Raw genomic sequence first — 56410 nt, forward strand, 5'->3', positions numbered from 1 at the left:
CGGGGGGGGGGGGGGCCGCCCCCCCCCCGGGAACGGTGGAAGGGCGGGTAGGGGACAGCCCCGCAGGGCTTGGCCGGCCCCCGGGCCGGTCGGCGGGCGGGGGTGGGCCGGCGCGCATAGGGTGGGCTCACTGGTTCGGGGGGTCACCCTAGGAGGGGCAGTGCCCCGTAGTCGATCCCGCTTCCGTTCCCGCTCCCGCATTCGGGTTCGTGCCGTCGTCGCCGGCGTCTGCGTGCTGGCCTTCGCCGGGCTAGGGCTCGCCCCCGAATCCGCCGCGCCGAGCCCCGCAGGGATCCGGTGGGGGGCCTGCCCCGAAAGGCCCGTGCCCGCCGGGATGCGGTGCGGGACCGTCGAGGTGCCGCTCGACTACGCCGCCCCCGCCAAGGGCAAAGTCACGGTCGCCCTGGCCCGGATACCGGCCACCGGCCCCGGCAAGCGGCTCGGCTCGCTCCTGCTGAACTACGGCGGCCCCGGGGCCGCGGGCATCGCGAGCCTGGCCGCCGATCCCACCCTCTTCGCCGACCTCGGCGAGCGCTACGACCTCGTCGCCTTCGACCCCCGCGGCGTCGGCCACAGCGAGCCCGTCTCCTGCGGCGGCTCCCAGGAGACCGAGACCGGCGACGGGGCGGGCATCGGCGCCGCCGCGCAGCTCGCCGCCCTGCGCGCCGTGGCCAGGCGCTGCGAGCTGGCCTCCGGGCCCGTGCTTCCGTACGTCGGGACCGTCCATGTCGCGCGCGACATGGACGTGATCCGCCAGGCGCTGGGCGACCGCAAGCTCAACTACCTCGGCTTCTCCTACGGCACCCGGGTCGGCGCCGTGTACGCCGCCCAGTTCCCCGACAAGACCGGCCGCATGGTCCTCGACGGCGTGGACACCCTCACCGAGCCGCTGGCGGAGCAGGCGCTCGTCACGGCGCGCGGACAGCAGCGGGCGCTGGACAACTTCCTGTCCTGGTGCGCGCATCGGAAGAACGGCTGCGTGTACGGGACCAACACCCGCACCGCCCGGGAGAAGGTAGACGAGCTCGTGACGCGGCTCGACGCGCGACCGCTCATCGGCGACGACGGCTCGTACGTGACCGGGCAGGACGCCGTCCTGGCGATCGGCAGCGCGCTGTACGCGAAGAGCATGTGGCCCGGGCTCGCGGACGCGCTGGCGCTGGCCGAGCGGCACCACGATCCCGTGGGGCTGCTCCAGCTCGGCGGTCCGGTCGGCCGTCCCGATGAGACCCAGGCCGACGCCGGGCCCGGCACCGTGCCCACCGACAACGGCGAAGCCGCCCTCGCCGCCGTGACCTGCGCGGACGACCCGGACCGGTCCCACGAAAATGCCTCCCCGGCGGCCATAGTGAAGGAACTGGAAGGGCTGAAGGGCGAGTTCCTCAAGGCCTCGAGGATTTTTGGGCCGCGCCAGCTGGCTACGGTGCTCGCCTGTTACGGGCGCCCCGCCGGCACCGACTTCATCCGGAAGATCGACCACCCGGCGGGCGTCCCGCGGATGATGCTGGTGGGGACGCGGGGCGACCCCGCGACCCCGTACGAATGGACCGAGGAGACGGCGGAGCGGCTCGGCTCGGCGGTCGTCGTGGACTACAAGGGCGACGGGCACACCGGCTACGGCTCCTCGCCCTGCGTGCGCGAGTACGTGGACGGCTTCCTGATCGACGGACGGCTGCCGGCCGGGACGCGGTCCTGCCCCGCCGGGGAGTGAACCGCCGGCGGGGCCACGGCACGGCCTGGCAGTTACGGCCTAGCAGTTGGGGTGGGTCGGGCGGCCGGCGAAGCGGTCCGCCAGCCAGTTCCCGGCCTCCAGGGAGTGGGTGATCACGCCGCTGACGTGCTCACCGAGCCAGATGGTGTCGAATTCGAGGTTCGCGCCCTTCGCGCACCAGTCGGAGCGCAGCTGGCGGCCCACCCCGTACGGGATCAACTCGTCGCCGAGCGCGTGGTACTGGTACACCGGCGCGGCCGGGGCGGTCCGCCCGAGCCGGCTCTGGTTCAGCCGGGCCTGCCAGTCGGGCTGGGCGAGCGGGTCGCGCGTGGTCAGGTCGGAGATCCGCTTGAAGGAGCCGGCGATCGCGTCGATCGCGACGCAGTTCTCCTTCATGCCGGAGACCAGGATCCGGCCCGCCGGGTTGAGGTAGGAGTCCAGCTTCAGCTCGGGGAAGGCGGCGTCCTGGCCGGCGGCCGCCATGAAGATGAGGCCGGAGCCGTAGGAGCCGTTGTTGAACGCGGCGACCTTCATGAGGTCGGCGGGGACGCCGCCGGTCGCCGTGCCCTTGACCTTCAGCTCCGGGGCGTAGGAGCCCTGCAGCTCGGCGGCCCAGCCGGCGGCCTGGCCGCCCTGGGAGTAGCCCATGATGCCCACGGGCGTGTCCGCCGGGAGCCCCGCCTCCGGCAGGCGGGTGGCGGCGCGGGCGGCGTCGAGCATGGCGTGCCCGGCGGAGGGGCCCACGGTGTAGGTGTGGACGCCCGGGGTGCCGAGGCCCTCGTAGTCGGTGACCACCACGGCCCAGCCGCGGAGGGTCAGCTGCTGGATGAGGTTGGCCTCCATGGCGGTGCCGTACGGGAGGTTGTTGCTCGGGGCGCAGGAGTCGCCCATGCCGACGGTGCCGACGGCGTACGTGACGAGGGGGCGCGGGCCGGTGCGGCCGTCCTGCGGGACGATGACGGTGCCGGAGACGGTGTTCGGGGCGCCGTCGGCGGTGGTGGAGCGGTAGTGGATCTTCCAGGCCTTGGTGTTGGTGGGCTGGCCGGGGAGCGGGTGGAAGGCGGAGGGGGCGCTGGCGACGATGTCGCCGGGGCGGGTGGCGGAGCCCTCGTCGGCCTGGGCGGTGGCGGCCGGGATCCAGGCCGAGAGGGTCAGAGCGGTGATGGCGGCCAGGGCGGTGCTGCGGAAGCGCATGGGCGGCTCTCCCAACGTCCTTGTGGGGTAGGTGAGGCGAAGGTAGTGACCGACCGGTAGGCATGTCGCTGACCGTGCAGCTCACCTTTCCTGACCGCGCCGCAGCAGCGGTTACAGGTGGGGCAGGACGAAGTCGTAGCCCGCCATGCCGTGGGCGTTGCCCGCGGGGCAGCGGCCGTTGGTGAGGTAGCCGTAGTAGTAGAGGCCGTAGCACCTGGGGCAGAAGCGCCAGTTGCGCTGGGAGCCGGCCGTCTCCGGGATGTCGTGCGGCAGGACGAAGTCGTAGCCGGCGGCCGCGTGGGCGGCGCCGGCGGGACAGCGGCCGTTGTCCGAGTAGCCCCAGAAGAACATGCCGTAGCACTTCGTGCAGAAGCGCCAGTTGTGCTGGGCGGTCGGCGTCTCGGGGATGTCGTGCGGGATGTTGAAGTTGTAGCCCGCCGAGTCGTGGCTGGCCCCCGCCGGGCAGCGGCCGTCGTCCGAGTAGCCGCGGAAGAACAGGCCGTAGCACTTGGTGCAGAAGCGCCAGTCCGCCTGGTTCGCGCGGGCCGATGCCTGCGCGGCCGTGGCGGTCGCCCCCGCCGTCACGGCGGCGCCCAGGCCCACCGTCGCCAGCCCCAGCGCCCGGGTCAGCACGGCCCGGCGGCCGGGCTCCTCCCGCGGCCGGGGCCGCGGCCCGGGCTGCGGCTGTGCCTCGTCGTTCCGCCCCGTCAGGAAGTCCATGTGTCCACCTCTCCATCGGCGAATCCCTCGGCGAAGCCCGAGCGGACGTTCGCCACGCTGAGTATTGGATCGGTTGCTGACCGTGGTCAACGGAGTGCGGGCGCGTTCGGAGTGAGCGGTTGTGCGCCCGCGCCTTCCGCCGCCCCGCCGCTGCCCGCCCCCTACCCGCCGGAGGCGATCCGGTAGGCGCCCGGGGTCGTGCCCGTCCAGCGGCGGAAGGCGCGGTGGAAGGCGGTGTCCTCCGAGAAGCCCAGACGGGCCGCGAGCTCCGCGATCGGCTCGCCGCTTTCCGCCAGGCCCGCGATGGCGGCATCCCGGCGGACGTGGTCCTTCAGCTGCTGGAAGGACGTGCCCTCCTGCTGGAGCCGCCGCCGCAGCGTCGCCGGGGACACCGCCAGCCGCGCGGCGACCTCGCCGAGCGCCGGCAGCCGCGGCGAGCCGCGCAGCTGCTGGGTCAGGGTCCGGCGGACCTGTTCCGCGACCGTGGTCCCGTACTCCGGCCGGGAGAGCAGGTCGAAGGGGGCGCGGCGCAGCATCGCGTCGAGCGCGGCCTCGTCCCGTACGAGCGGAGCCGTGAGCCAGTGCGCGTCGAAGGCCGCGCCCGTACGGTCCTCCCCGAAGCGGACCGGGCAGTCGAAGAGGAGGGCGTACTCGTCCTTGTGCGGCGGCGGGGGATAGGCGAAGGCGGCGTGGGAGAGGGGGATGCGCCGGCCGACCAGCCAGCTGCTGAGGCGGTGCCAGATCGCGAGCACGCACTCGGTGAGGAAGCGTTCCTCGTCCCGCGCGAAGTCGTTGCGCACCGTGAAGCGGGCTTCGCCGCCCGACACTTCGAGCGCCAGCTCCGGGCCGCCCGGGAACAGCCCGTAGAAGGCGGCCGCCCGCTGCGTGGCCGCGCCCAGGTCCCGGCAGCCGAGCGAGGCGTAGCACATCATCGCGAAGGTGCCGGGGCGGCTCGGGACCGCGCCCAGGCCGAGGAACTCGTCCTGCGTGGTGCGGTACAGCGCGCGGAAGAGGCGGGCGAACTGCGCCGGGGTGACCCGGGCCCGGTCGTCGCCGAGCAGCAGCGGCGGGATCTGCGCCTCCTGGAGCAGCGGCACGGTGTCGATCCCGCTGCCGCGGGCCCCCGCGAGCACGGCACGCACATGGTGCACGGTGACCGTCCGCCTCCCCATGGGTCAGACGGTAGCCCGCCGCGCCGCCGTGCGATACGGCTGCGGCGGGCCGTCAGCCGCGGAGGAGCGAGATCAGCTGGGTGACCAGGACCGCGTGCGCGAGGACGCAGGTGCCCCAGGCCGCGGGTCCGCGCATCCCGTGCCGGACCACCGTCGTCCAGCCCGCGACCAGCAGGAGGGCGGACAGCGCGCAGCACACCCAGGACACGGCGAGCCAGGGGGTGGCGCGCTCGGCGAACAGGCCGAGGGCCGCCGACGGTGCGAGCGCCAGCAGGGGCAGCGCCCAGGTGGCCTCGCCCGCGCCGCGGGGCGGCGGGGTGGGCGTGGGGGGTGCGGTGGGCGTGGGGGTCGTGGGGTCGGTCATGGCTTGGACGCTACCCAGCGGACGATCACCGGGCCACGGGGTTACCGGCCAACAGGCGGCCCGGCCGGGCCCGTCACGGCCGGGGTGAGCGCTGCGGCCAGCACCCCTGACGCTTCCGGTCATGCCGCCGGGCCGCGCCGGCTGCCTAGCGTCGAGGGTCACCAACTCCCGGGAGGGCATGCGATGGACGTCGACGCGCGGCCGAGCACGCTGGCGCGGTTCACCCAGTGGACCGAGGAGCGGTACGGGCCGGAGACGGCCCTCCGGTTCCGGGCGCCCGACGGCGGGTGGCAGACCCGGACCTACGCGGAACTGGGCGCGGAGGTACGGGCCGTCGGGCGGGCGTTGCTCGGGCTGGGGGTCGCCGCCGGGGAGCGGGTGGCCGTACTGGCCGAGACGCGGCCGCGGTGGACGTACACCCACTTCGGGGTGCTGGCGGCCGGCGCCGTCCTCGTGCCCGTATACCCGACGGCGGGGGAGGAGGAGGTCGCCTGGGTGCTCTCCGACTCGGAGGCGGTGGCCGTGATCTGCGACGACGCGGCGCAGGCGGCCCGGGTCGAGGCGCTGCGGGCGAAGCTGCCCGCGCTGCGGGCGGTGGTCCTGATGGACGTACTGCCGACCCTGCCCCCGGCCCCCGAGGCCGAACTCCTCGCCCGGGCGGCGGCCGTCACCCCCGCCGAGGACGCCTCGATCGTCTACACCTCGGGAACCACGGGCCTGCCCAAGGGCTGCCGCCTCACCCACGGCAACCTGGGCGCCATCCAGGACGCGACCCTCCCGCTGATCAAGGGCGGCCCGGGGGACTCGACGTACCTCTACCTGCCGCTCGCGCACCTGCTGGCCCAGCTGATCCAGTTCACCACGCTGCTGGAGGGCGGGGAGCTCTGCTACTACGGGGGCCGCATCGAGGACGTGCTCGCGGAGCTGGGTACCGTACGGCCCACCCATCTGCCGTCCGTGCCGCGGCTGTTCGAGAAGCTGCACTCGGTGGTGCTCACGCTGGCGGAGGCGGCGGGGGAGGGCGGCCGCGAGCGGTTCGAGGAGGCCGTACGGCTGGGCGTGCTGGCGGCGGACGGCCGGCTGCCGGAATCCCTCCGGCCGGAGTACGAAGCCGCGGACAAGGCCCTCTACTCCCTGGTCCGGGGAGCGTTCGGGGGACGGCTGAAGTGGGCGCTGACCGGCGGCGCCCCGATCGCCCCGGCCACCTTGGACCTCCTGCGGGCCTGCGGTATCTCGGTCTTCGAGGGCTACGGGATGACCGAGTCCGGCGGGGTCATCTCCCTCAACCACCCGGCGGCGGTGCGCCACGGGACGGTCGGCCGGCCCATCGACGGCTGCGAGGTGCGCATCGCGGAGGACGGCGAGGTGCTGGCCCGCGGCCCGATGGTGTTCCCCGGCTACCACGCCAACGCGGCGGCCACGGCGGACGTCCTCGACGCCGACGGCTGGCTCCACACCGGCGACCTCGGCGAGCTGGACGGCGACGGCTACCTCCGCATCACCGGCCGCAAGAAGGAGCTGATCATCACCTCGGCGGGCAAGAACATCACGCCGACGGAAGTCGAGTTCGCCGTCCAGCGCAGCCGCTACGTCTCCCGGGCGGTCCTCATCGGCGACCGCCGCCCGCACCCGGTGGCCCTGATCACCCTGGACGCGGAGGAGATCACCGCCTGGGCGGGCCGCGAGGGCATCGACCCGGGGCCGGTCCCGGCCGCCCACCCGGCGGTCCGCGCCCTGATCGAGTCGGCGGTGGCGGAGGCCAACGCCGCGGTCTCCCGCCCGGCCCGCATCCGCGCCTTCCACATCCTCGCGGAGGACTTCACGATCGACGCGGGCACCCTGACCCCGACGCTCAAGCTTCGCCGCAGGGCGGTTGCGGAGCGGTACGCGCGGGAGATCGAGGCCCTGTACGGAGGGTGACTCGGTCCCGGATCCGGGCTGAATCCGGTCGCAGGGGCGCCGACCTGACATTGACGCAGATCGGTCCTGTGGGCGGTGGCGGGGGCGACCTACGCTCGGGACATGTTGAGCCGACGGGCCGTGGGGCTGCTGGAACAGTTGGCGGCCGAGGGCGTGTCGCCGTGGCTGGCCGACGTGAGCGGGGTGGAGCTCCTGGCCGGGGCGCAGGGCGATCCCGCGGGCGTGGAGACGGCGTTCCTGCAGGGCGTCGTGGCCCCCGTCGCCTCGTCCGCCGCCGTCCGCCGGTCCTGCGACGCCCTGCGGGACGTCTTCCACGCGAGCGAAGGGGTCCACGGGCGGGTGTCGGTGCCGGTGGACCCCCGGCACGCCCACGACGCGAAGGCCCTGATCGCGGCCGCCCGTTCGCGGCGGAGCGAGGTGGGCCGGGCCAACGTCCTGATGCGCATCCCCGTGACCCGGGCCGGCCTCGTCGCGCTGGAGGAGTGCCTGGCCCTCGGCATCGGCGTGGACGCGGACCTGGTCTTCTCGGTCGAGCGGTACGAGGAGCTGCTGGACGTCGTCCTCCGGGGCCTGGAACGGGCGTTCATGGCCGGACTGCCGCTCGCGGACATCGTTGCCACGGCCTCGGTTCCGGTGGGCCTGCTCGACGCGGAGGTGAACGCGCGCCTGGCGGCCCTGCCCGTACGGGGGCCGGCCGGCGCGGCGGCCGCGACGGCCGCGGCGCGCGGTACGGCGGCCCTGGCGGTGGCCCGGCAGATCTACCGGGCGCGCGAGCAGCGGCTCGGCAGCGACTGGTGGCGGGTCCTGCGCGCGGCGGGCGCCATGCCGCCCGGACTGCTGTGGACGGCGACGGGGCCGCGGCACGTGGGCGCGCTCGTCGGCTGGAACACCGCGCAGGCGGCCTCGCCCGAGGTCTTCGAAACGGCGGCGAGGCAGGTGGAGTTGCGGGGGGACACGCTGCTGAACGCCCATGCGGAGGGGCGGGGCGCGCTGGACGCCCTCGAGGCGCTGGGGGTCCGGATGGCGGAGGTGGCCGAGGTACTGGAGACGGGCACGCTGGCCCGCCTCCAGCGGGAGTGGGGGCGCGGGGCCTGAGCCGGGGCCGGGAGTGCCGGGCCTGGATGCTCAGGGCCGGGCGGGGGGCTGCTCGGGGGCGGTCTGGGGCTCCTGGGGTCCCTGCGGCAACTGCTCCTGCGGGGCGCCGGGCGGGTTGCCTGGCTTGGCCTCGGGTTTCGGGACGGGCTTGGCCTCGGGTTTCGGCTTGGGCTTGTGTTCCGCGTGGCCGCGCTCGATCGAGAAGGCCTGGTTGTCGTCCGTGGGCGCGCTGGTGACGGCACCGCCGACGGCGTACACGCAGTCGTTCTTCGTGTCCCTGGGGCACGGCGCCGCGGCCGAGCCCAGGAAATGGCGTCCCCTGGGCAGCGGGGGCAGCGTCACCCAGGCGTTGGTGACCGGGGTGTAGGCCTCGTGCGTGTCCCTGGACGTGGTGCTCCCCCCCACGGAGTGGACGCAGCCGTCGCTGATGCCCTCGGGGCAGGGGGCCGCCGCCGCACCGAAGTGGGTGCGAGGGGTGGGGATGGGGGCCGCGTACTGCCATGCGTTGAGGACGGGGCTGTAGACCTCGACCGAATCGAGGATGCCGCCGTCGTCGTCGCCGCTGCCGCTGATGGCGTACACGCAGGTGCCGTGGAGGGCCAGCGTGCCCGGGCAGGGGGCGGCCGCGCCGCCGTGGCCGAAGCGGGCGGCCTGCAGGGGCGGCAGCGTGGCCCAGGTGTTGGTGGCCGGACTGTAGGCCTCCACCGTGGTGTGAAGACCGTTGCGGAGGCCGCCGAAGACGTACACGCAGGTCCCGTGCACGCCCAGTCCCTCGGGGCAGGGTGCCGTGGCTGCCGCGGTGGACGATCGGGTGGTCGGTAGGGGCGGCAGCGTCAGCCAGTGGCCGGTCTCCGTGCTGTACGCCTGCGCATCGTTCAGGGCCCTGCCTCCGGGGCCGGTGCCTCCGATGACGTAGACGCAGTCGCCCTTCACCCCACCGGGGCAGGGCGCCGTGGCCGCCGCGAAGGCGTAGCGGCGGGTCTGCATGCGGCGCAGGGTGGTCCAGGCGCCGGTCACGGGGCTGTACGACTCGAACGTGTCGGTGGCCGTGGGGACCTGGGTACCGACCTGGCCGCCGATGGCGTACACGCAGGTGCCGCGCGAGGCCTCCGGGCACTTCGCCGAGACGGCCGCGAGGTTCAGCCGCTCCGTCGGCATCTCCTGGGCCGCCACCCACACCCCCTGGGCGGTGGCCGAGGCGGCCGACAGGGCCAGCAGGGGGGCCAGGGCCAGGACGGCGAGCCGGCGCCAGAGGGGGCGTCCGGGTCGGGCGGGCGGGGGATCCGCCTGGTCGCTTCGCTGCTCGCGCCTCATCGGGCACCTTTCTCCGGGCTGGGTGTCGGCCGATCCGATCCGGGCCGGGCCGGCGCCGCGTGGCGCCGGCCCGGGCGGACATCACGGGGCGGGTTCGGTCTGCGGCTCCTGCTGCTCCATCGGTCCCTGCGGCCACTCGGGCTCCTGCGGAGCGTCGGCCGGCGGGTCGAGCGGGAGGTCGTTGGGGGAGTCGTTGGGAGGTGCCGGCTGGTGGTTGCCCGGCTGGTTGCCGGGGTGGTGTCCGGGCTGAGTGCTGGGGTGGGCGTGGGGCGGGTTGCTGGGCTTCGGCTCCGGCTTGGGCTCCGGCTTCGGCTTCTCCTCGGGCTTGGGCTTCTCCTCGGGCTTCGGCTTCGGCTTGGGCTTCGGCTTGTGTTCGGAGTGGCCGCCTTCGATCGCGAAGGCCTCGGTGATCGCCGTGATGGTTGTGCCGTTGTTGCCGCCGTAGGCGTACACGCAGTTGCTCTTCTTGTTCTTGGGGCAGGGCGCTGCGGCAGCGGCCAGGGCTTGGCGCGCTGTGGGCATCGTGGGGAGTGTCACCCAGGCGTTGGTGACCGGGGTGTAGGCCTCGACCGTGTTCGCGGGTACCACGGGAGCGGCAGTGCTGGAGGTTCCGCCCACGGTGTAGATGCAGCCGTTGCTGATGCCCTCGGGGCAGGGTGCGGCTGCCGTGCCGGCGAGGGTGCGGCCGGCCGGCATGTCGGCCGCGTACTGCCATTCGCCGAGGACGGGGCTGTACACCTCCACCGAGGCGAGGATGCCCGTGGCGCCGGATCCGCCGATGGCGTACACACAGGTGCCGTGAAGGCCCAGGTCTCCGGGGCAGGGCGCGGCCGCGCCGCCGTGGGCGTAGCGGGCGACCTTCAGGCTCGACAGTGTGGCCCAAGTGTTGGTAGCAGGGCTGTAGACCTCCACCGAGGTGAGGACGGTGTTGTCGCCGGGGCCGCCTCCGAAGACGTACACGCAGGCCCCGCGAAGCCCCAGTCCGTCGGGGCAGGGCGCCGTGGCCGCCGCCGCCTGCGTGCGGGCGGTCGGCATGGGCTTCAGGGTCAGCCAGGTGTTGGTCTCCGTGCTGTACGCCTCTGCCGTCCCGTCGATGACGGCCTCCGAGTCGCCATGAAGACCTCCGAGAACATAGACGCAGTCGCCCTTCACTCCGCCGGGGCAGGGTGCCGTCGTCACCGCGGAGGCCAGGCGAGCGGCTTTCATGTTCGGCAGGGTGGCCCAGGTGCCGGAGGCAGGGCTGTACGCCTCCAACTTCTTGCTGCTGGCGGTGCTGCCGGTGGCGGGGTCGACGAGGACTTCGCCGCCGATGGCGTACACGCAGGTGCCGTGCAGCCCCTCAGGGCACTTCGCGGACGCACCCGCCAGATAGTCGCGTGCCGTCGGCATGTTCGGGGCCGTCACCCACACCCCTTGGGCGGTGGCCGCGGTGGCCGCCAGGGCCAGCATCGGGGCCAGGGCCATGACGGCGAGCCGGCGCCAGAGCGAGCGTCTGGGCCGGGCAGGCGGGGAAACAGCTTGGTCGCTTCGCGGGACGCGCCTCATCGGGCACCTCTCTCCGGGCATGCCTCGGCGGGAGCTGCCGCGGCGGGAAATGGGAGCACCGCGAAGTTACATAAGATGATTTGATTGTTGCGGAGTGTGACGGTCGAAGTGCCCGAGTCTTACCCGGTCGGCCGATCCGGGCCGGCGCCACCGTGCGGCGCCGACCCGAGTGGGTATCACGCGCGCCTCACGAGGCGAGGTCGGTCTGCGGCTCCTGCGGGCCCTCAGACCATTCCGGCTCCTGCGGACCATCGGCCGGCGGGTCGAGCGGAAGGTCCGCGCCGGGGTCGGGGAGGTCGTTGGGGGAGTCGTTCGGAGGCGTGGGCTGGTTGCCCGGCTGGTGTCCGGGCTGGGAGTGCGGCGGAGTGCTGGGCTTGCCCTCGGGCTTCGGCTTGTGCTCCGGCTTGTGCTCCGGCTTGTGCTCCGGCTTGTGCTCGGGCTTCGCATCCGGCTTCGGCTTCGGCTTCGGCTTGTGCTCGTCGTGCTTGCCCTCGATCGCGAAGGCCTCGGCGATCGACGTGGCCGCGCCGTTGCTGCCGCCGACGGCGTACACGCATTCGCTGTGCTTGTTCTTGGGGCAGTGCGCAGCGGCCGAGCCCAGGCCGAAGCGCGCCGTGGGGAGCTTCGGCAGGGTCACCCAGGCGTTCGTGGCCGGGGTGTAGGCCTCGACGGTGTTCACGATAGGAGGGTCGACCGCGGTGGTGGTGCCGCCCACGGTGTAGATGCAGCCGTTGGTGATGCCCTCGGGGCAGGGGGCTGCCGCCGTGCCGAAGCTCGCGCGGGGGGTCGGGATCTCCGCCGCGTAGTGCCACGTGTTGGAGGCGGGGCTGTACACCTCGACCGAAGGCAGCAGGCCGTTGCCGAGTCCGCTGATGGCGTACGCGCAGATGCCGTGGAGGTTCAGGCCCTTGGGGCAGGGGGCGGCGGCTCCGCCGTGGCCGTTGCGCGCGACCTGCAGGGGGTCCACTGTGGCCCAGGTGTTGGTCGCCGGGTTGTACGCCTCCACCGAGGTGAGGGGGGTGCCGTCGGCGCCTCCGAAGACGTACACGCAGTTCCCGTGGCGCCCCAGTTCGCTGGGGCAGGGGGCCGTGGCCGCCGCTGCCTGCCCGCGCCTGACGTCCAGGGGCGTCAGGGTCAGCCAGGCGTTGGTCTCCGTGCTGTACGCCTCCACGGTGGTCAAGGGCGGCGAACCGCCGGGCGTGTAGCCTCCGATCGCGTAGACGCAGTCGCCCTTCACTCCGCTGGGGCAGGGGCCCGTCGTGGCCGCGATGGAAGTGCGGGGGGTCTTGAGGGGCGGCAGCGTGGCCCAGGTGCCGGAGGCCGGGCTGTACGCCTCGAACTTGTTGCCGACGTCGACGCCCTCGATCCCGCTCTCGCCGCCGATGACGTACACGCACTTGCCGTGCAGCCCCTCCGGGCACTTCGCGGAGGCACTCGCCACCTGCGTGCGCGCGGTCGGCATGTTCGGGGCCGTCACCCACACGCCCTGGGCGGTGGCCGCGGTGGCCGACAGGGCGAGCAGCGGGGCCAGGGCCAGGACGGCGAGTCGTCGCCAGCCCGTGCGCCTGGTCCGGCCCGGCGGAGACTCCCCGTGGTCGCTTCGCGGAATGTGCCTCATCGGGCACCTCTCTTCTGGGATGCCGGGCGTGGGCCGCCGCGGCTGGAATGGGGCATTCCGAAGCTACATACGGTTATGTGACGAACGCTCACTGTGGCGGCTGAATGTACGAACGCTCCGACGCGCGATCGATCGCCCGCGACCCCTGACGGTTGGTCCGGTCAGATGAACTAATCACCTGACCAGGTCACGGCATCGGCCCTGCCAGCGCCGTTACGGGGGCGCGGCCAGGTCGGATGGGCGTCGCGTGGAGGCCCACGCACCGTCCCATCGCACTCCGCGGCAGCCCTCGGCGTCGGCGGGGAAGGAAGTCATGAACCTGAACCATCAGAAGGTGACGGCCGGACGGTCCCGGGTGCGGTCCCGGGTCCTGTTCGCCTCTGTGGCCGCCGCGGCGGCCCTGACCGGCCAGTTGATGGCGGTCGCCCCGGCCGCCTCCGCGGACGGGCCCCAGTCGTCGGGCACCGCCGTGAAGCAGCGGCCCTCGGACACCGGGCGGCCGTCCGGCACGGGGCGGCCCGCCGATACCGGGCGGCCCTCCGGCACGGGGAAGGACACCCACGCGTCCCCGGCCCCGACCCCGGCCCCCGTTCAGGTTCCGCACGGTCTGCTCCAGTTCAACGCCGACAACACCTTCGTCCCGCCGGCGGGCGTCACCCAGGTGTTCGTCCAGGCGTGGGGCGCCGGCGGGGGCGGCGGTGGCGGTGGCGGAGGCGGCAGCCTTCCGCGGACCAACGGCAACCCGAACGGGAACGGGAACCCGAACGGGAACGGGAACCCGAACGGGAACGGGAACACGAACGCGAACGGCACAGGCAACCAGGCCGCCGGCGGCAACGGCGTAGCCCAGCGTGCCGGTAGCGGCGGTACCGGCGGCGGCGGGGGCGGCGGCGGCTTCACCTGGTGCCTCATCAAGGTCACCCCGCTCGCCACCTACGGCGTGGACATCGGCGAACGCGGGGGCAACGGCCTCGGCGGCGCCGGGGGATCCGGCGGAGCGCCGGGCGTCGACGGCACGGCCGGCACCGCCGGGACCACCACGACCCTGACCAAGTCCTCGACCAACCGCGTGCTGCTCACCGCCACCGGCGGTACCGGCGGCGGGGGCGGCGGCGGGGGGAACGCCGTGAACGGCGCGCCCGGCACGCCCGGCGTGGGCGGCAACGGCTCCTGCTCCACGGGCGGAGTCAACCGCTCCGGAGGCAACGGCAACCCGGACGGCAGCGGCGGGGCCAACCCCGACGGCATCGTCGGCCTCGTGGCCGGCACCGCGGCCGGCGGCAACGGCGGAGCGGGCGGCCCCGGCTCCCGCTACCCGTCCGCCCCCGGCGCCCCCGGCGCGCCCGGCAAGCCCGGCGGCGACGGCTACGTGGTCATCTACTGGTAGCCCGCCCGCGGTCGCCCGCCCCCGCCGGCCCCACGCACCGGCCGGCGGGGGCGCCGACCACTCCTCCCGGATTGGCCTTGGCGGGGGCCCGGCCCGCGCCCTTAGCGTCCCGGGATGCGCATCCACGTAGTCGACGCCTTCACCGACCGTCCGTTCGCCGGGAATCCGGCGGGCGTGTGCCTCCTGCCCGCCGGCGAGTGGCCGCAGGACGCCTGGATGCGGCAGATCGCGGCCGAGCTGAACCACTCGGAGACCGCCTTCGCCCTCCCCCTGCCCGCCGGTTCCGGCGCCGACTGGGCCATCCGGTGGTTCACCCCGCTCGTGGAGTCCAAGCTGTGCGGCCACGCCACCCTGGCCACCGCGCACGTACTGCGCACCGAGCGGAAGCGCGTCGGCACCGTGCGGTTCGCGAGCAGGCGGTACGGAGTCCTCGTCACGCACGCGGACGCGGAGGGCGGCATCACCCTGGACTTCCCGGCCGCGCCCGGTACCGAAGTCGCCGTTCCGGACGGGCTGTCCGAGGCGCTGGCGCTGACCGCCGAGCCCGAAGCCGCCCTCGCCGCCGGCCCGCTCGGTGATCTGCTGGTCGTCCTGCCCGACGAGGCCACCGTCCGCGCCATGGCTCCCCGCCTGGACGCGGTGGCCGCCCTGACGCTCCGCGAGGGGCTGCGCGGCATCATCGTCACGGCCCCGGCGGCCCGGACCGGCCCGGAGTACGACTTCGTCTCCCGCTTCTTCGCACCGGCCCGGGGCATCCCCGAGGACCCGGTGACGGGCAGCGCCCACACCGTGCTCGCCCCCTACTGGTCGCGGCGGCTCGGCCGCGACCGCCTCACCGGCCTCCAGGCGTCCGCGCGCACCGGCCTGGTGCGCACCGCGGTGCGGGGCGACCGCGTCCACCTCACCGGCACCGCCGTGACGGTCCTGACCGGCACCCTCACGTAGAGCCGGGCGGCCGACGGTCGGCTACGGCTTCCGGTGCTGCGCGATCAGCTCCTTGAAGGCGTCCGGGGTGATGGACGCAATGCCCTCGCCCGAGTTGACCGTGATCTTCGTGCCGTCGATGAAGACCGCCGGGGTGCCCTTGACGTTCTCGTCGTAGAACGCCTGCCCGACCTTCTCCGCCCACGGCATGTAGGTGAGCTCCTTGACCGCCTTGTTGAACGCGGGCGTGTTCAGGCCCGGGACCTGGTCCGCCAGGTCCAGCAGGGTGGTGGTGGAGGCGAACTTGTCGTCCGTCTCCTTCTCCGGGTGGTTCCGGAAGAGGACCTGGAGGTACTCCATGAACTTCTCGGGGCTCTCGTTCACCGCCGCGCCCAGCGCGTTCAGCGCGCGCTTGGAGCCCTTGCCGCCGCCGAGCGCGCCGTCGAGGAAGGTCGCGAAGCGGTACTCGACCCGGTAGGCGCCCGCGTCGGCCTGCTCCTTGATGGTCGGGCCCAGGCCCTGTTCGGCTCCCGCGCAGTACGGGCAGCGCGGGTCGAGCCAGACCGTCAGCGTGTGCTTCGCGTCGGCCTTGCCGTACGGGACCACGATCCCGTCCTCGCCGGTGGTGTTGGCCGGCTGGACGAATGGCTTTCCCGCCGCCTCGCCGTCGCCCGTACCCGTCGCACTCATCGCGTACGCGCCGACGCCGACGGCGATGCCGAGCACCGCGGCCAGGGCGCCGCCGATGAGCAGCCGGCCGCGCAGCCTCGCGCGGCGCGCCTGCGCCTCCCGTTCGGCCCGCAGGCGTTCGCGGCCCTCGCGGCGCTGTTTCTTGGTGGTGCTCGTCGCCATAAATCCGAGCTTAGGGAGGGGAGACGGGAATATCAGGGGCCATAGGGGCAATGCGGACAGGGACTTACGTCCCCTGTCCGTTCTGCCATGAGACCCGGGTGAAGCCGAGACGAATGGTGCGTCACATCTCCAGGGGGGACGGCAAGTCGCATCCGAATACCTGATAGACAGTGGATATTCACGGCCCGACCGGCCGTAGTCCTTTGGACGGCTCCTGGGGGGATCGCCGCACTGTGAAGCCGCTTCACCGTCACCTCGTCAACACCTCGCGCAAGGTCCTGTGCACGGCCGCCCTCGCGGCCAGCCTGACCACCGCCGCGGTCGTGACCAATCCGTCGACCGCCGACGCGGGGGAGTCCGAACCGACCCCGGACAGCCCGCAGGCCACCGACCGCGGTGATGCCCGGCTGGATCTGCCCGACATAGTCGCCGATCCGCCGGCCGCCGGGGCCACCGCCCCGGAAGGGGCCAGCGGAATACCCGGGACCGCCCTCGACGCCTACAAGCGCGCCGAGCTGTCGGTGGCGGCCGCGCTCCCCGGCTGCAAGCTGCCCTGGCAGCTGCTCGCGGGCATCGGCAGGGTCGAGTCCGTGCACGCCTCGGGCTACGGGCTCAAGGCCGACGGCTACACCGAGAAGCCGATCCGCGGCCCCCGCCTCGACGGCAACGGCTTCGCCGAGATCCGCGACACCGACGGCGGCGCGTGGGACGCGGACACCGCCTACGACCGGGCCGTGGGCCCGCTCCAGTTCATCCCGTCCACCTGGAAGACCTGGGGCGCCGACGGCAACGGCGACGGCAAGCGGGACCCGAACAACATCTACGACGCGGCACTCGGCGCGGGCCTCTACCTGTGCGCGGGCGACCGGGACCTGTCGGTCGCGGCCAAGCTCGACTCGGCGATCCTCAGCTACAACAACTCCCGCGAGTACGTGAACACGGTGCTCGGCTACATGCGGCAGTACCAGGCCGGCGGGGTCACCGAGGTGCCGAACCCGCCCGCGGGCAACTACCCGACCCAGCCGCCCGGCAGCGGCCTGCCGACCCCGCAGCCCCAGCCGCAGACCCCGCGGCCGACGCCGACGCCGACGCCCACTCCCACGCCGACCCCCACCCCGAAGCCCACGCCCACCCCGACGCCGACGCCGACCCCGACTCCGGCCGCGCACCTGGCCGATCTGAAGCTGCTCGGCGGCGCCGGGCTCACGGCCGAGGTCGGGGCGGACTTCGCCGAGACCCCGAAGGTCAAGGCGGTCCTGAGCGACGGCAAGCCCGCCGTCGGCCAGGAGGTCGTCTTCGCGGTCGAGGAGGACAGCACCGGCGGGACCGGCTTCGGGAAGCCCGGGGCGGAGTCCGTCGAGAAGTCCGTGGCGATCAAGGTGGGCGCCGACGGCATCGCCGCCGCACCCGGGCTCAAGGCGGGCCCCCAGGGCGGCACCTTCACCCTGCGGGTCTCGGCGTACGACAAGACGGGCCGCTTCACGCTGAACCTCCCCGGCAAGGTCACCGCCAAGCCGGTCGCGGACAAGCTGGCCCGCCCGGACGGCGCGAAGCCGCTGGAGGCGGTCGCCGGCAAGGGCATCACGGGCGTCGAGGTCCTCGCCACGGCCGCGGGCAAGGCCGTCGAGGGCACGGAGGCCGTGGCCGAGCTGGTCGTGCAGGACAAGGACGGGAAGTGGGTCCCGGTGGACCCGGCGACCGCGAAGGGCCCGTACTTCAAGAACGAGAAGGGCAAGAAGATCTTCACCCTGGCGCTGCCCAAGACGGGCGCCGACGGCAAGATCCTCCTGCCGGACCTCTTCACCGACGCGGACCTCCCGGCCGGGACCTACTCCCTGCGCCTGACCACCCCGCAAAAGGTGACCCTGATCCTGGACATCAAGATCACCACCCCGACCCCGACCCCGACCCCGGACCCGGCCAAGCCGTAGAACCCCAGCGGCCCCCGGCCAAGGCCCGGCCCCGGCCGAGGCCCGGGACGGGCCAGGGTGCCGGGGCGGCCCCCGGCGGGGGCCCGCCCGGGCCCGCCCGTACAACGCAGCCGCCCCCGGCACCGTGCAAACGGTGCCGGGGGCGGCTGCGTGTACCCGCCACCCCACCCGGGAGGGAAAAGGCAGGAGCCCTGCCGCTCCGCTCGCGCAGAGGTGACAGGGCTCCTTGGGTACTGCTATTCCAACCGCGATTAAGGTTGGCCCAGGCGATTAGGCCGGGGTGACGTTCTCCGCCTGCGGGCCCTTCGGACCCTGCGTGACGTCGAAGTTCACCGTCTGGTTCTCCTCGAGGGAGCGGAAGCCAGAGGCGTTGATCGCGGAGTAGTGGACGAAGACATCCGGGCCGCCGCCGTCCTGGGCGATGAAGCCGAAGCCCTTTTCAGCGTTGAACCACTTCACGGTTCCGGTAGCCATGAGCCCTCCTATGGGCCAAAGGGTCGCCCTGCTCCAGAACCTGCTAAGAAGTCTGAAAACTACAAAAGCCTGCGGGTCACATTCTCCGCAGGCCTCGTACTGCAAGGGAAACCAAACTGCAACTTGCGTCGAGCCTAGCACGCACCCTGCGGCCGAGACCAGAGGGAAAGATCACGTCACTCGGACGTTTGAGACCCGCCGCAAGGCTGACGGCGACCCGGGGGCTAGTCTCGCGATGTGGACGTCTATCGCAGCCGGCCCCGCGTCGGCCACATCCAGTTCCTGAACTGCCTGCCCCTCTACTGGGGGCTCGCCCGTACCGGCACGCTGCTGGACCTGGAGCTGACCAAGGACAGCCCCGAGAAGCTGAGCGAGAGCCTCGTCCGGGGCGACCTCGACATCGCCCCCATCACCCTCGTCGAGTTCCTCCGCAACGCCGACCAGCTCGTCGCCTTCCCCGACCTCGCCGTCGGCTGCGACGGCCCCGTGATGTCCTGCGTGATCGTCTCGCAGCTGCCGCTGGAGCAGCTCGACGGCGCCCGAGTCGCCCTCGGCTCGACCTCCCGTACGTCCGTACGCCTCGCCCAGCTGCTGCTTTCCGAGCGGTACGGCGTCCAGCCCGACTACTACACCTGCCCGCCCGACCTGGGCCTGATGATGCAGGAGGCGGACGCGGCCGTGCTGATCGGCGACGCCGCGCTGCGCGCCTCCCTCCACGACGCCCCCCGGCTCGGCCTGGCCGTGCACGACCTGGGGCAGATGTGGAAGGAGTGGACCGGGCTGCCGTTCGTCTTCGCCGTCTGGGCCGCCCGCAAGGACTACCTCGCCCGCGAGCCCCAGGTGGTCCGCGAGGTCCACGAGGCCTTCCTCGCCTCCCGGGACGTCTCCCTCGAAGAGGTGTCCAAGGTCGCCGAGCAGGCGGCCCGCTGGGAGGCCTTCGACGCGGAACTGCTGGAGCGGTACTTCACGACGCTCGACTTCCGCTTCGGCGACGAACAACTGGCCGGCGTAAGGGAATTCGCACGCCGTACGGGAGTCACCACCGGGTATCCCGTGGATGTGGACGTCGAGCTCCTCGGTGTGGCCGCACTGGAGCACTGATCGGAATTGCCCGGTGGCAGCCCGCGGGGCTCCGGAAGGTCCGGGAATGACGGATATGCCGTCCCCCGTGAATTCCCCTCCCTTTCGCATTCCCGTCACCCGCGGGGAATGCGAAAGGGGAATGCGGCGCCCTCCGGCGGGCCGCGAGCGGCCGTGCGGCGCCGGGCGGCTCCGGCCGATCTCCCCGGCTTCCGGCCCGGCCCGCCCGCGCAGCCCCTAATCTGCTGCTTGGCCAGGTGACACGAGGGGCCCGGGAGCCCGGGCCATGGGGGGACGCGATGCAGTCGCTCGAAGCCGGCGAACCGCGGACCATCGGCCCGTACCGGCTGCTCGGCCGGCTCGGCGCGGGTGGGATGGGCCGGGTCTACCTCGGGCGCAGCGCGGGCGGCCGGACCGTCGCCGTCAAGATCGTGCACCCGCACTTCGCCTCCGACGAGGAGTTCCGGGCCCGGTTCCGCCGGGAGGTCGAGGCCGCCCGGCGGGTGGGCGGCGAGTGGACCGCGCCCGTACTCGACGCGGACCCCGAGGCTCCGGTTCCGTGGGTGGCCACCGGGTACGTGGCGGGCCCCTCCCTGGACCGGGCGCTCGCCGCGCACGGGCCGCTGCCCGAGGCCTCGGTACGGGCCATCGGCGCGGGTCTGGCCCGCGCCCTGGTGGCCGTGCACGGGCTGGGCCTCGTACACCGGGACGTGAAGCCGTCGAACGTGATGCTGACCCTCGACGGGCCCCGGCTGATCGACTTCGGGATCGCGCGGGCCACGGACGGCACCGCCTCGCTCACCTCCACCGGGGTCTCCGTCGGCTCGCCGGGCTACATGTCTCCCGAGCAGATCCTCGGCAAGGGGATCACCGGCGCGGCCGACGTGTTCTCGCTCGGGGCCGTCCTGGCCTTCGCCGCGACGGGGCGGCCGCCCTTCACCGGGGACAACTCGGCGACCCTCCTCTACAAGGTGGTCCACGAGCCGCCCGAGCTGGGCGCGGTCCCGGCCGGGGAGCTGCGCGAGCTGATCGGGGCCTGCCTGGCCAAGACCGCCGCCGACCGCCCGACACCGGAGGCCATCGCCGCGGCCCTCGGCGGCGCCCTGGGCGCGCCCGGCTGGCTGCCCGCACCCCTGGTCGAGGAGGCCAGCCGGGCCGCGGTGGCCCTGCTCGACCTCGACGCCGACTCCTCCACGGGCGACCCCGCTCCGGAGCAGGCGTCGGGCCCGGTCCCCTTCACCTCCCCCTCGTACGGGGGCCCCGCGGGGGCCGGCTTCGGCTCGCCCGACCCCTCCTACGGGGGCCAGGGCCCGGCGGGACCGTACGGCTCCATCGGCTCGGGCGCCGGGGTGTACGGGCTCCCGGCCGGGGCCCCGGACGGCGGTCCGGCCGCGCCGTACGGCCCGGGGTTCGGCTCGCCGGATCCCGCCTACGGGTCGGCCCCCGCGGCCGGCCGTACCGGCGGCCCGTACGGCCCGTACGGATCGCCCACCGAGACCGCCGGCGGGGGCGTGCCCGGGCCCCGCACCGCCCCCGACGGGCGGCAGGTCACCGTCCGCGCGGCCGGGCGGCGGTTCAGCTGCACGCTCGTGCTCGCCGCGGCGGCCGTCCTCGCGGTGCTGTCCGGCGGGCTCTACGGGATGGGGCTGCTGCCCGGCCAGGGCGAGAAGCACCGGGACACGGCCGAGGGCCCGCGGACCTCCGCCTCGGCGCCCGCGCCGGGAGCCACCCCGCCCTCGGCCACCCCGTCCTCCGGCGCTCCCTCCTCGGCCGCGCCGAGCGCGAGCGGGACCCGTACCGACGTGCCCAAGGAGCTCATCGGCACCTGGAAGGGCACCGTCACCACCGGCCGCCTCGGCGTCTCCTCGGAGTTCGAGATCACCATCAAGGGCGGCAAGGCCGGCGAGGTCGTCGCCCGGGACAAGTCGGTCCTGGCCGTCCTCGGCACCGACTGCAGCGGCGACTGGAAGCTCGCCTCCGCCACCGACCGCTCCCTCGTCCTGGACACCTCGGGCGGCCCCAACCCGGCTCCCGGCATCTGCTCCAACGGCTCCGCCGACGAGCGGTTCACCCTCAACCCCAACGGCACCCTGCACTACAAGTCGGGCGACAACCCGGCCGGAAACCCCGAGGGAGACCTCACCCGAAGCCCGTGACGGCTCGCCGCAGGCCCTGGCGTAGGCTGGATCGGTCCGGACCTTGACACAGACACACCGCCGAAAGGTGACTCACCGGTGACCGACCAGGCCGTTCTCCAGTCTGTCCTCGACCGCGCCGCCGCGGGGGGCCGGATCACCAAGGAAGAGGCACTCGACCTCTACCGCCACGCGCCGCTGCACGCGCTCGGCCAGGCCGCCGACGCGGTGCGCCGGCGCCGCTACGCCGGTACCGAGCACATCGCGACGTACATCATCGAGCGGAACATCAACTACACGAACGTGTGCGTCACGGCGTGCAAGTTCTGCGCCTTCTACGCGGCCCCCAAGGACACGAAGAAGGGCTGGTCCCGCGACCTCGACGACATCCTGCGCCGCTGCGCGGAGACCGTGGAGCTCGGCGGTACGCAGATCATGTTCCAGGGCGGGCACCACCCGGACTACGGCGTCGAGTACTACGAGCACCACTTCTCCGCCATCAAGAAGGCCTTCCCGCAGCTGGTCATCCACTCCCTCGGCGCGTCCGAGGTCGAGCACATGGCCCGGATCTCGAAGGTGTCGGCCGAGGAAGCGATCCAGCGCATCCACGCCGCCGGCCTCGACTCCTTCGCCGGCGCCGGCGCCGAACTGCTGCCGGAGCGCCCGCGCAAGGCGATCGCCCCGCTCAAGGAGTCCGGCGAGCGCTGGCTGGAGATCATGGAGATCGCCCACAAGCTGGGCGTGGAGTCCACCTCCACCATGCTGATGGGCACCGGCGAGACCAACGCCGAGCGCATCGAGCACATCGCGATGATCCGGGACACGCAGGACCGTACGGGCGGCTTCCGCGCCTTCATCCCGTACACCTACCAGCCCGAGAACAACCACCTGAAGGGCCGCACGCAGGCGACGATCTTCGAGTACCTGCGCATGATCGCGATCGCGCGCCTCTTCCTCGACAACATCGCGCACATCCAGGGCTCCTGGCTCACCGTCGGCAAGGAGGCGGGCCAGCTCTCGCTGCACTACGGCGCGGACGACCTCGGCTCGATCATGCTGGAGGAGAACGTCGTCTCCTCGGCCGGTGCCAAGCACCGCTCCAACCGCCAGGAGATCATCGACCTGATCCGCAAGGCGGGCCGCACCCCGGCGCAGCGGGCGACGACGTACGAGCACCTGCTGGTGCACGACGACCCGGCGAACGACCCGGTCGACGACCGCGTGGTCTCGCACATCTCCTCCACCGCCATCGAGGGCGGCACCGCGCACCCCGAGCTGAAGCTCATCTCCACGAACTGACCGATGCTGACGCTGCACACCGCCGAACTCCTCGTCCCCGGGGCGGGGTCCGAGTCCGGGTCCGCGCCCCTGGCCGGGGGAGCGGTCCTCGTCGAGGGCGACCGGATCGCCCGCGTGGGGCCGTTCGCGGACATCGCCGCGGACTATCCGCACGCGCGGACCCGCCGCTGGCCCGGGGTCCTCACCCCGGGGCTGCTGGTGCGCGGCGGGGACGTGCTGCTGGAGCGGACGTACTACCCCGACGACCCGTACGAGGTCGCCGAGCTCGGCGGCGACCCGATCAGCGGGGAAGCGGAGCTGGAAGCGCTGAAGATGACCGAGGCGCGGTGGGGCAACAGCGCCCGGCGGGGCACCCAGAAGCTCCTGGCCCGCGGGGTGGTGGCGGTCACCGGCCGCTTCACGATCCCGGCGGTGCGCACGGCGGTGGTCCGCTCGGGGCTCACCGTCCTGCCGCCGGCGGCCCCGACGCCGACCCCCTCCCTGGACCCCTTCGCGGGGCGGGACGCGGCCGAGGAGGCCTTCTACGGGGTCCTGGAACCGGGCGCCCCGGCCCGCTTCGCGGTCTTCGCCGTGGAGGATCCGGGGGCGCTGCCGGCGCAGGGCGCGACCAGCTGCGTGGCCACCGTCATCGGGGGCCGGCTGCTGCACCGCCGCCGCTGAGGGAGTCCTCCTCGCGGGCCTGGCCGTCCACACGGGCGAGGGCGGCGAGAAGGCAGGCCTGGAGGCGGCTGATCCCGCCCAGCTTCGCGCGTATGTTCACCACGTGGAACTTGACCGTGCTGACGGACAGTTGCAGCTCGGCGGCGAGCTCCGCGTTCGAGGCGCCGGTGGCCAGGCACAGGAACACCGCGGACTCCTGCTCGGTGAGCTGGGCCTGCCGGGGCGCCTGCGCGTCGTGCGAGTCCGAGTCCTGCGCGTCGTACGAGGGGAACCACGCGGGAACGCTGAAGCTGACGACGCGCACGGTTTCCACTCCCAGGCCCCCGGGCCGGCCCATCCGGTGGGCCGGCTCTCCCGGTTATGGGACGCGTGGGCCGGACAGATAAGTTCCGTTCGCGTCGTACGGCCAGGCATTCGCCTTGCAGCCGAGCAGCCCCTTGATCTGCTGCATCATCGCGGGCGCGGGCTTGCCCGGGCCGGGGCAGGTCTCGTGGTCGCGGCCTATCTCGTGCCCGACCTCGTGGTTGACGATCAGCGCCCGGTACTCCTCCACCGGCCCGCTGAACTGCGGGGATCCCTCCTGCCACCGCTTGAGGTTGACCACGACGGTGTGCCCGGCACGGCAGTTGGTCTCGCCGATCAGCTCGGGGGTCACCACCTCGCACAGCCGGTCGGTGGTCGTGGGCGTCGCGATCTTCACGGTGAAGTCCACCGGCTGGCCCGGTCCCGCGAGCTGGAAGGCGTACGCCGGGTCCCTGGTCCAGCCGCGCGGGTCCGCGAGGATCGACTCGACGGAGCGGGCGGCGGAGTCCGGGTCCACCCCGCTGCCCTCCTCGACCTCGATCCGCCAGCGGCGCACGGTCCCCTTGCCCTGGGGACTGCCGGAGGTGGCGGAGGACTTGAAGGTGCCGGGCCCGGAGACCGGGACGGGTGCCGAGGGCGCGCCGGAGCCGCCGGGGGAGGGCGTGGGCGAGCCGGCGGCCGGCTTGGAGGGTGCGGGGGAGGCAGGGCCCGGAGCAGCTGCCTGCTTGCCGCCCTGCGGGGCGGCGTCCGAGCCCCCGGAGGGCGTTCCGTCCTGCGGCCGGTCCGGCTGGACCGCCGCCCGGTCGTCCGCGGAGCCGGCGGTCTCGTCCCCCGGCACGACCGCGTAGGCGGTCGCCGAGACGGCGGCGAGTGCCGCCGAGCCGAGGATGATCGTGCGCCGCAGCCGCTTGCGCCGCTCCGCCCGGCGCTGGGCGCGCGGACTGGTGCGGGAGCGGCCGCTGGAATGGCCTGCCGGCATCGTGAGCCCTCTGTTCATGGCGGCCGCCACAGATCCGGCTGGTCAGGCCCATGATCCGGCGGGTGACCGTCACCGGGCCGCACCCGCCCCAGTCAACGTGGCGGAGGGGCCGGAATGCAACTGTCCTTCGGGCCAGTCCTTCGGGCAGGCCCTTCGCGCACGCCCCCGGGCCATCAGTACCTCGGGCCGGTACCCCGGGGACGCGGCGGGGCCTGAGAGGATGGGTCCGTACCCGCAGATCCGCATCCATCCGCATCGCACACCGAGGGGCGAACGCCAGTGACCCGCGCTTCCCTGGACAAGCAGCCGCACGAAGTCGCCTCCATGTTCGACGGGGTCGCGGCGAACTACGACCTCACCAACGACGTCCTCTCCCTCGGCCAGGCCCGGCTCTGGCGCAAGGAGGTCGCCAAGGCGGTCGGCGCGCGTCCCGGACAGCACGTCCTCGACCTGGCCGCGGGCACCGCGACCTCCTCGCTGCCCTTCGCCGCCACCGGCGCGTACGTGGTCCCCTGCGACTTCTCGCTCGGCATGCTGCGCGAGGGCAAGAAGCGCAACCCCTGGCTCCCGCTGACCGCGGGCGACGCGACGAAGCTCCCCTTCAAGGACGGCGTCTTCGACACCGTGACGATCTCCTTCGGGCTGCGCAACGTCCAGGACACCGACGCCGCCCTGCGCGAGCTGTACCGGGTGACCAAGCCCGGCGGCCAGGTCGTCATCTGCGAGTTCTCGCAGCCGACGTGGGCCCCCTTCCGGACCGTGTACACGGAGTACCTGATGCGGGCCCTGCCGCCCGTGGCCCGCGCCGTCTCCTCCAACCCCGACGCGTACGTGTACCTCGCCGAGTCCATCCGCGAGTGGCCGGACCAGCCCGCGCTGGCCGCGCTGCTGCAGAAGGCCGGCTGGGGCAAGGTCGCTTGGCGCAACCTGAGCGGCGGCATCGTGGCGCTGCACCGCGGCACGAAGCAGTAGCCCGCGGTGGACTACCAAACGCTGCTGGAGCAGGTCGCGGAGGACATCGTCCCGCTGATCGGCAGCGGCACGCCCGCCGAGTACATCCCGGCGCTCGCGTCCGTGGAGCCGCGGCGGTTCGGGATGGCGATCGTCGACCTCGACGGCAACGTCTTCGGGGTGGGGGACTGGCAGGTCCCCTTCTCCACCCAGTCCATCACCAAGGTCTTCGCGCTGGCGCTCGCGCTGGCGGAGGGCGGCGACAGCCTGTGGGAGCGGGTGGGCCGGGAGCCCTCCGGCAACCCCTTCAACTCCCTCGTGCAGCTGGAGTACGAGAACGGCATCCCGCGCAACCCGTTCATCAACGCGGGGGCGCTCGTGGTGACGGACCGGCTCCAGACGCTGACGGGTGACGCGAGCAGCGAACTGCTGCGGTTCCTGCGGGAGGAGAGCGGGAACCCGGACGTCGCCTTCGACGCCGAGGTCGCGGCCTCCGAGCACGAGCACGGCGACCGGAACGCCGCCGTCGCCCACTTCATGGCCTCGTACGGCAACATCGACAACCCGGTGCCGGCGCTGCTGGACCACTACTTCTGGCAGTGCTCCATCGAGATGAGCTGCGCGGACCTGGCGCGTGCCGCGCGCTTCCTGGCGCGGCACGGGCTGCGGGCGGACGGGTCGCGGCTGCTGACGCGGAGCGAGGCGAAGCAGATCAACGCGGTGATGCTGACGTGCGGGACGTACGACGCGGCGGGCGAGTTCGCCTACCGGGTCGGGCTGCCGGGCAAGAGCGGGGTGGGGGGCGGCATCGTGGCGGTCGTGCCGGGGCAGTGCACGGTGGCGGTCTGGAGCCCGGGCCTGGACGCGCAGGGCAACTCCGTCGCGGGCGTCGCCGCCCTCGACCGCTTCACGACGCTGACGGGGCTGTCGGTGTTCTAGGGGGTTGGGGGCGAGGAACGGGCCGGGTGTACGGGTTCACGCGTGTGCGGGACTTTTACCCCCTCGGGTCCCCGCACTGGGCCGGCGGTTGCCCACCCGCCCCCGGCTTGCCTGCCATGCCGATCGGTGGCTTCGGGGGTCGGGACCCAAGCGGGGGGCATCAGGGATGGTTTGGGGGTTTCCCGTCAGTCTCATCGTCTCTCCGTGTCGGGCCGGCCTGTCAAGGGCGCTCCCTGCGGTCGCGTCGCTTCGCGATGGCCTTCGGCCACCCTTGACAGACCGTCCCGCCACGGAAATACGAAGACTGCCGGGAACCCCCCAAAAGAACGGCACGGGGCGGAGAGACCGGGGCAGGGAGATCAGGGATGGGCTGCCTGGTTCCCGGGGCATGCCACTGCCCACCACCCAGGCTGGGCAGGGGTGGGGGCGCGGGCGCCAGGGAGACTTCCGCCCGGGGCGGATAGGCATGGATGTTCCGGGTCGGGGGCGGCCGAAGTGTCATCAGACAGCGGCCAGAGAGGGTTAGCGGCAGGTCAGGCGGGTGGACGCGTCAGATCGCTACGCGCTCCTCGCGGCTTGGCGTCCGGCGGCCGTCTGGGGCTGGGAATAGGCCGCCACTAATCGCTACGCGGCTGGGGTGATCTGGCGGCGATCAGCTCGCCATGGGCTGGACATAAGCCGCCCGAGATCGCTACAAGCGTCCCCGAGACGGCGACAGCGGGTAGTTTGTGCCGATTTGGCGGCGGATTGGAGGCCGCCAAGCGCCTTGGCGGAGTGTGAGGTTGAAAAGTCCGGCATCCGGCTCCATCTGGGCACTTCTCCACGACAAATCCGGCCGCAGACGCCCCCGACAGTCCGTCTCACGGCTGCGACCGCCACCAACCTGCCGCAGGCGCCCATCACGGGCACTCCTGGCGCCGGTGAGCGCGAGCAACCTGCCGCATCCGCCCACCGCTGGACACTTCTTGTGCCGGTGAGCGCCCGCCAACTACCGGCAGGCACCCGCCCACCGCACTGGACCTACCGATGAGCGCCACCAACTGCCCGCAGGCCCCCTCACGGGCACTTCTGGTGCGGGCTGGGCGCCGCGCGCTACCCGCAAACACTCACCCACGGCACATCTCCTACCGGTGGTCGCTGCCAACTACCCGCAGACGGATATCCATCACACGTCTTACCGGTGGGTGCTTCCAACTGCCCGCAGGCGCCTGCCCACGGGACCTCTTCTGCTGGTGGGTCCGCCAACTGGTCGCAGACGCCTGCCCACGGCACGTCGTCTGCAGGTGGGCGCCCCGCCGACCGCCCGCAGGCGCCCACCAGCCCCCACACCCACACCCTCGTGGGCGGCCTATGTCCAGCCCATGCCGGTCCGATCGCCGCCAGATCACCTCAGCCGCGTAGCGATTAGTGGCGGCCTATTCCCAGCCCCAGACGGCCGCCGGACGCCAAGCCGATAGGAGCGCGTAGCGATTTGACGCGTCTGCGGCTCCGGATGGGCTTCTCGCCGCTGTTTGGTGCAGGTAGGGCCGCCCCCGACCCGGAACATGCATGCCTATCGGCCCCGGGCGGGGGTCCGGATGGACCGGGAACGGGCAGTCGCTCCCTGATCGCCCCGCCCCCGGTCTCTCTGACCCGTGCCGTTCTTTTGGGGGGTTCCCGGCAGTCTTCGTATTTCCGTGGCGGGACGGTCTGTCAAGGGTGGCCGAAGGCCATCGCGAAGCGACGCGACGAAGGAGCGCCCTTGACAGGCCGGCCCGACACGGAGAGACGATGAGACTGACGGGAAACCCCCAAACCCTCCCTGATGCCCCCCGCTTGGGTCCCGACCCCCGAAGCCACCGACCAGCAGGCCGGGGGGGCGGGTAGGCAACCACCGGCCCAGGGCGGGGACCCGAGGGGGTAAAAGTCCCGCTCACGCGTGAACCCGTACACCCGGCCCGTTCCTCGCCCCCGCCCCCGCCCCTTCCTCGCCCCGCCCCTTCCTCACCCCCGCGCGAGCGTCAGTTCGTAGCGGCGGCCGACGCGGGTGCCGCCCGGGAGGGGGAAGCGGTCGGCCAGGGTCATGCCGAGGCGTTCCGCCACCGCGATCGACCGCGCGTTCTCGTCGTTGATCATCGCCACCACGTGCGGAACACCGGCCGCCCGGACCCGCTCCAGCGTCGCCAGCGCAGCGGCATACGCGTAGCCCTGGCCCCATGCCGTCCGGGCCAGCCGCCAGCCGATCTCGATCTCGCCGACCGGCCCCCACGCCTTCTCCCGGGGCCACGGCTGGGCGCCGGTGAAGCCGAGCACCGCGCCCTCCGCGTCCAGCAGCGTCCACAGGCAGTAGCCGAGCTGTGCGTCGTGCATGCGCTGCCGCGCGGTGATCTCCTCGTACACGGACGGTTCGGCCGGACCGCCGAGGAACTCCATGACGTCGGGGTCGTCGAAGACGCGGTGCCAGGCGTGCGCGTCCTCGTCGGTGGGCACGCGGAGCTGTACCACGGGCAGCGGCCGGGTCGGCGAGGTGGTCATCAGGGCAGCCCTTCGGATCGTGATCTCTCTCGCTGCATAGACTGCACATGTCCGGTGCCAATGGGCACCCTTTATCGAGCTAATCGAGCCTTCGGGAGATCCCGCCGTGACCGAGCCCCTCTCCGAACACTCCGCGGACGTGATCGTCGTCGGGGCCGGGCCCGCCGGCTCGACCACCGCGTACTACCTCGCCAAGGCCGGGTTGGACGTCCTGCTCCTGGAGAAGACGGCCTTCCCCCGGGAGAAGGTCTGCGGTGACGGCCTGACGCCCCGCGCCACCAAGCAGCTGGTGTCGATGGGCATCGACATCTCTGAAGAGGCCGGCTGGCTCCGCAACAAGGGCCTGCGCATCATCGGCGGCGGGCAGCGGCTCCAGCTGGACTGGCCGGAACTCGCCTCCTACCCGGACTACGGACTGGTCCGCAAGCGCGACGACTTCGACGAGACCCTGGCCCGCCAGGCGCAGAAGGCCGGCGCCCGCCTCTACGAGCGCTGCAACGTCGGCGAGCCCGTCCGCGACCCCCGCACCGGGCACATCACCGGCGTGCAGGCGAAGCTCGGCGAGGAGAAGACCCCGGTCACCTTCAGCGCCCCGCTCGTCGTCGCCGCCGACGGCAACTCCTCGCGCCTGTCCCTCGCGATGGGCCTGCACCGGCGCGAGGACCGGCCCATGGGCGTGGCCGTCCGTACGTACTTCACCTCGCCCCGCCACGACGACGACTACCTGGAGTCCTGGCTGGAGCTGTGGGACCGGCGCGGCCCCCAGGACCGGCTGCTGCCCGGCTACGGCTGGATCTTCGGCATGGGCGACGGCACGTCCAACGTCGGCCTCGGCATCCTCAACTCCTCCTCCGCCTTCAAGGAGCTGGACTGGCGCGAGGTCCTCAAGGCCTGGTGCGCGTCCATGCCGGAGGACTGGGGCTACACCCCCGAGAACATGACGCAGCCGATCCGCGGCGCGGCCCTGCCGATGGCCTTCAACCGGCAGCCGCACTACACCAAGGGCCTGCTGCTCGTCGGTGACGCGGGCGGCCTGGTCAACCCGTTCAACGGCGAGGGCATCGCCTACGCCATGGAGTCGGGCCAGATCGCGGCCGACGTCATCGTCCAGGCCCACTCCCGCGCCACCCCCGCGCTGCGCGAACTGACCCTGCACAGCTACCCGAAGGTCCTGAAGGAGACCTACGGCGGCTACTACACCCTGGGCCGCGCCTTCGTGAAGCTGATCGGCAACCCGAAGGTCATGAAGATCGCCACGCAGCGCGGCCTGACGCACCCGGTGCTGATGCGGTTCACGCTGAAGATGCTGGCCAACCTGACCGACCCGACGGGCGGCGACGCGATGGACCGCATCATCAACGGCCTGTCGAAGGTGGCCCCGAAGGCCTGACGAGGGCTACTGGTCCGCGGGTCGGGCGGGGGTTTCCCCGGCCCGGCCCGGTTCGGCGTCCGCGCCGTGCACCGTGCGCACGCACCGGGCCATCAGCACCAGCCCGCAGATCAGCAGCACCCCCGAGGCGCTCCAGCCGAGGCCCAGGGTGAGCGGGTGGCCCGGCTTCTGCCAGGGGCGGGCGGTGGTCAGCAGCCAGCCGCCGACCGCGAGGAGGCAGAGCCCGAGGGCGGCCGGAACGGCGGCCCCGCCGCCGGTGCCGTGGTACTCGTACGGCTTGGTGCTCACGGACCACCACCTCCAGGGTCGGGCTGCGGTCTGAGGGTCAGGCGCGCAGCCGCTATCTTCGCAGGGCCTCGGCCGGTTCGATACGGGCTGCCCGCCAGGCGGGATAGAGCCCGGCCAGCAGCCCCGTGACCAGCCCGGCGAGCGGGGCCGCGGCGACGGTGGCGGGGTGGATCACCGGGGTCCAGTCGCGGGCCAGGGAGACGGCGACCACGGTCAGCTCGCCCAGGGACGTGCCGACCAGGCCGCCGAGCGCGCCCAGCGTCGCGGACTCGGTGAGGAACTGGGCGGAGACGTGCCGGCCGCGGGCGCCGAGGGCCCGGCGCAACCCGATCTCGGCGGTCCGCTCCAGCACGGCGACCAGGGTGGTGTTCGCGATCCCGACGGCGCCGATGACCAGGCAGATCCCGGCGAGCAGCAGGAAGAGCGCGCTCAGGTCTGAGGTCACGCCGGAGCGCAGCATCCGCGGATCCGGGGGCGGTACGGCCTTGAGGTACTCGGGATGGTCGGGGCGCAGCGCCAGCGGGGCGAGGTCGGCGACCTGGCGGGCGGCGCCGAGTTCGGCGGCGATCAGCATGCTCGCGGCGGCCGGCGGGGGAGGGCCCCACAGCTCCTCGGCGGTGGCCCGGGGCACGAGCACCGACAGCAGGTTCTCCGGCTTGCGCTCGACGTCGGCGAGGATGCCGGCGACGGTGAAGGGCTCCTGGCCGATGTAGAGGGCGGGCCGGGTGGCCAGGGTGGTGATGCCGAGCCGTTCGGCGACGCCGCTGCCGATGAGCACGACGTGCTGGCGGCTCCGCTCGGCGAAGTCGTCGTAGAGCCGCCCCTCCTGGAGGGTGGGCACGAGCGCGGCGACGGCCCCGGGGGAGGCGGCGACGACGCTGATGCCGGTGGCGGCGTTGCCGCCGCCGGAGGGCAGGGCGCCGACGGTGGTCGTCGAGTCCAGCCGCACGGTCCACATGACCCCGGCGCTGCGGATGCCCGCGACGGCGCGCAGCCGCTGCTCGGCGTCGGCAGGGAAGCCGGGACCGGCGAACTCGTTCTGCCGGCCGGCGATGTCCTCGACGGTCACCTCGGTGGCGGTCAGGACGTTGAACCGGCCGTCGATCTGGGAGGAGATGGTGGCGGTCAGGCCCAGCACGGCCACGAAGCTGCCGACGCCGAGCACCGTCCCGAGCGCGGTGAGCACGGCCCGGCCGGGGCGGCGCAGCATGCCGGCGACGGCCTCGGCGAGGGCGTCGCGTACGGACAGCCGGGTCGGATCCACCCTCACGCGGCCACCTGCTCGCGCAGCAGGCCGTCGCGGACGGTGACGGTCCGGCGGCCGCGCGCGGCGACCTCGGTGTCGTGGGTGATCACCATGACGGTCATCCCCGCGGCGTGCAGTTCGTCCAGCAGGGTCAGGACGGAGGCGGCGTTGGCGGAGTCCAGATTGCCGGTCGGCTCGTCGCACAGCAGCAGCGAGGGCCGGCCGACGAGGGCGCGGGCGATGGCCACGCGCTGGCGCTCGCCGCCGGAGAGGCGGCCGGGGACGGCGGTCTCCCGGTGGCTGAGGCCGACCTGTTCGAGGGCCTCGCGGGCCCGCGTGAGGCGCTCCGCGCGGGGGACCGAGGTGTAGAGCATGGCGAGGGCGACGTTCTCCAGGGCCGAGCGGTGGGGCAGGAGGTGGAAGGACTGGAAGACGAAGCCGATGCGGCGGCCGCGCAGGGCGGTCCGGTCGCGGTCGGGGAGCCCGGCGGTGTCGATGCCGTCGAGGAGGTAGTGGCCGGCGGTCGGGGAGTCGAGGAGCCCGGCGACGTTCAGGAAGGTGGACTTGCCCGAGCCGGAGGGGCCCACGATGGTGACGAACTCGCCGCGGTGCACGATCAGTTCGCAGGGCTTGAGGGCCTCCACGGGCGGCGGCCCGGGATAGGTGAGCGCGACCCCCCGGAACTCGATGACGGGGGTGCCGGGGGTGCCGGGGGTGCCGGGGGTGCCGGGGGTGCCGGGGGTGCCGGGGGTGCCGGGGGTGTCGGGGGTGCCGGGGGTGCCGGGGGTGTCGGCAGTGTCCGCGGCACCGGGGAGATCAAGTGCATCAGGTGCATCAGATGCATCGGGGGCAGCCGGATCCGGGGGCCCGCCGGATCCGGTACGGCGCGGGCGGGGGAACGGGAACCTCACCTGGCGGTCCCCTTCGGGGCGACGCCGATGACGACCCGGGTGCCCGCGGCGAGCGCACCGGCCTGTACCGGGCTCACGGCCACGTAGCCGTCGCCGTTGGTGCCGGTGCGCACCTCTATGCGCCGCTGCGTGCCGTCGGCTGCCACGGCGGTGACGACCGTACGGCCGTCCGCGCCGGCGGAGACGGCGGTGACCGGGACGACGAGGGCCTCGCCGTCGGTGGAGGCGGACTCGATGGTCAGCCGCACGTCCTGCCCGGCGAATCCGGCGGGCAGCGGCTGGTCGGCGCGGACCACCATCCGGTAGCCGAGATCGGCGCCGCCGCTCTTGCCCTGGGCGGCGCCGCCCTGGCCGGCCCCCTGGGCGTTCTGGTCGGGCTGCTGTCCGGCCGGCGGGCCGGAGGACCGCTCGGTGGCGACCGCGGAGACCTTGCCCCGGGCGTCGGTGCCGGCGACCTCGGAGGAGACCGTCACCGCCATTCCGGCGCGCAGCAGCTGCTTCTTGTCGTCCTTCAGGTAGGCCTCGACGACGAGTTCCCCGGCGGACAGCGTGAGCACCGACCCGGACACGGGTCCGCCGACGCGGCCGCCGACCCCGCTGACGCGGGCGGGGAAGGCCCCGAGGAACACGGTCTCGGCGGCGGGCAGCATCGGCCCGTCGGCGGCCTCGGCCGTGGCCAGCCGGGTCCGGGCGTCGGTGAGTGCCTGGCGGGCGCGGGAGGCCGTACGGTCGGCATCGCCGGAGCCGCCGCCGGTCCCGGCGGTCTTCCCGCCGTCGGTCCCGGCGGTCTTCCCGCCGTCGGCGCCGGCCGTCTTCCCGCCGGGTGCGGCGGTGGCGCCGGGAGCCGCCGCCTGGCCCGCGCGGGCGTTCTCGGCGTCCTCGACGGCCCACTCGGCCGACCGTACGGCCTCCCGCGCGGCCTTGAGGGCCTCGCCGCCGTCCGCCACCGCGGGCAGCGGGTCGTAGCCGATGGCCCGGTAGCGGGCGGCGAGCGCGGCCTTGGTGCCCGGGCCGAAGAAGCCCTTGGGGTCGGAGCCGGTGCCGTGTCCGAGCTCCCGCAGCGCCTGCTGCAACTGCGCGACGTCGTCGCCGGTGGCACCCGGCTTGAGGTCGCGGTAGACGGGCAGGGTGCCTTTGAGGGTGAACACGGGCCGCCCCGACACCTCGGCCAGCAGCTGCCCGGCGGCGACCGCGTCCCCGGCCTTGAGCGGCAGTTTGGTCACCACGGGCGTGCCCGCGCCCTCGCCGGAACGGGGCTGCGGGGACACCTCGATGCTCTGGTCGGCGACCACGGTCCCGCGCATCACCACGGTCTGCGCGAGCACCCGCCGCTCGACCTCCGCGGTCAGCGGCCCCTGCACGGGCGGCCCGGTCTCCGCGGCCACCTGCGCCGGGGACTTCACCACCGCGGTGGCCAGCAGCCCGCCGACGGCCATGAGCGCGGCCCCGGCCACCACGCCGAGCACCACGCGCCGCCCCCGGGCGAGACCGCTCCGGTCCGCCTCGGCGGCGGAGGCCGGCGCGGAGCTCCGTACGTCTTCCACGACGTCCCGCAGCTCGCTCACCCGCCGACCACGCTCTGGCCGCCGGGATTCCTTTCCTGCCGGCACGAGCGGACCGCTTCGATGTGCTTCGTCCTGAGTTCGGCCGCCTGCTCCGGGGAGAAGTCGGGCCACCGGCCGGTGACCGGATCCGGGTCCGGGTACCAGGAGACGCCCTCGGCCCGCAGGCACGCGGCCTCCTTCTGCGCGGCGGCCAGCAGCTTGGGGTCGGCCTTCTCGGGGGAGGGCGGCGTCGGGGCCTTGTCCTCGCAGGCCTTCTGGGCGGCGGGGAGCTTGTCGAGCGGCTTGTCCTTGTCCACGCGGAGTGCACCGGAGTCGGTGTGGACGATGGCCACGCCGTGGTCCTCGAGGCAGTCGTAGTAGGCGATCTCCGCCTTGCCGGGCGGAGGACTATCGCTCGCCGAAGGCTCTTTGTCACCGGAGCACGCGCTGAGCGCGAGGGCCAGGGCAAGGGCTGTGGCGGGCACGTACTTGCGCATGAAGGGCGCTCCCCCGAAGTGGCATCTGGATGAGGGCGCCGCAGAGTGACGTGACGTGACGTGCGAACGCGATTCGTGATCCTAGGGAGGGTTTCCGGGGTGGGCAAGTCCCGTCTCAAAACAGCTTTTTGACTGTCCGTCGATTGAGATTTGAGCTTGTGTCCGGATCTTGACTGTATTTAACTCCCGCCAGGCGTCAGGCCGTTGGCGACTCAGCCCTGTTGTCTCTTCCTATGGTGAGGAATGTGCGAATGAACAAGAACCTGCGCGCACTGCGTTTCGCGGCTGCCCCTGCGGCCATTGCCGCCGCCCTGCTGGTGACGACGGCCTCGCCCGCTTCGGCGTGGGTGCACGACGGGTACCTGGAGCAGTTCGAGTTCGGCCTGTACTGGGACGCCGGTCAGCAGGGCTGCGTCTTCGACAGCAACAACGACGACCCCAACCTCACCAACGACTACTTCACCGGTCCGGCGGGCTGCGGTGGCCGCGGTCAGAACGTGAACGACAACACCTACTCGTACAAGAACCTGGACGTTTACGGCCGGTACGTCTACACGAACAGCAACTACAGCGGAATCCGGGGCTCGGTCCCGAAGGGCTGGACCGGTGACGCTTCCAGCAACTTCAAGAACTCGATCAGCTCCCTGGAGTGGTACTAAGCCGCCAGAACCCCGAAGGAACCGCTCATGTCTCCCGCCCGGCGCCGCCAGGCCCTCACCACCGCCGTTCTGACGGCAGCCGTCACCCTGCTGGGAGGCTGCGCCGACGCCGGCGGGGGGAAGGGCAAGGACGGCCGCGAACCTGCCCTCGGCCCCGTCGCGGCGAACCCCGCCACCTCGGCCATCTCCCTGCCCCTGGACGCCTATACCGACTCCGCCGCCGAGACCCGGCGGATGGACGGGGTGCAGGACCGGCTGACGGCTCAGTGCATGGCCCGGTACGGGTTCACGTACGAGGATCCGTCGGCGCGGACCGGGGCCTCCGGCGATGACGAGGATCGGCACCGGAACCTGTTCGGGGTGGCGGACCCCGCGCAGGCGGCGGCGCACGGCTACGACGACACCGCGGGGGGCCCGCGCACGGCGAAGCCGGCTCCGCCGCAGCTCACCGAGAGCGCGGCCGCCGTGCTGTTCGGGACCCGGCCGGGCGAGAAGGTTCCCTCCGGCCCGGATCCGAAGACCCAGGAGGAGGCCGACAAGGCCGACAGCGGGGTCGAGGCCGGCGGGCAGAAGGTGCCGGCCGGCGGCTGCCTGCGGGAGGGGTACCGCAAGCTGTACGCGCCCACCAAGGACAGCGTCGACCTGCTCTTCTCCTTCGGGCTCGCCTCCGAGGCGCACACCCGGTCGCAGCGGGACTCCCGGGTGGCCGCCGTGCTGAAGGGCTGGTCCGACTGCATGTCCAAGGCCGGGTACGGCGGGGTGGAGACCCCGTACGACGTGACGGGGAAGCTGGGCTTGGAGGACGACAAGGCCGGTCCCAAGGCGGTCGCCGTCGCCGGAGCCGACGTCAGGTGCAAGCGCGAGGTGAACCTGGTGGGCGTCTGGGCGGCGGTGGAGACGGCGTACCAGGGGCAGCTGGTGGAGGAGCACGCGGAGACGCTCGCCCTCTACAAGAAGCAGCGCGACGCCCGCTTCAAGCTGGCGGCTTCGCTGGTCTGACGGCGTGAGCGCGGGGCCCCGGCCGTTTGGGCCGGGGCCCCACCCGTCTACCTGGCGCCGAGGCACTTCCGCAGGGCGTCCGCGTGGTCCCGCTTCAGGCTGCCCCGCTGTTCATCGGTGAGCCCGACATCGGTGAACTCGCCCGTCACCGGGTCGGGGTCCGGGTACCAGGAGACGCCCTCGGCCCGCATGCAGTCGGTCTTCTTCTGCCCGGCGGCGATGACCTCGGGGCCGGCCTGCTGCGGGGCGGCCTGCGGCGGGAGCTTGTCGGCGCAGGCCCGCTGGCCCGCCTCGACCTTTTCGATGGGCTGCGTCTTGTCCACGCGCGGTGCCCCGTAGTCCGTGTACACGATCTTCAGGCCCTGCCCCTTGAGACAGTCGTGATAAGCGATGTCCGCTGCGGTGGGCGGCGGACTGTCACTTGCCTTCGGCTCCCCTTTCTCGGCTCCACAGGCCGCCAGCGAAACGCATATGAGGAGCAGTGGAGCCAGATGGCGTGCGCGCACGTCGGGATTTCCCTTGCAGCGGTAGAAGTAGGAATCGAGTGATAGTAGGCAGCGCGGTCAAGTGCCGCAAGCTACCTGCCAGTCAACGAATTTGAACGTCCATCAGGCAAGAAGGGGCTTGCCCGCGGACGCGTCGGGCTGTTGAATCCCGGCCGGGTGGGCGGATATCCGGAATTCGGGTTCGGACTTTTCTATAACTCCGGCGGACTGGATTGTGTCTTCGGCCACCGCTTGAGCGGAAGCCGAAATAGGGAGCCCACCCGATGGGAACCGCCCGCCGCCAATGGACCGTCCTGCTGGCGGCCGGGCTCCTGGCCGGCTGCTCCGGTACCGGTGGCGCCGAGGGCGGCGAGCCGAAGCTCGGGCCCGTGGCGGTCAACCCGCCGACGGCCGGACTGTCCTTTCCGATGGACGCGTACACGGACACCGAGGCCGAGCGGATCCGGATGGGCCAGGCACAGCAGGTGCTGGTCTCCCGGTGCATGGCCCGGTACGGGTTCGCCTACGACGGGGTGAAGTCGGCCGAGGCCGGGGGCGGAGAGGCAGAGGACCGGCACCGGTACCTCTTCGGGTCGGCCGATCCGGCGTTCGCGGCAGCCCACGGATACGACAAGTCCGCCGGCGAGGGAAAGCCGCCCAAGCTGCCGGCCCCGCAGCTGAGCGACAGCGCCTACGTCGTCATGACGTCGTCGAGAAGCTGGGCCTGGAGAGCGACAGGGGCGGACCCAAGGCCGTCAGCGCGGCCAAGGCCGATGTCGCGTGCAAGCGCGAGGTGAACCTCGTCGGGATCTGGGCCGCCGTCGAGAAGGCGTACCAGGAGCGGCTGGTGGAGGAGCACGCGGAGACGCTCGCCCTCTACAAGCGGCAGCGCGAGGCCCGCTTCAAGCTGGCGGCGGGCCTGGGCTGAGCCGAGGGACGCCCCACACGCGCCGCACACGCCCCGCGCGCCCCCGAGACGGCCCGAGACGGGCCGAGGAGGCCCGAAGTGGCCCGAGGTGGCCCCGAGGCGGGCCCAAGCCGCCCCCGGGCAAGACGAAGGGCCGGTACTCCACCCCCGAGCGGGGGAGTACCGGCCCTTCGTGACGCCAGAGAGCGCGCGGACGACGGCTCAGAGGACGCGCACGGCGCCCGTCGGCTTGTCGTAGCTCAGGTTGCGCTCGACGATGCCCGTGCTGGGGTTCTGCGCGCCGACGAACTTGCCGCCGCCGACGTAGATGGCCACGTGGTACGCGCTGCCCTTGGAGCCCCAGTACAGGATGTCGCCCGGCTGCAGGGCGTTGAGCGAGACGGACGTGCCGGCCGAGGACTGCGCCTGGGACATGCGCGGCAGGGAGATGCCGGCCTGGCGGTAGGCGGCCTGGACGAGGCCGGAGCAGTCGAACGAGGACGGGCCGGTGCCGCCCATGACGTACGCCTTGCCGACCTGCGCGCGGGCGAAGTTCACGATGGCCGCGGCGGAGCCGGTGGCCGGGGCGGCCACGGAGGCGCCGGAACCGTCGCTGGAGGTCGAGCCCGAGGAGGACTTGGTCGACAGGGAGGCGCGGGCGGTGGAGCGGTTGGCACGCTCGGCCTCGGCCTTGCGGGCCGCCTCTTCCTGGACCTTCTTCTCGGCGTCGGCCTTCTGCTGGGCGTCTTCCTTGGCCTTCTTCGCCTCGGCGGCGGCGCCGGTACGGGCGCTCTCCTCCTGGGCGGTCAGTTCGCCCTCGACGGCGGCCGCGCGGGTGTTCTCGGCGGCGGTGGTGACGGCGGAGGAGACCTCGGCGGCCAGGTCCAGGTTGAGGACCGGCATTTCGAGCGTCGTCTCGGCCACGGGCTCTGCGGACGGGGACGCGCTCGCGGTGCCGGCCATGGCCAGGGTGCTGAGGACGCCACCGGCAACTCCGGCGCGGACCGCGAGCTTCGAGGCGCTGCGGCGGGGCTTCCGGTGGCTGGGTATGTGAGCGGTGGTGGACATGAGGACAACCGCTATCAGGGGCCCCGGGGTCCCTTCAAGAAACGTGGTCTGCGCCACAGTTGTGCGCGAAGGGCGCGAACCGGGCGCGTCGCGCTTCTCATTGACGCCGTATCGGGCGAAACGGACAGGCGCTCACAAGGCTGTGATCATGGGGTTTCCGCAATAAGTCCGTATTGATCCCCGGCCTACCATCCCTCCGGACAGATGGCCAAGCCCTCTTTCGCCGTCACGAATCGGGAGTGGCGCAGGTCACAGAAGAGTCACGCTGTGCGGACGCTGTGGCCCGGTCGTGATCTCGCTGTGAACCGACCGCCGGGATTCGTGAACGGATGCACACGGATGACGGGCCCCGCGTCCCTCCGTCTGCCCCGTGTCCACCTCCGTATGCGCGGGCTCCCCCGACCGGATGACGCCGATCCCTTTATCATTCCCGCGCCCGTGTTGCCAATTTGCCTGCACGGGGCACGATTTGATAGGGCAACACCCCTCCTACCTGCGGTAACGAGGTCAGATGTCACCTTTGGTGATCATGTGGATGCTTCACGTATGAAGATCACCACTCATTGGACTTCATGATCGTTCGTCAGGTGGTGGAGATCACAAACTCGTTGTTGCAACCCGTGTCGCAGATCACAGAGGAGCGGGCATAAGATGCGCAGCAGTCCGGCTTGTGAACTGCCTCACATGCAAGCGCTCGATCAAAAGCGTGATCTTCGCGAGGCGGGGCATGCGGTGCCGGCGGCGGTCCAACGGTCAAGGACGACTGGAAGGAGCGAGGAGCGTGAATGCGTACGCGCCCATCCTCGTGCTCGGCGCCCTCGGCGCAGGGTTTGCGATCTTCTCCGTGGTCATGGCCACGCTGATCGGTCCAAAACGGTACAACCGGGCAAAGCTTGAGGCATACGAGTGCGGCATCGAGCCCACTCCGGTTCCGGCCGGCGGCGGCCGCTTCCCCATCAAGTACTACCTGACGGCGATGCTCTTCATCGTCTTCGACATCGAGGTTGTCTTCCTCTACCCCTGGGCCGTCACCTTCGACTCCCTGGGGATCTTCGGGCTCGTCGAGATGCTGCTCTTCGTGCTCACCGTCTTCGTCGCCTACGCCTACGTGTGGCGCCGCGGCGGCCTGGAATGGGACTGAGGGGCTGAATTTTCCATGGGACTGGAAGAGAAGCTGCCGAGCGGCTTTCTGCTGACCACCGTCGAACAGGCCGCGGGCTGGGTGCGCAAGTCATCCGTCTTCCCCGCGACCTTCGGCCTCGCCTGCTGTGCCATCGAGATGATGACCACCGGAGCCGGCCGGTACGACCTGGCCCGCTTCGGCATGGAGGTCTTCCGCGGTTCCCCGCGCCAGGCCGACCTGATGATCGTGGCCGGCCGGGTCAGCCAGAAGATGGCGCCGGTGCTGCGGCAGGTGTACGACCAGATGCCCGCTCCCAAATGGGTCATCTCCATGGGGGTTTGTGCATCTTCAGGCGGAATGTTCAACAACTACGCGATCGTCCAGGGCGTCGACCACATCGTCCCGGTGGACATCTACCTCCCCGGCTGCCCGCCCCGCCCCGAGATGCTGATGGACGCGATCCTCAAGCTCCACCAGAAGATCCAGGGCGGCAAGCTCGGCGTGAACCGGGAAGAGGCGGCCCGTGAGGCGGAGGAGGCGGCCCTCAAGGCCCTCCCCACCATCGAGATGAAGGGGCTGCTCCGGTGAGCGAGACCCAAGAGCCGGAGAACGGCACCAACGGCGGCAACGGCAACAACGTCCCCGCCCCGCGCGTGAGCGGCCCCGAGGTCATCGGCGTCCGCAAGGGCATGTTCGGAGCCGCGAACGGCGGTGACACCAGCGGCTACGGCGGCCTGGTCCGGACGATCACCCTGCCGGGGGCGTCCGCTCGGCCTTACGGCTCGTACTTCGACGAGGTCGTGGACGAGCTGGAGGGCGCGCTGGATGAGCAGGGCCTGCTCCCGGAGAACGCGATCGAGAAGGTGGTCGTCGATCGGGGGGAGCTCACTCTCCACATCGCCCGCGAGCACCTCGTACGCGTCGCCGCGACCCTGCGCGACGACCCGGCCCTGCGCTTCGAGCTCTGCACCGGCGTCAGCGGGGTCCACTTCCCCGAAGACAAGGGCCGCGAACTGCACGCCGTCTACCACCTGCGCTCGCTGACCCACGGCCGGATCGTGCGGCTGGAGGTGTCCGTACCGGACCGCGACCCGCACGTCCCCTCGCTCGTCTCCGTCTACCCGACCAACGACTGGCACGAGCGCGAGACGTACGACTTCTTCGGCCTGGTCTTCGACGGGCACCCGGCCCTCACCCGGATCATGATGCCGGACGACTGGCAGGGCTTCCCGCAGCGCAAGGACTACCCGCTCGGCGGCATCGCCGTCGAGTACAAGGGCGCCCAGATCCCGGCTCCCGACCAGCGGAGGTCGTACAGCTGATGTCAACGTCAAACCACGCCTCCTCCCGGGAGACCACCGAAGGCCTCGTCTACACCGTCACCGGCGGCGACTGGGACGAGATCGTCCAGTCCGCGGCCAAGGCGGACGACGAGCGCATCGTCGTCAACATGGGCCCCCAGCACCCGTCCACCCACGGCGTGCTCCGCCTGATCCTGGAGATCGACGGCGAAACGGTCACCGAGGCCCGCTGCGGCATCGGCTACCTGCACACCGGCATCGAGAAGAACCTCGAATACCGGAACTGGACGCAGGGCACCACCTTCGTCACGCGCATGGACTACCTGACGCCGTTCTTCAACGAGACGGCGTACTGCCTGGGCGTCGAGAAGCTCCTGGGCATCACCGACCAGATCCCGGACCGCGCCACCGTCATCCGCGTCCTGCTGATGGAGCTCAACCGGATCTCCTCCCACCTGGTGTGCATCGCCACCGGCGGCATGGAGCTGGGCGCGACCACGATCATGATCTACGGCTTCCGCGACCGCGAGCTGATCCTCGACATCTTCGAGCTGATCACCGGCCTGCGCATGAACCACGCGTTCGTCCGCCCCGGCGGCCTCGCGCAGGACCTGCCCCCGGGCGCCGTGGACCAGCTGCGCGAGTTCATCAAGACCATGAAGAAGAACCTGCCGGAGTACGACAAGCTCGCCACCGGCAACCCCATCTTCAAGGCCCGCATGCAGGACGTCGGCTACCTCGACCTCACCGGCTGCATGGCGCTGGGCGCCACCGGCCCGATCCTGCGCTCCGCCGGCCTGCCGCACGACCTGCGCAAGTCGGACCCGTACTGCGGCTACGAGAACTACGAGTTCGACGTGCCGACCACCGAGAGCTGCGACTCCTACGGGCGGTTCCTGATCCGCCTGGAGGAGATGCGCCAGTCGCTGCGGATCGTCGAGCAGTGCCTGGAGCGGCTGGAGCCGGGCCCGGTGATGGTCGCCGACAAGAAGATCGCCTGGCCGGCGCAGCTCGCGATGGGCCCGGACGGCCTCGGCAACTCGCTCGACCACATCCGGAACATCATGGGCACCTCCATGGAGGCCCTCATCCACCACTTCAAGCTGGTGACCGAGGGCTTCCGGGTACCGGCCGGGCAGGCGTACGCGGCCGTCGAGTCGCCCAAGGGCGAGCTCGGGGTCCACGTCGTCTCCGACGGCGGCACCCGCCCCTACCGGGTCCACTTCCGCGACCCGTCCTTCACCAACCTGCAGGCCATGGCCGCGATGTGCGAGGGCGGCCAGGTCGCCGACGTCATCGTCGCCGTCGCCTCCATCGACCCCGTGATGGGAGGCGTCGACCGATGACAGACATTTCTCTGGGCATGCCGCAGCTGCCGGCCCCGGACTTCCCGGCGGAGGTGCGCGAGCGGCTCGCGGCGGACGCCGCCGAGGTCATCGCCCGCTACCCCGACAGCCGCAGCGCGCTGCTGCCGCTGCTGCACCTGTGCCAGTCGGAGGAGGGCTACGTCTCGCGCACCGGCATCCGCTTCTGCGCCGAGGTGCTGGGCCTGACCACCGCCGAGGTCACGGCGGTCGCCACCTTCTACACGATGTACCGGCGCAAGCCCTCCGGCGACTACCAGGTCGGCGTCTGTACGAACACCCTGTGTGCGGTCATGGGCGGCGACGCCATCTTCGACGAGCTCAAGCAGCACCTCGGGGTCGGCAACAACGAGACCACCCCCGACGGCAAGGTCACGCTGGAGCACATCGAGTGCAACGCGGCCTGCGACTTCGCCCCCGTGGTGATGGTCAACTGGGAGTTCTTCGACAACCAGACGCCCGAATCCGCCAAGGCCATGGTCGACGACCTGCTGGCGGGCCGCGAGGTCTCGCCGACCCGGGGCGCGCCGCTGTGCACCTACAAGGAGACCGCCCGGATCCTGGCCGGTTTCCCCGACGAGCGCGAGGGCGCGGTCGAGGCGAGCGGCGGCGCCGGCCCCGCCTCCCTGATCGGACTGCGCATCGCGCGCGGCGAGTCCCCGCACCCCTCGATCGTGCACCCGCGGGGCGCATCGCGGGGCGAGTCCCGCGGCGACACCACCAACGAGGGAGGGGAGTGATGACCGTGTCCTCCGAACTGAGCAATGGGGGCACCTCCCGGCCGGAAGCCGGGGGAGGCACCAGCCCGGAGAAGCTCCTCGCCCCCGTCCTGTCGGCCTTCTGGGACGAGCCGCAGTCGTGGACGCTGGAGACCTACCGGCGCCACGAGGGCTACGAGGGCCTGCGCAAGGCCCTCGCGATGACCCCGGACGACCTCATCGCCTACGTGAAGGACTCGGGTCTGCGCGGGCGCGGCGGCGCGGGCTTCCCCACCGGAATGAAGTGGCAGTTCATCCCGCAGGGCGACGGAAAGCCGCACTACCTCGTCGTGAACGCGGACGAGTCGGAGCCGGGAACCTGCAAGGACATCCCCCTCCTCTTCGCCAACCCGCATTCCCTCATCGAGGGAATGATCATCGCCTGCTACGCGATCCGCTCGGAGCACGCCTTCATCTACCTGCGCGGGGAGACGGTGCCCGTACTGCGGCGCCTGCACGAGGCCGTGCGCGAGGCGTACGCGGCGGGATACCTCGGCAAGGACATCGACGGGACCGGTCGCACCCTCGACATCACGGTGCACGCGGGGGCGGGCGCGTACATCTGCGGCGAGGAGACGGCGCTGCTCGACTCCCTCGAAGGCCGGCGCGGTCAGCCCCGGCTGCGTCCTCCCTTCCCTGCCGTCGAGGGGCTCTACGCGTGCCCCACTGTCGTCAACAACGTCGAGTCCATCGCCTCGGTTCCCGCGATCCTGAACAAGGGCAAGGACTGGTTCAAGGCGATGGGGACCGAGAAGTCCCCCGGCTTCACGCTGTATTCGCTCTCCGGGCACGTCGTCGGACCCGGCCAGTACGAGGCCCCGCTCGGCATCACCCTGCGCCAGCTGCTCGACATGAGCGGCGGGATGCGGCCCGGGCACCGGCTGAAGTTCTGGACCCCGGGCGGCTCCTCCACCCCCATGTTCACCGACGAGCACCTGGACGTCCCGCTCGACTACGAGGGCGTGGGCGCGGCCGGCTCGATGCTCGGCACCAAGGCCCTCCAGTGCTTCGACGAGACCACCTGCGTGGTGCGGGCCGTGACCCGGTGGACCGAGTTCTACGCCCACGAGTCCTGCGGCAAGTGCACACCCTGCCGCGAAGGCACGTACTGGCTGGTCCAGTTGCTGCGCGACATCGAGGCCGGCAAGGGCGTCATGTCCGACCTCGACAAGCTGAACGACATCGCCGACAACATCAACGGCAAGTCCTTCTGCGCGCTCGGCGACGGCGCGGCCAGCCCGATCTTCTCCTCGCTCAAGTACTTCCGCGCGGAGTACGAGCAGCACATCACCGGGAAGGGCTGCCCCTTCGACCCCAAGAAGTCGACCCTCTGGGCTGACACGGAGGTGACCGCATGACCGTCGCCACGAACGCTCCCGCCGGTGGCGGCGAAGCGGCCGTACCACCGGAGAACCTGGTGACCCTGACCATCGACGGCGTCGAGCTGTCGGTCCCCAAGGGCACCCTCGTCATCCGGGCCGCCGAGCAGCTCGGCGTCGAGATCCCCCGGTTCTGCGACCACCCCCTCCTCTCCCCGGCCGGTGCCTGCCGCCAGTGCATCGTCGAGGTCGAGGGCCAGCGCAAGCCGATGGCCTCCTGCACCATCACCTGCACCGACGGCATGGTCGTCAAGACGCAGCTGACCTCCGAGGTCGCCGACAAGGCCCAGCGCGGGGTGATGGAGCTGCTGCTCATCAACCACCCGCTGGACTGCCCGGTCTGCGACAAGGGCGGCGAGTGCCCGCTCCAGAACCAGGCGATGTCGCACGGCAACGCCGAATCGCGGTTCGAGGGCAAGAAGCGCACCTACGAGAAGCCGGTCCCGATCTCCACCCAGGTGCTCCTGGACCGCGAGCGGTGCGTGCTGTGCGCGCGCTGCACCCGCTTCTCCAACGAGATCGCCGGCGACCCGATGATCGAGCTGCTGGAGCGCGGCGCGCTCCAGCAGGTGGGCATCGGCGAGGGCGACCCCTTCGAGTCGTACTTCTCCGGCAACACCATCCAGATCTGCCCCGTCGGCGCCCTGACCTCGGCCGCCTACCGGTTCCGCTCCCGCCCCTTCGACCTCGTCTCCTCCCCGAGCGTGTGCGAGCACTGCGCGGGCGGCTGCGCGACCCGGACCGACCACCGCCGCGGCAAGGTGCTGCGCCGGCTGGCCGCCGAGGACCCGGAGGTCAACGAGGAGTGGGTCTGCGACAAGGGCCGCTTCGGCTTCCGCTACGCACAGCAGCGCGACCGCCTGGACACCCCGCTGGTCCGCAATGCCGCCGGGGTCCTGGAGCCCGCGAGCTGGCCCGAGGCCCTGGAGGCCGCGGCGAACGGGCTGGCCGCCGCGCGCGGCCGGGCCGGGGTGCTGACGGGCGGCCGGCTCACCGTCGAGGACGCGTACGCGTACTCCAAGTTCGCCCGGGTGGTGCTCGACACCAACGACATCGACTTCCGGGCGCGCGTGCACAGCGCGGAGGAGGCCGAGTTCCTGGCCGCCACCGTGGCCGGCACCGGCAAGGACCTCGACGGAACGGGTGTCACGTACACCTCGCTGGAGGCGGCGCCCGCGGTGCTGCTCGCCGGCATCGAGGCCGAGGAGGAGGCCCCCGGGGTCTTCCTGCGGCTGCGCAAGGCCCACCGCAAGCACAAGCAGCGGACCTTCGCCCTCGCCCCCTTCGCCACCCGCGGCCTGGAGAAGGCGGGCGGCACCCTGCTGGCCGCCGCCCCCGGCACCGAGCCCGAGTGGCTGGACGCGCTGGCCTCCCGTACCGGACTGGAGGCGGGCGGCGCCGTCGCCGCCGAGGCGCTGCGCCAGCCCGGCGCGGTCATCGTCGTCGGGGAGCGGCTCGCCGGAGTGCCCGGCGCGCTGACCGCCGCCGTACGGGCCGCCGCCGCGACCGGCGCGAAGCTGGTGTGGATCCCGCGCCGGGCCGGGGAGCGGGCCGCCGTCGAGGCGGGCGCGCTGCCGTCCCTGCTGCCGGGCGGCCGCCCGGCCACCGACCCGCGGGCCCGCGACGAGGTCGCCACCGCCTGGGGCCTGGACGAACTCCCGCACCGCTACGGCCGCGACACCGGCCAGATCGTCGAGGCCGCCGTTACGGGCGAACTGTCCGCCCTGCTGGTAGCGGGCGTCGAGGTCACCGACCTGCCCGACCCGGCCCGCGCCGAGGCCGCCCTCAAGGAAGCCTTCGTGGTCTCCCTGGAACTGCGGCCCGGCGCGGTCACCGACCACGCCGACGTGGTGTTCCCCGTCGCCGCCGTGGCCGAGAAGGCGGGCGCCTTCATCAACTGGGAGGGCAGGGTCCGGCCGTTCGAGGCCGCGCTCAAGCCCGACCAGATGACCCGCCGGCTCGCCCCGGCCGACGCCCGCGTGCTGCACATGCTGGCCGACGCTGCCGACCGGCCGATCGCGCTGCCCGACGTACACGCCGTACGCCGGGAGCTCGACGGGCTCGGCCCGTGGGCCGGGGAGCGGGCCGCCGAGCAGTCCGCGGACACCGCGCCGCTGCCCCGCCCGGGCGCCGGCGAGGCCGTCCTCGCGGGCCACCGGCTCCTCCTCGACCAGGGCAGGCTCCAGGAGGGCGACGAGGCCCTGGCCGGCACCCGGCACGAGGCCAGTGCCCGCCTGTCGGCCGCCACGGCCGCCGAGACGGGCGTCAAGAACGGGGACGTCCTCGCGGTCACCGGCCCGGCCGGCTCCGTGGAACTCCCGCTCCGGATCACCGAGATGCCCGACCGCGTGGTCTGGCTCCCGCTGAACTCCACCGGCTCCGGCGTCCTCGCCGACACCGGCGCCCGGCCCGGCACCCTCGTACGGATCGGCCCGGCGACCCCGGCCGACGCCGACGGCACCACTGCGGAGGTGGGCGCGTGAACGCGGTACAGCTGGCCACCGAGGACCTGTCCCTGTTCGGCCGGGACGTCTGGTGGCTCGTCGTCATCAAGGCGGTGTTCTGCTTCGCCTTCCTGATGGTGACCGTGCTCTTCTCCATCGTGTGGGAGCGCAAGGTCGTCGCCTGGATGCAGCTGCGCATCGGCCCCAACCGGCACGGCCCCTGGGGCATGCTCCAGTCGCTCGCCGACGGCGTGAAGCTGATGCTGAAGGAAGACCTCATCGTCAAGCGGGCCGACAAGGTGGTGTACGTCCTGGCCCCGATCATCGCGGCGATCCCGGCCTTCATGGCCATCGCGGTGATCCCCTTCGGGCCCTCCGGCAACGAGGTCTCGATCTTCGGCCAGCGCACCACCATGCAGCTCACCGACCTGCCCATCGCGATGCTCTACATCCTCGCGGTGGCCTCGGTCGGCATCTACGGCATCGTCCTGGCGGGCTGGTCCTCCGGCTCGACCTACCCGCTCCTCGGCGGCCTGCGCTCCTGCGCGCAGATGATCTCCTACGAGATCGCGATGGGCGCGGCCTTCGCCTCGGTCTTCCTCTACTCCGGGTCGATGTCGACCTCGGCGATCGTCGAAGCCCAGGCGGACCGCTGGTACATCGTCCTGCTGCCGGTCTCCTTCATCATCTACGTCATCACGATGGTCGGCGAGACGAACCGCGCCCCCTTCGACATGCCGGAGTCCGAGGGCGACCTCGTCGGCGGCTTCAACACCGAGTACTCCTCCATCAAGTTCGCGCTGTTCATGCTCGCCGAGTACGTCAACATGGTCACCGTCTCGGCGGTCTCCGTCACCCTCTTCCTGGGCGGCTGGCGGGCCCCGGCGCCGATCTCCACGTACTGGGAGGGCGCGAACCACGGCTGGTGGCCGATGCTCTGGTTCGTCCTCAAGGTCCAGCTGCTGCTCTTCTTCTTCATCTGGCTGCGCGGCACGCTGCCGCGCGTGCGCTACGACCAGCTGATGAAGCTCGGCTGGAAGGTGCTGATCCCGGTCTCCGTGGTCTGGCTGATGCTGGTCGCCACCGTCCGGGCGCTGCGCAACGAGCAGTACGACTTCAGCGAGATCGTCCTCTACGTGGGCGGCGCCGTCGTGGCGATCCTGCTCCTCTCCTTCGTCGCCGACCTCTTCCGCGACAAGCGCGAGAAGGCCGCCGCCGAGGAGGCAGGCAAGGCCGCCGCGGCCGAGCCCTTCGACCCCCTCGCCGGCGGGTTCCCCGTACCGCCCAAGCCCGGCCAGCACCTGGCACCCGTACCGCGCCGACGGCCGCGGAGCGAGCGGGAGCTGATTGTCAGTGGTGGCGCGAATACTGAGAGTGACCGAGAGGAGGGTGCTGAGAATGGCTGACACCGACCCGAACGAGAAGTGGCAGAACCCGGTGGCCGGCTTCGGCGTGACCTTCAAGGCCATGTTCAAGAAGCGCCTCACCGAGCAGTACCCGGAGCAGCACAAGACGACCGCCCCGCGCTTCCACGGACGGCATCAGCTCAACCGGCACCCGGACGGTCTGGAGAAGTGCATCGGGTGCGAACTGTGCGCCTGGGCCTGTCCCGCCGACGCCATCTACGTGGAGGGCGCGGACAACACCGAGGAGGAGCGCTACTCCCCGGGCGAGCGGTACGGCGCGGTCTACCAGATCAACTACGCCCGCTGCATCCTGTGCGGGCTGTGCGTCGAGGCGTGCCCGACGAGGGCGCTGACCATGACGAACGAGTTCGAACTGGCCGACTCCAGCCGCGAATCGCTCATCTACACCAAGGACCAGCTGCTCGCTGGGCTCACCGAGGGCATGGTCGAGGCACCGCACTCGATCTTCCCCGGCACCGACGAACAGGACTACTACCGCGGACTGGTGACCGGGGCCGCCCCCGGCACGGTCCGGCAGCCGGCCGTCTCCAAGGGCGAGGTCGCGGAAGACTCCGAGGAGGTGGAGGCATGAGCGCCCTCGCAGCCGCCACCCTGACCTCCACGGGCGAGGCGGTCCAGTTCTGGGTCCTCGGCACGATCGCCGTCATCGGCGCGCTGGCCACGATCCTGATGAAGAAGGCCGTGCACAGCGCCCTCAGCCTGGCCGGGACGATGATCATCCTGGCGGTCTTCTACCTCGCCAACGGGGCGTACTTCCTGGGCGTCGTCCAGGTCATCGTCTACACCGGCGCGATCATGATGCTCTTCCTCTTCGTGGTCATGCTCGTCGGCGTCACCGCCGCCGACTCGCTGAAGGAGACCATCAAGGGCCAGCGCTGGCTGGCCGTCCTGTGCGGGCTCGGATTCGGCATCCTGCTCATCGCCGGCATCGGCAACGCCAAGCTCACCCACTTCAACGGGCTCGGCCGGATCAACTCCGCCGGACACGTCGAGGGCCTGGCCCAACTGATCTTCACCAAGTACGTCTTCGCCTTCGAGATCACCGGCGCGCTGCTGATCACCGCGGCCGTCGGCGCGATGGTGCTCACCCACCGCGAGCGCACCGAGCGGGCCGCCACCCAGCGCGAGCTGGCGGAGCGGCGCGTACGGGAGGGCGTGCAGCTCCCGCCGCTGCCCGCGCCCGGCGTCTACGCCCGGCACAACGCGGTCGACGTGGCCGGCCTGCTGCCGGACGGCACCCCGTCCGAGCTCACGGTCAACAAGACGCTGCGCGCCCGCGGCCAGATCCGGGACGTCTCCAGCGAGGCGCTGTCCGACCTCAAGGCACTGGAGCAGGCCTCCTCGGAGCGCCTCGGCCGTGAGGAGGCCTCGAAGTGAATCCCGTCAACTACCTGTACCTGGCGGCCCTGCTGTTCACCATCGGCGCGGCCGGAGTGCTGATCCGGAAGAACGCGATCGTGCTGTTCATGTGCGTCGAGCTGATGCTCAACGCCTGCAACCTCGCCTTCGTCGCCTTCTCCCGGATGCACGGCAACCTCGACGGCCAGATCATCGCGTTCTTCACGATGGTCGTCGCCGCCGCGGAGGTCGTGGTCGGCCTGGCGATCATCGTGTCGCTGTTCCGTACCCGCCACTCGGCCTCGGTCGACGACGCCAGCCTGATGAAGCTGTAAGGGGCGTTCACAGTGGAGAATCTGATTGCGCTGCTGGTGGCAGCGCCCCTGCTCGGAGCGGCGGTGCTGCTGTGCGGCGGCCGGCGCCTCGACAAGTCCGGCCACTGGATCGGCACCCTGCTCGCGGCCGTCTCTTTCGGCATCGGGGCGGTGCTCTTCGCCGACATGCTGGGGCGCGGCGCCGAGGACCGGGCCCTGCACCAGCGCCTGTTCAGCTGGGTGCCGGTGGAGGGCTTCCAGGCGGACATCGCCTTCCAACTCGACCAGCTGTCGATGACCTTCGTCCTGCTGATCTCCGGGGTGGGCACGCTCATCCACGTGTACTCGATCGGGTACATGGAGCACGACGAGCGCCGCCGCCGCTTCTTCGGCTACCTCAACCTGTTCGTCGCGGCGATGCTCCTGCTGGTCGTCGCCGACAACTACCTGCTGCTGTACTTCGGCTGGGAGGGCGTGGGCCTCGCCTCGTACCTCCTGATCGGCTTCTGGCAGCACAAGCCCAGCGCGGCCACCGCCGCGAAGAAGGCCTTCCTGGTCAACCGGGTCGGCGACATGGGCCTGTCGATCGCGATCATGCTGATGTTCACCACCTTCGGGACCTTCGCCTTCGGGCCGGTGCTCGGTGCGGTGGGGGAGACCTCGGAAGGCACGCTGACGGCGATCGGGCTGATGCTGCTGCTGGCCGCCTGCGGCAAGTCGGCGCAGGTCCCGCTGCAGTCCTGGCTCGGTGACGCGATGGAGGGCCCGACCCCGGTCTCGGCCCTCATCCACGCGGCGACGATGGTGACGGCCGGCGTGTACCTGATCGTCCGCTCGGGCGCCATCTTCAACGGGGCGCCCGACGCCCAGCTGGTGGTCACCATCGTGGGCGCGGTCACGCTGCTCTTCGGTGCGATCGTCGGTTGCGCGAAGGACGACATCAAGAAGGCCCTCGCCGGGTCGACGATGTCGCAGATCGGCTACATGATCCTCGCCGCGGGCCTCGGCCCCATCGGCTACGTCTTCGCGATCATGCACCTGGTCACGCACGGCTTCTTCAAGGCGGGCCTCTTCCTCGGCGCCGGCTCCGTCATGCACGGCATGAACGACGAGGTCGACATGCGCAAGTACGGGGCGCTGCGGAAGTACATGCCGGTCACCTTCGTGACCTTCGGCCTCGGCTATCTCGCGATCATCGGCTTCCCCGGCCTGTCCGGCTTCTTTTCCAAGGACATGATCATCGAGGCGGCCTTCGCCAAGGGCGGCACCCAGGGCTGGATCCTGGGCGGGGTCGCCCTGCTGGGCGCCGGCATCACCGCCTTCTACATGACCCGGGTCATGCTCCTCACCTTCTTCGGCGAGAAGCGCTGGCAGGCGGACGAAGCCGGGGAGCTCCCGCACCCGCACGAGTCCCCGAAGTCCATGACCATCCCGATGATCATCCTGGCCTTCGGGTCGGTCTTCGCCGGCGGCTTCTTCGAGATCGGCGAGCGCTTCCTGAAGTGGCTGGAGCCCGTCACCGGCTACGAGCACGGGCACCCGCCGGTCAGCGCCATGACCGTGACCGCCTCCACCATGGTGGTCCTGGTCATCGGCGTCGGCATCGCCTGGGCGATGTACGGCCGCAGGCCCGTCCCGGTCCTCGCCCCGCGCGGCTCGCTCCTCACCCGGGCGGCCCGGCGGGACCTGCTCCAGGACGACTTCAACCACGTCGTGCTGGTGCGCGGCGGGGAGCACCTGACCCGCTCGCTCGTGTACGTGGACCACAGCCTGGTCGACGGGGTGGTCAACGGCACGGCCGCCTCGGTCGGCGGGCTCTCGGGCCGGCTGCGCAAGCTCCAGAACGGCTACGCCCGCAGCTACGCGGTCTCGATGTTCGGGGGCACGGCGATCCTGATCGCCGCGACCCTGCTGATGAGGGCGGTGTGAAATGAGTTTCCCGCTTCTGACGGTGACGGCCGCGGTCCCCGCGGTCGGCGCCATCCTGACGGCGGCCGTCCCGGCCGCCCGCAGGACCGTCGCCAAGTGGCTCGCGCTGCTCTTCTCGCTGGCGACCCTGGCCCTGGCCGTGCTCGTCGCGGTCCGCTTCGAGCCGGGTGGCGACCGCTACCAGCTCACCGAATCCCGGGCCTGGATCGCCGACTTCGGCGTCCGCTACGAGCTCGGCGTGGACGGCATCGGGGTGGCGCTCATCGCGCTCACCGCACTGCTGATCCCCTTCGTGATCGGGGCCGGCTGGCACGACGCCGACCCGCTGGAGACGTCCTCTTCGCGCTGGCGGCCGACCCAGGGCTTCTTCGCCCTGATCCTGCTGGTCGAGGCGATGGTGATCATCTCCTTCGAGGCCACCGACGTCTTCCTCTTCTACATCTTCTTCGAAGCCATGCTCATCCCGATGTACTTCCTCATCGGCGGCTTCGGGGACCGGGCCCACTCCGGGTCCGACGAGAACGCGGCCGCGCAGCGCTCGTACGCGGCGGTCAAGTTCCTCCTCTACAACCTGGTCGGCGGCCTGATCATGCTGGCCGCGGTCATCGGGCTCTACGTGGTCGCCGGGAACTTCTCGCTCCAGGAGATCGCCGAGGCCCGCGCCGCGGGCACGCTGGACATGGCGACCAACACCGAGCGGCTGCTCTTCCTCGGCTTCTTCTTCGCCTTCGCGGTGAAGGCCCCGCTGTGGCCGCTGCACACCTGGCTGCCGAACGCGATGGGCGAGGCCACCGCCCCGGTCGCCGTCCTGATCACCGCGGTCGTCGACAAGGTGGGCACCTTCGCGATGCTCCGCTTCTGCCTCGGGCTCTTCCCCGAGGCCAGCAAGTGGGCCACGCCGGTGATCCTCGTCCTGGCCCTGATCAGCATCGTCTACGGGGCGCTGGTCGCGGTCGGGCAGCGGGACATCAAGCGGCTGGTCGCCTACGCCTCGATCTCGCACTTCGGCTTCATCATCCTGGGCATCTTCGCGATGACCTCCCAGGGGCAGTCCGGGGCGACGCTCTACATGGTCAACCACGGGATCTCGACGGCCGCGCTGATGCTGGTGGCCGGCTTCCTGATCTCGCGGCGCGGCTCGCGGCTCATCGCCGACTACGGCGGCGTCCAGAAGGTGGCCCCGGTCCTCGCCGGCACCTTCCTGATCGGCGGCCTCGCCACCCTCTCACTGCCGGGGCTCGCCCCCTTCGTCAGTGAATTCCTGGTCCTGGTGGGCACGTTCGCCCGGTACCCGGTCGTCGGCATCATCGCCACCATCGGCATCGTGCTGGCCGCGCTCTACACGCTGGTGCTCTACCAGCGCACGATGACCGGCCCCGTGAAGGAGGAGGTCCGCACCATGCCGGACCTGCGCCTGCGCGAGGTGCTCGTGGTCGCCCCGCTGATCGCGCTGCTGATCGGGCTGGGCGTGTACCCGAAGGTGCTGACCGACATCGTCAACCCGGCGGTGGAGCACACCATGTCGGACGTCCAGCAGAAGGACCCCAAGCCCGAAGTCGACGTCGAAGCCAAGAACGGGGAGGCGGCGAAGTGAGCACCATGACTGCTGCCCACAGCCTGTGGACACTGGCGGCGGAAGGCCCGGTCGACCGGATCCCGGCGCCGGTCATCGAGTACGCGCAGCTCGCGCCCACCCTGATCGTGGTGGGCGCGGCGGTTCTCGGAGTCCTCGTCGAGGCCTTCGTACCGCGCAAGTCCCGTTACTACGTCCAGGTGTTCCTCGCCGTGGCCGCGCTGGCCTCGGCCTTCGCGGCGGTCGTCGGCCTCGCGGCCGGCGGGTACGGGTCCACCAAGGCGCACATCGCGGCGATGGGCGCCATCGCGGTGGACGGCCCGGCGCTGTTCCTGCAGGGCACCATCCTGCTGGCCTCGGTCGTCGCGATCTTCACCTTCGCCGAGCGGCGCCTCGACCCGGCCGCGCACGGCAACCGGGTGGACTCCTTCGCCGCCCAGGCGGCGTCGGTACCGGGCAGCGACAGCGAGAAGGCCGCCGTCAAGGCGGGCTTCACCACCACCGAGGTCTTCCCGCTGGCCCTGTTCGCGATCGCCGGGATGCTGATCTTCCCGGCGGCCAACGACCTGCTGACGCTGTTCATCGCGCTGGAGGTCTTCTCCCTCCCGCTGTACCTGCTCTGCGCCGTCGCCCGCCGCCAGCGGCTGATGTCGCAGGAGGCCGCGGTCAAGTACTTCCTGCTGGGCGCCTTCTCCTCCGCCTTCCTCCTCTTCGGCATCGCGCTGCTCTACGGGTACGCGGGCTCGGTCTCGTACGCGGCGATCGCCGACGTGGTCGACGGCACGGTCTCGAAGATCGACCCGGCGCTGGCCTCCACCATGGGCAACGACGCGCTGCTGCTGATCGGCGGCGCGCTGATCCTGATGGGCCTCCTCTTCAAGGTCGGCGCGGTCCCCTTCCACATGTGGACCCCGGACGTCTACCAGGGCGCCCCGACCCCGGTCACCGGCTTCATGGCGGCGGCGACGAAGGTGGCCGCCTTCGGCGCCCTCCTCCGTCTCCTCTACGTGGTCCTGCCGGGCCTGCGCTGGGACTGGCGGCCGGTCATGTGGGGCGTCGCGATCGTCACGATGCTGGCGGGCGCGGTGATCGCCGTGACCCAGACCGACGTCAAGCGGCTCCTCGCCTACTCCTCGATCGCGCACGCGGGCTTCATCCTGGCCGGTGTGATCGCGACCTCGGCGGAGGGCGTCAAGTCCGTCCTCTTCTACCTGGGCGCGTACTCCTTCGTCACGATCGGCGCCTTCGCGGTGGTCACGCTCGTGCGGGACGCGGGCGGCGAGGCGACGCACCTGTCCAAGTGGGCGGGGCTCGGCCGCCGTTCGCCGCTGACGGCGGCGGTCTTCGCGGTGTTCCTGCTGGCCTTCGCCGGCATTCCGCTGACGTCGGGCTTCGCCGGCAAGTTCGCCGTCTTCAAGGCGGCGGCGGAGGGCGGTGCGGGGGCGCTGGTCGTGGTCGGTGTCATCTCGTCCGCGATCGCCGCGTTCTTCTACATCCGGGTGATCGTCCTGATGTTCTTCAGCGAGCCGAAGGCCGACGGCCCGACGGTGGCCGTCCCCTCGCCGCTGACGATGACCACCATCGCGGTGGGCGTCGCGGTGACGCTGGTCCTGGGTGTGGCCCCGCAGTACTTCCTGGACCTGGCGGGGCAGGCGAGCACGTTCGTCCGCTGACCGGTCCGGGTATGCGTGAGGGCCTGGCCCCCTTTTGGGAGCCAGGCCCTCACGCGTGGATGAACTACTCGGCGCTGCGGTGCTTCACGGTGATCTCACCCAGGTTCAGGTCGATGGGGAACGGAACCGAGACCTTGAGACGGTCGTGGAAGATGCCGGTCGCCACGTATGCCTGCGTAGCAGGGTCGAGTTCGTAGACGTACACCACGGCCCTGCCCTCCTTGTTCTCCACCCGCCAGAAGTGGGGGATCCGGGCCTGGGCATACTTGATCGGCTTGGCCTGACGGTCGCGGGACACCGACTCCGGGGAGACGACCTCGATGGCCAGCCGTACGGATCGCGCCGGGAGTCGGGTCTGGTCCAGGTCTTCCTCCGAGTCGTCCTCCACAACGATCACGTCCGGCTCGGGCCGGTTGTGCCGGTCGATATCGATCGTGAACTCTCTCAGCACTTCGAGCCCGCCAGGGACCACAGACCGCAGCTGCCATTCGAAGAAGCTGACAGCTCGCATGTGGAAACGGGTTTGCGGACTCACGAAGATCAGGCTCCCGTCGATCAGCTCCGTGTGCGGAGGCAGATTCGGAAGCGTGTCCAGGTCGTCGGCAGTCCAGCCGCCCGGGGGCGGGATCGGCCAGCTGTGTTCCGGGTTCATCAGAGCTCCCATGAGCCGCAGTCTCGCGAGTGTCTTCAGCGTATCGCCGGAGTTCTCGGG

Annotated in this window: 51 protein-coding genes; 31 read left to right on the top strand and 20 right to left on the bottom strand. The window is 71.9% G+C overall.

Going from position 1 to position 56410, the window contains the following annotated elements; all coding sequences use genetic code 11:
- Positions 1-160 precede the first annotated feature (160 nt).
- Positions 161-1711: an alpha/beta hydrolase gene (locus ACFWBN_RS29170; RefSeq protein ID WP_385181143.1), complete on the top strand. Its 1551-nt coding sequence runs from the start codon at positions 161-163 to the stop codon at positions 1709-1711.
- A gap of 39 nt (positions 1712-1750) precedes the next feature.
- On the opposite strand, the gene ACFWBN_RS29175 is transcribed toward ACFWBN_RS29170, so the two are convergent.
- From ACFWBN_RS29175 to ACFWBN_RS29190, 4 genes are all read right to left on the bottom strand, one after another.
- Positions 1751-2905, bottom strand: a complete 1155-nt coding sequence (locus ACFWBN_RS29175; RefSeq protein WP_385181147.1) for a lipase family protein — start codon at positions 2903-2905, stop codon at positions 1751-1753.
- Between the two features lie 111 nt (positions 2906-3016).
- A complete protein-coding gene (locus ACFWBN_RS29180) occupies positions 3017-3625 on the bottom strand; it encodes a hypothetical protein (RefSeq protein WP_385181149.1) in 609 nt (202 codons plus the stop codon).
- 161 nt (positions 3626-3786) lie between these two features.
- Complete coding sequence (locus tag ACFWBN_RS29185) at positions 3787-4797, bottom strand: AraC family transcriptional regulator (protein WP_385181153.1); 1011 nt, start codon at positions 4795-4797, stop codon at positions 3787-3789.
- 52 nt (positions 4798-4849) lie between these two features.
- Positions 4850-5161, bottom strand: coding sequence for a hypothetical protein (locus tag ACFWBN_RS29190; RefSeq protein ID WP_385181155.1), 312 nt, complete (start codon positions 5159-5161; stop codon positions 4850-4852).
- A 183-nt stretch (positions 5162-5344) separates the two neighbouring features.
- Between ACFWBN_RS29190 and ACFWBN_RS29195 the strand changes: the two genes are divergently transcribed.
- Positions 5345-7081: an AMP-dependent synthetase/ligase gene (locus ACFWBN_RS29195; protein ID WP_385181158.1), complete on the top strand. Its 1737-nt coding sequence runs from the start codon at positions 5345-5347 to the stop codon at positions 7079-7081.
- Positions 7082-7183: 102 nt separating this feature from the next.
- Complete coding sequence (locus ACFWBN_RS29200) at positions 7184-8176, top strand: transaldolase family protein (RefSeq protein WP_385181161.1); 993 nt, start codon at positions 7184-7186, stop codon at positions 8174-8176.
- Positions 8177-8206: 30 nt separating this feature from the next.
- On the opposite strand, the gene ACFWBN_RS29205 is transcribed toward ACFWBN_RS29200, so the two are convergent.
- From ACFWBN_RS29205 to ACFWBN_RS29215, 3 genes are all read right to left on the bottom strand, one after another.
- Entirely contained in the window at positions 8207-9490 is a 1284-nt protein-coding gene (locus ACFWBN_RS29205; protein WP_385181165.1) for a Kelch repeat-containing protein, read from the bottom strand.
- 81 nt (positions 9491-9571) lie between these two features.
- On the bottom strand, positions 9572-10954 hold the full coding sequence (locus tag ACFWBN_RS29210) for a Kelch repeat-containing protein (protein ID WP_385181167.1): 1383 nt from the start codon (positions 10952-10954) through the stop codon (positions 9572-9574).
- A 268-nt stretch (positions 10955-11222) separates the two neighbouring features.
- Positions 11223-12653, bottom strand: a complete 1431-nt coding sequence (locus tag ACFWBN_RS29215) for a kelch repeat-containing protein (RefSeq protein ID WP_385181169.1) — start codon at positions 12651-12653, stop codon at positions 11223-11225.
- Positions 12654-12966: 313 nt separating this feature from the next.
- Between ACFWBN_RS29215 and ACFWBN_RS29220 the strand changes: the two genes are divergently transcribed.
- Together ACFWBN_RS29220 and ACFWBN_RS29225 are read left to right on the top strand one after the other, a co-directional pair.
- Positions 12967-14040 (top strand): hypothetical protein, encoded by a 1074-nt coding sequence (locus ACFWBN_RS29220; RefSeq protein ID WP_385181172.1) that lies wholly within the window; start codon positions 12967-12969, stop codon positions 14038-14040.
- A 114-nt stretch (positions 14041-14154) separates the two neighbouring features.
- Positions 14155-14985, top strand: coding sequence for a PhzF family phenazine biosynthesis protein (locus ACFWBN_RS29225; RefSeq protein WP_385181174.1), 831 nt, complete (start codon positions 14155-14157; stop codon positions 14983-14985).
- A gap of 21 nt (positions 14986-15006) precedes the next feature.
- Here the strand turns inward: ACFWBN_RS29225 and ACFWBN_RS29230 are convergent, their stop codons facing one another.
- Positions 15007-15816: a thioredoxin domain-containing protein gene (locus tag ACFWBN_RS29230; RefSeq protein WP_385181177.1), complete on the bottom strand. Its 810-nt coding sequence runs from the start codon at positions 15814-15816 to the stop codon at positions 15007-15009.
- A 233-nt stretch (positions 15817-16049) separates the two neighbouring features.
- Between ACFWBN_RS29230 and ACFWBN_RS29235 the strand changes: the two genes are divergently transcribed.
- Entirely contained in the window at positions 16050-17747 is a 1698-nt protein-coding gene (locus tag ACFWBN_RS29235) for a lytic transglycosylase domain-containing protein (protein ID WP_385181180.1), read from the top strand.
- Between the two features lie 270 nt (positions 17748-18017).
- Here ACFWBN_RS29235 and ACFWBN_RS29240 read toward each other — a convergent pair whose 3' ends face one another.
- Positions 18018-18221: a cold-shock protein gene (locus ACFWBN_RS29240; RefSeq protein WP_030012116.1), complete on the bottom strand. Its 204-nt coding sequence runs from the start codon at positions 18219-18221 to the stop codon at positions 18018-18020.
- 237 nt (positions 18222-18458) lie between these two features.
- On the opposite strand from ACFWBN_RS29240, the gene ACFWBN_RS29245 reads away from it, so the two are divergent.
- The 4 genes from ACFWBN_RS29245 to ACFWBN_RS29260 all read left to right on the top strand — a co-directional run bounded on the left by ACFWBN_RS29245 (position 18459) and on the right by ACFWBN_RS29260 (position 23395).
- Positions 18459-19322, top strand: a complete 864-nt coding sequence (locus ACFWBN_RS29245; protein ID WP_385181184.1) for a menaquinone biosynthetic enzyme MqnA/MqnD family protein — start codon at positions 18459-18461, stop codon at positions 19320-19322.
- A 278-nt stretch (positions 19323-19600) separates the two neighbouring features.
- Positions 19601-21457 (top strand): protein kinase, encoded by a 1857-nt coding sequence (locus tag ACFWBN_RS29250; protein WP_385181187.1) that lies wholly within the window; start codon positions 19601-19603, stop codon positions 21455-21457.
- A gap of 78 nt (positions 21458-21535) precedes the next feature.
- On the top strand, positions 21536-22735 hold the full coding sequence (mqnC, locus tag ACFWBN_RS29255; protein WP_385181190.1) for a cyclic dehypoxanthinyl futalosine synthase: 1200 nt from the start codon (positions 21536-21538) through the stop codon (positions 22733-22735).
- 3 nt (positions 22736-22738) lie between these two features.
- Complete coding sequence (locus ACFWBN_RS29260) at positions 22739-23395, top strand: hypothetical protein (protein ID WP_385181193.1); 657 nt, start codon at positions 22739-22741, stop codon at positions 23393-23395.
- Here the strand turns inward: ACFWBN_RS29260 and ACFWBN_RS29265 are convergent.
- On the bottom strand, positions 23361-23699 hold the full coding sequence (locus ACFWBN_RS29265) for a response regulator transcription factor (protein ID WP_385181195.1): 339 nt from the start codon (positions 23697-23699) through the stop codon (positions 23361-23363). The two genes, ACFWBN_RS29260 and ACFWBN_RS29265, sit on opposite strands and share 35 nt — an antisense overlap.
- Positions 23700-23753: 54 nt before the next feature.
- Positions 23754-24695: a DUF3152 domain-containing protein gene (locus ACFWBN_RS29270; protein ID WP_385181198.1), complete on the bottom strand. Its 942-nt coding sequence runs from the start codon at positions 24693-24695 to the stop codon at positions 23754-23756.
- A gap of 261 nt (positions 24696-24956) precedes the next feature.
- On the opposite strand from ACFWBN_RS29270, the gene ACFWBN_RS29275 reads away from it, so the two are divergent.
- Both ACFWBN_RS29275 and ACFWBN_RS29280 read left to right on the top strand, forming a co-directional pair.
- Positions 24957-25649: a demethylmenaquinone methyltransferase gene (locus ACFWBN_RS29275; protein WP_385181201.1), complete on the top strand. Its 693-nt coding sequence runs from the start codon at positions 24957-24959 to the stop codon at positions 25647-25649.
- Between the two features lie 6 nt (positions 25650-25655).
- On the top strand, positions 25656-26567 hold the full coding sequence (locus ACFWBN_RS29280; protein WP_385181203.1) for a glutaminase: 912 nt from the start codon (positions 25656-25658) through the stop codon (positions 26565-26567).
- Between the two features lie 1983 nt (positions 26568-28550).
- Here ACFWBN_RS29280 and ACFWBN_RS29285 read toward each other — a convergent pair.
- Positions 28551-29081, bottom strand: coding sequence for a GNAT family N-acetyltransferase (locus ACFWBN_RS29285; protein ID WP_385181206.1), 531 nt, complete (start codon positions 29079-29081; stop codon positions 28551-28553).
- A gap of 106 nt (positions 29082-29187) precedes the next feature.
- On the opposite strand from ACFWBN_RS29285, the gene ACFWBN_RS29290 reads away from it, so the two are divergent.
- Positions 29188-30471: a geranylgeranyl reductase family protein gene (locus ACFWBN_RS29290; RefSeq protein WP_385181208.1), complete on the top strand. Its 1284-nt coding sequence runs from the start codon at positions 29188-29190 to the stop codon at positions 30469-30471.
- A 6-nt stretch (positions 30472-30477) separates the two neighbouring features.
- Here ACFWBN_RS29290 and ACFWBN_RS29295 read toward each other — a convergent pair whose 3' ends face one another.
- The 5 genes from ACFWBN_RS29295 to ACFWBN_RS29315 form a co-directional block, all read right to left on the bottom strand.
- Entirely contained in the window at positions 30478-30759 is a 282-nt protein-coding gene (locus tag ACFWBN_RS29295; RefSeq protein ID WP_385181210.1) for a hypothetical protein, read from the bottom strand.
- 52 nt (positions 30760-30811) lie between these two features.
- Positions 30812-32029, bottom strand: coding sequence for an ABC transporter permease (locus ACFWBN_RS29300; RefSeq protein WP_385181213.1), 1218 nt, complete (start codon positions 32027-32029; stop codon positions 30812-30814).
- Complete coding sequence (locus tag ACFWBN_RS29305; RefSeq protein WP_385181292.1) at positions 32026-32694, bottom strand: ABC transporter ATP-binding protein; 669 nt, start codon at positions 32692-32694, stop codon at positions 32026-32028. The genes ACFWBN_RS29300 and ACFWBN_RS29305 overlap by 4 nt, the downstream gene beginning before the upstream one ends.
- A 218-nt stretch (positions 32695-32912) precedes the next feature.
- Positions 32913-34481, bottom strand: a complete 1569-nt coding sequence (locus ACFWBN_RS29310) for a peptidoglycan-binding protein (protein ID WP_385181215.1) — start codon at positions 34479-34481, stop codon at positions 32913-32915.
- A complete protein-coding gene (locus tag ACFWBN_RS29315) occupies positions 34478-34957 on the bottom strand; it encodes a hypothetical protein (protein ID WP_385181217.1) in 480 nt (159 codons plus the stop codon). Before ACFWBN_RS29315 ends, ACFWBN_RS29310 begins: the two co-directional genes overlap by 4 nt.
- A gap of 251 nt (positions 34958-35208) precedes the next feature.
- Between ACFWBN_RS29315 and ACFWBN_RS29320 the strand changes: the two genes are divergently transcribed.
- Together ACFWBN_RS29320 and ACFWBN_RS29325 are read left to right on the top strand one after the other, a co-directional pair.
- Complete coding sequence (locus ACFWBN_RS29320) at positions 35209-35616, top strand: hypothetical protein (protein ID WP_385181220.1); 408 nt, start codon at positions 35209-35211, stop codon at positions 35614-35616.
- Between the two features lie 27 nt (positions 35617-35643).
- A complete protein-coding gene (locus ACFWBN_RS29325; protein ID WP_385181223.1) occupies positions 35644-36615 on the top strand; it encodes a hypothetical protein in 972 nt (323 codons plus the stop codon).
- 47 nt (positions 36616-36662) lie between these two features.
- Here the strand turns inward: ACFWBN_RS29325 and ACFWBN_RS29330 are convergent, their stop codons facing one another.
- Positions 36663-36938 carry a hypothetical protein gene (locus ACFWBN_RS29330; RefSeq protein ID WP_385181225.1) on the bottom strand — a complete coding sequence of 92 codons (276 nt, stop codon included), beginning with the start codon at positions 36936-36938 and terminating at the stop codon, positions 36663-36665.
- A 446-nt stretch (positions 36939-37384) separates the two neighbouring features.
- On the opposite strand from ACFWBN_RS29330, the gene ACFWBN_RS29335 reads away from it, so the two are divergent.
- Entirely contained in the window at positions 37385-37897 is a 513-nt protein-coding gene (locus ACFWBN_RS29335; RefSeq protein WP_385181228.1) for a hypothetical protein, read from the top strand.
- Positions 37894-38028, top strand: coding sequence for a hypothetical protein (locus tag ACFWBN_RS29340; RefSeq protein ID WP_385181231.1), 135 nt, complete (start codon positions 37894-37896; stop codon positions 38026-38028). Before ACFWBN_RS29335 ends, ACFWBN_RS29340 begins: the two co-directional genes overlap by 4 nt.
- A gap of 201 nt (positions 38029-38229) precedes the next feature.
- Here ACFWBN_RS29340 and ACFWBN_RS29345 read toward each other — a convergent pair whose 3' ends face one another.
- Positions 38230-39075, bottom strand: a complete 846-nt coding sequence (locus ACFWBN_RS29345) for a C40 family peptidase (RefSeq protein ID WP_385181233.1) — start codon at positions 39073-39075, stop codon at positions 38230-38232.
- Positions 39076-39856: 781 nt separating this feature from the next.
- On the opposite strand from ACFWBN_RS29345, the gene ACFWBN_RS29350 reads away from it, so the two are divergent.
- Genes ACFWBN_RS29350 through nuoN form a run of 14 tightly spaced genes read left to right on the top strand, consistent with a single transcriptional unit; the run spans position 39857 to position 55698 of the window.
- On the top strand, positions 39857-40216 hold the full coding sequence (locus ACFWBN_RS29350; protein ID WP_008738438.1) for an NADH-quinone oxidoreductase subunit A: 360 nt from the start codon (positions 39857-39859) through the stop codon (positions 40214-40216).
- Between the two features lie 15 nt (positions 40217-40231).
- The gene (locus tag ACFWBN_RS29355; RefSeq protein ID WP_030162005.1) at positions 40232-40786 is read left to right on the top strand and encodes an NADH-quinone oxidoreductase subunit B family protein; all 555 of its coding nucleotides are present in this window, start codon (positions 40232-40234) and stop codon (positions 40784-40786) included.
- Positions 40783-41520 (top strand): NADH-quinone oxidoreductase subunit C, encoded by a 738-nt coding sequence (locus ACFWBN_RS29360; RefSeq protein WP_385181237.1) that lies wholly within the window; start codon positions 40783-40785, stop codon positions 41518-41520. The genes ACFWBN_RS29355 and ACFWBN_RS29360 overlap by 4 nt, the downstream gene beginning before the upstream one ends.
- The gene (locus ACFWBN_RS29365; RefSeq protein ID WP_385181239.1) at positions 41520-42845 is read left to right on the top strand and encodes an NADH-quinone oxidoreductase subunit D; all 1326 of its coding nucleotides are present in this window, start codon (positions 41520-41522) and stop codon (positions 42843-42845) included. Before ACFWBN_RS29360 ends, ACFWBN_RS29365 begins: the two co-directional genes overlap by 1 nt.
- The gene (gene nuoE, locus ACFWBN_RS29370; RefSeq protein ID WP_385181241.1) at positions 42842-43603 is read left to right on the top strand and encodes an NADH-quinone oxidoreductase subunit NuoE; all 762 of its coding nucleotides are present in this window, start codon (positions 42842-42844) and stop codon (positions 43601-43603) included. The genes ACFWBN_RS29365 and nuoE overlap by 4 nt, the downstream gene beginning before the upstream one ends.
- Positions 43603-44979, top strand: a complete 1377-nt coding sequence (gene nuoF, locus ACFWBN_RS29375) for an NADH-quinone oxidoreductase subunit NuoF (RefSeq protein WP_385181243.1) — start codon at positions 43603-43605, stop codon at positions 44977-44979. Before nuoE ends, nuoF begins: the two co-directional genes overlap by 1 nt.
- Positions 44976-47483, top strand: coding sequence for an NADH-quinone oxidoreductase subunit G (locus ACFWBN_RS29380; protein WP_385181246.1), 2508 nt, complete (start codon positions 44976-44978; stop codon positions 47481-47483). Before nuoF ends, ACFWBN_RS29380 begins: the two co-directional genes overlap by 4 nt.
- A complete protein-coding gene (gene nuoH, locus ACFWBN_RS29385) occupies positions 47480-48850 on the top strand; it encodes an NADH-quinone oxidoreductase subunit NuoH (protein WP_385181249.1) in 1371 nt (456 codons plus the stop codon). The genes ACFWBN_RS29380 and nuoH overlap by 4 nt, the downstream gene beginning before the upstream one ends.
- Positions 48843-49442: an NADH-quinone oxidoreductase subunit NuoI gene (gene nuoI, locus ACFWBN_RS29390; RefSeq protein ID WP_385181253.1), complete on the top strand. Its 600-nt coding sequence runs from the start codon at positions 48843-48845 to the stop codon at positions 49440-49442. The genes nuoH and nuoI overlap by 8 nt, the downstream gene beginning before the upstream one ends.
- Positions 49439-50248: an NADH-quinone oxidoreductase subunit J gene (locus tag ACFWBN_RS29395; protein ID WP_385181256.1), complete on the top strand. Its 810-nt coding sequence runs from the start codon at positions 49439-49441 to the stop codon at positions 50246-50248. Before nuoI ends, ACFWBN_RS29395 begins: the two co-directional genes overlap by 4 nt.
- Positions 50245-50544, top strand: a complete 300-nt coding sequence (nuoK, locus tag ACFWBN_RS29400) for an NADH-quinone oxidoreductase subunit NuoK (RefSeq protein ID WP_030864698.1) — start codon at positions 50245-50247, stop codon at positions 50542-50544. Before ACFWBN_RS29395 ends, nuoK begins: the two co-directional genes overlap by 4 nt.
- Positions 50545-50556: 12 nt before the next feature.
- Positions 50557-52452, top strand: coding sequence for an NADH-quinone oxidoreductase subunit L (nuoL, locus tag ACFWBN_RS29405; RefSeq protein ID WP_385181260.1), 1896 nt, complete (start codon positions 50557-50559; stop codon positions 52450-52452).
- 1 nt (position 52453) lies between these two features.
- Positions 52454-54046: an NADH-quinone oxidoreductase subunit M gene (locus ACFWBN_RS29410; RefSeq protein WP_385181263.1), complete on the top strand. Its 1593-nt coding sequence runs from the start codon at positions 52454-52456 to the stop codon at positions 54044-54046.
- Positions 54047-54051: 5 nt separating this feature from the next.
- Entirely contained in the window at positions 54052-55698 is a 1647-nt protein-coding gene (gene nuoN / locus ACFWBN_RS29415; RefSeq protein ID WP_385181294.1) for an NADH-quinone oxidoreductase subunit NuoN, read from the top strand.
- Between the two features lie 64 nt (positions 55699-55762).
- Here nuoN and ACFWBN_RS29420 read toward each other — a convergent pair whose 3' ends face one another.
- Complete coding sequence (locus ACFWBN_RS29420; RefSeq protein ID WP_385181266.1) at positions 55763-56362, bottom strand: Uma2 family endonuclease; 600 nt, start codon at positions 56360-56362, stop codon at positions 55763-55765.
- Positions 56363-56410 lie beyond the last annotated feature (48 nt).

The organism is Streptomyces sp. NPDC059989, from assembly GCF_042736975.1.
Taxonomy (GTDB): Bacteria; Actinomycetota; Actinomycetes; order Streptomycetales; family Streptomycetaceae; genus Streptomyces.

Bases quoted from the DNA above. Each gene is read 5' to 3' on its own strand.
- ACFWBN_RS29175 (WP_385181147.1), bottom strand. From the start codon at position 2,905: ATGCGCTTCCGCAGCACCGCCCTGGCCGCCATCACCGCTCTGACCCTC.
- ACFWBN_RS29270 (WP_385181198.1), bottom strand. From the start codon at position 24,695: ATGAACAGAGGGCTCACGATGCCGGCAGGCCATTCCAGCGGCCGCTCC.
- ACFWBN_RS29215 (WP_385181169.1), bottom strand. From the start codon at position 12,653: ATGAGGCACATTCCGCGAAGCGACCACGGGGAGTCTCCGCCGGGCCGG.
- ACFWBN_RS29315 (WP_385181217.1), bottom strand. From the start codon at position 34,957: ATGCGCAAGTACGTGCCCGCCACAGCCCTTGCCCTGGCCCTCGCGCTC.
- ACFWBN_RS29320 (WP_385181220.1), top strand. From the start codon at position 35,209: ATGAACAAGAACCTGCGCGCACTGCGTTTCGCGGCTGCCCCTGCGGCC.
- ACFWBN_RS29220 (WP_385181172.1), top strand. From the start codon at position 12,967: ATGAACCTGAACCATCAGAAGGTGACGGCCGGACGGTCCCGGGTGCGG.
- ACFWBN_RS29380 (WP_385181246.1), top strand. From the start codon at position 44,976: ATGACCGTCGCCACGAACGCTCCCGCCGGTGGCGGCGAAGCGGCCGTA.
- ACFWBN_RS29240 (WP_030012116.1), bottom strand. From the start codon at position 18,221: ATGGCTACCGGAACCGTGAAGTGGTTCAACGCTGAAAAGGGCTTCGGC.
- ACFWBN_RS29180 (WP_385181149.1), bottom strand. From the start codon at position 3,625: ATGGACTTCCTGACGGGGCGGAACGACGAGGCACAGCCGCAGCCCGGG.
- ACFWBN_RS29200 (WP_385181161.1), top strand. From the start codon at position 7,184: ATGTTGAGCCGACGGGCCGTGGGGCTGCTGGAACAGTTGGCGGCCGAG.
- ACFWBN_RS29355 (WP_030162005.1), top strand. From the start codon at position 40,232: ATGGGACTGGAAGAGAAGCTGCCGAGCGGCTTTCTGCTGACCACCGTC.
- nuoF (WP_385181243.1), top strand. From the start codon at position 43,603: ATGACCGTGTCCTCCGAACTGAGCAATGGGGGCACCTCCCGGCCGGAA.
- ACFWBN_RS29285 (WP_385181206.1), bottom strand. From the start codon at position 29,081: ATGACCACCTCGCCGACCCGGCCGCTGCCCGTGGTACAGCTCCGCGTG.
- ACFWBN_RS29395 (WP_385181256.1), top strand. From the start codon at position 49,439: ATGAGCGCCCTCGCAGCCGCCACCCTGACCTCCACGGGCGAGGCGGTC.
- nuoN (WP_385181294.1), top strand. From the start codon at position 54,052: ATGACTGCTGCCCACAGCCTGTGGACACTGGCGGCGGAAGGCCCGGTC.
- ACFWBN_RS29230 (WP_385181177.1), bottom strand. From the start codon at position 15,816: ATGGCGACGAGCACCACCAAGAAACAGCGCCGCGAGGGCCGCGAACGC.
- ACFWBN_RS29205 (WP_385181165.1), bottom strand. From the start codon at position 9,490: ATGAGGCGCGAGCAGCGAAGCGACCAGGCGGATCCCCCGCCCGCCCGA.
- ACFWBN_RS29210 (WP_385181167.1), bottom strand. From the start codon at position 10,954: ATGGCCCTGGCCCCGATGCTGGCCCTGGCGGCCACCGCGGCCACCGCC.
- ACFWBN_RS29410 (WP_385181263.1), top strand. From the start codon at position 52,454: ATGAGTTTCCCGCTTCTGACGGTGACGGCCGCGGTCCCCGCGGTCGGC.
- ACFWBN_RS29345 (WP_385181233.1), bottom strand. From the start codon at position 39,075: ATGTCCACCACCGCTCACATACCCAGCCACCGGAAGCCCCGCCGCAGC.
- ACFWBN_RS29365 (WP_385181239.1), top strand. From the start codon at position 41,520: ATGTCAACGTCAAACCACGCCTCCTCCCGGGAGACCACCGAAGGCCTC.
- ACFWBN_RS29250 (WP_385181187.1), top strand. From the start codon at position 19,601: ATGCAGTCGCTCGAAGCCGGCGAACCGCGGACCATCGGCCCGTACCGG.
- ACFWBN_RS29335 (WP_385181228.1), top strand. From the start codon at position 37,385: ATGGGAACCGCCCGCCGCCAATGGACCGTCCTGCTGGCGGCCGGGCTC.
- nuoE (WP_385181241.1), top strand. From the start codon at position 42,842: ATGACAGACATTTCTCTGGGCATGCCGCAGCTGCCGGCCCCGGACTTC.
- ACFWBN_RS29195 (WP_385181158.1), top strand. From the start codon at position 5,345: ATGGACGTCGACGCGCGGCCGAGCACGCTGGCGCGGTTCACCCAGTGG.
- ACFWBN_RS29260 (WP_385181193.1), top strand. From the start codon at position 22,739: ATGCTGACGCTGCACACCGCCGAACTCCTCGTCCCCGGGGCGGGGTCC.
- nuoI (WP_385181253.1), top strand. From the start codon at position 48,843: ATGGCTGACACCGACCCGAACGAGAAGTGGCAGAACCCGGTGGCCGGC.
- ACFWBN_RS29185 (WP_385181153.1), bottom strand. From the start codon at position 4,797: ATGGGGAGGCGGACGGTCACCGTGCACCATGTGCGTGCCGTGCTCGCG.
- ACFWBN_RS29190 (WP_385181155.1), bottom strand. From the start codon at position 5,161: ATGACCGACCCCACGACCCCCACGCCCACCGCACCCCCCACGCCCACC.
- ACFWBN_RS29420 (WP_385181266.1), bottom strand. From the start codon at position 56,362: ATGGGAGCTCTGATGAACCCGGAACACAGCTGGCCGATCCCGCCCCCG.
- ACFWBN_RS29325 (WP_385181223.1), top strand. From the start codon at position 35,644: ATGTCTCCCGCCCGGCGCCGCCAGGCCCTCACCACCGCCGTTCTGACG.
- ACFWBN_RS29225 (WP_385181174.1), top strand. From the start codon at position 14,155: ATGCGCATCCACGTAGTCGACGCCTTCACCGACCGTCCGTTCGCCGGG.